This is a genomic window from Arthrobacter sp. S2(2024), from assembly GCF_036662515.1.
Taxonomy (GTDB): domain Bacteria; phylum Actinomycetota; class Actinomycetes; order Actinomycetales; family Micrococcaceae; genus Arthrobacter.
The window spans coordinates 713,810-769,929 of record NZ_JAYKZI010000001.1 but is presented as its reverse complement, the minus strand read 5'-3'; the positions used below and the strand labels follow the sequence as shown (position 1 = coordinate 769,929).

Below are 56,120 nucleotides of genomic sequence, written 5' to 3'. Positions count from 1 at the left end.
TGCCTGCGAGGTCGCGCGGGATGGAACGGACGATCGGCTCGAAGATCTGGCTGACCCAGGTGTGGGCACTGATTTCTTCGTCCATGTCCGGGTTGTTGTCCGCCCGGAATGAATCCATGTCATTGAGCAGCCGGCGGGCCTGGTTCTCCTGGGCATCCAGGCCAGTGAGGCGGAGCAGCCGCCGCTGGTGGTGGCCGGCGTCGACCACCTTGGGCTGAAGCTGGATGGTGGATCCGTCCGCGGTGGTCTTGATGGCGTATTCCTCGACGTCGAAGCCGAGTTCGTTGAGGCGGCGGATGCGCGCGCCCACGCGCCAGCGTTCGCCGAGCTCGAACGATTCCTTTTCGGTGAGTTCGGCCCATAGCCGCCGGTACGAGTCCATGATGAGCTCCGACGTCGCTACCGGGTCCACCTTCTCCTCGATCAGCCCGCCTTCGAGCAAGTCCATGAGTTCCCCGGCGATGTTGACGCGGGCGATCTCCAGATCGTACTCGCGCTGGCCCACCGACAGATCCGGGTACAGCTCGCCGGTCTCGGCGTCCACCAAGTACGCGGCGAACGCCCCGGCGTCGCGTCGGAACAAGGTGTTGGAGAGGGAAACGTCGCCCCAATAAAAGCCGATCAGGTGCAGGCGCACCAGCAGCAGCGCTTGGGCGTCGATAAGCCGTGTCAGGGTGTCCCGGCGAAGCATCTGTGAGAAGAGCGCACGGTACGGCATGGAGAACTTGAGGTGCCGGGTGACCAGCACCGGGTTCAGTGGCTTGCCGTCAACGGTGGTGCGGCCGGTGATGACCGCGACCGGCTCGACGCAAGGCACATCCATCCGTGCCAGCTTGCGGAGCATGTGGTATTCGTGCCGGGCAACGTGCTCGGACGTTTCCTTGATGGCGATGACGGAGCCGGCCAGGTGCGCAAAACGCACGATGTGCCGGGAGATGCCGCGGGGCAGGGCGGCCAGGTTCGCCGCGGGCCAGTCTTCGAGTGCGATGTGCCAGGGGAGGTCCAGGAGCTCGGGATCCGCCGCCGCTGCGGTGATGTTGAGGGATCCGATGACACTTGCCGGCGGTGCCGCGTCATTGGCGCTCGCAGCCTCGGTGCGCGGGAGTTTGCCGATCTGCGCGTAGTCGGTGGGTTCGTCATGCCACTTGGCACCGCTTTGCTCGGTCATGGGTCAATTCTTCCGTATGGAGGCTGTTGTTAACGACGACGGCGGCCCGTCCACTCGGAAGGGCCGCCGTCGGTAATGCGGTGTGGGTGTCAGTCGCCCAGGCGCAGGCCCGACTTGGTGTCGAACAAGTGCACGTGGCCCGACTGCGGACGGACGAAGATGGACTCGCCCTTCATCGGGGGACGGCGGCCGTCGACGCGGGCCACGATGTCGTGGCTCTTGCCGTCAAGCGTGGTGTGGCCGTAGACGTAGGCATCGGCGCCGAGCTCTTCGACGACGTCGACCTCAACTTCGAGGCCCTCGCCGGCGCCAACGGTCTCGAGGTCTTCCGGACGGGAACCGAGCGTGACGGTCTTGCCGTGTGCCTCTTCGAGGACATCGTGCGGTACCGGGTAAACCGTGCCACCGAACTGGACGCCGCCGTCGACGACCGGCAGTTCCAGCAGGTTCATGGCTGGGGAACCGATGAAGCCGGCCACGAAGACGTTCTTCGGGCGGTCGTACAGGTTGCGCGGGGTGTCCACCTGCTGCAGCAGTCCGTCCTTGAGGACGGCAACGCGGTCACCCATGGTCATGGCCTCGACCTGGTCGTGGGTCACGTAGACGGTGGTGACGCCGAGTCGGCGGGTCAGGGATGCGATCTGCGTGCGGGTCTGCACGCGGAGCTTGGCGTCCAAGTTGGAAAGCGGCTCATCCATGAGGAAGACCTGCGGGTTACGGACGATTGCGCGGCCCATGGCAACACGCTGACGCTGGCCACCGGAGAGGGCCTTCGGCTTGCGGTCCAGGTACTGCTCAAGGTCAAGAAGCTTGGCTGCTTCGCGGACACGCTCGGCACGCTCTTCCTTGGAAACGCCGGCGATCTTGAGTGCGAAGCCCATGTTGTCCGCAACGGTCATGTGCGGGTACAGAGCGTAGTTCTGGAAGACCATTGCGATGTCGCGGTCTTTCGGCGGGACGTCCGTGACGTCGCGGTCGCCGATCAGAATGCGGCCGGAGTTCACATCCTCGAGGCCTGCGAGCATGCGCAGGGAGGTGGACTTACCGCAACCGGAGGGTCCAACGAGGACCAGGAATTCGCCATCGGCGATGTCGATGTTGAGCTTATCGACGGCGGGCTTATCTGTGCCCGGGTACAGACGCGTAGCGTTATCAAAAGTAACTGTTGCCACAGTTATCAATCCCTTCACCGGCAGGTACGTGCCGGACGATCCGTTGTGAATGGTTCATGTTTATTCAGTTGGACTCCCCGCCCTGGGCTGGGCCCGGGCAAGGGAGACTGAGTGACGCCGCACGGTAGTTGTGCGCCACATCACAACCAAGAGTATGGCAGCAGCCCGGGTTATTCGCCTAAATGTTACGAACGTCACATGTGAGATGAGTCTCCCGAGACCTCGCGGCGACGTTCGCGAAGGACCGCTTCCAGGAGCTCGGCGACGTGGACAGGGGCCTCGACGCGGAACTCGGCCTGGGTGAAATCCAGCCCGACTTTCACCCCGACATCCCCGGCGCCGAGTCTGGCGATCGCGTCCTCGTCCGTCACATCGTCGCCCGCGAAAAGGATCCCGGTAGCAGAGGTTGCCTGGCGCAGGAACTCGACCGCCTCGCCCTTGGAGGAATGCACCACCGAGGTCTCGAGGACACGTTTGCCGTTCTTGAGGAAGACTCCCGGGCGACCTTCAAGGACTGCGCGCGCAGCGGCGACGGCGTCCTCCGCTACGTCATCGTCGGCTCGGCGCGTATGGAGTACGACGCCGGCAGGCTTGTCTTCGAGGACTGTCCCCGGAGCTTCCTGCGAGATTCCGGCCAAGACCTCGCGGACTTCGGCAAGGAGCTCCCGTTGGGCGTCGTCCAGTTGGAGTTCCGCCGAACCGGGGCCCATCCAGGCCTCCGCGCCATGGCTGCCGATCAGCAGCGTTGCCTCGGGAGGGGAGGCGACCGCCCGCAGGCTGGCCAGTGCCCGCCCGGAGATGAGCGCCGTCGTCGTCCTCGGGAGTTTGGCGAGTTCAGCGAAAGCAGTGGCTGAGCGCTGGAGCGGCCGCGCGGCGTCGGCGTGGTCCACGATCGGGGAGATGGTGCCGTCAAAGTCCATCGCCACCAAAAGGTGGTCGGTTCGCGCGATCCTGCGGACGGCGTCGAGCAGTTCGGGCGTCAGGCTCAGCGGGGGAGTGGCTGCTGTCTCAGGAGTCATCGCGCACCACGGTTTCTGCCAGGGCCGAGAGGAATTCGGCCGACCAATGATCGACGTCGTGGTCGAGGATTTGCTTGCGCATGGACTTCATTCGGCGGCGTGATTCATTCGGGGGCAGGTTCACGGCCCTCATGATGGTGTTCTTCAGTCCGTCGATGTCGTGCGGATTCATGAGGAGGGCTTGCTTGAGTTGATCGGCCGCGCCGGTGAATTCACTGAGGACCAAGGCGCCCGTGTTGTTGGTCCGGGCTGTGACATATTCCTTGGCCACGAGGTTCATGCCGTCACGCAATGCCGTCACCAGCATGACGTCGGCCGCGAGGTACAGCGCGACCATTTCCTCGACCGGGTAGCTGTGGTGGAGGTAGCGGACGGCGGTGTTCTGCATGGTGTCGAAGCTGCCGTTGATGTGGCCTACGGTGCCTTCAATCTCTTCCCGCAGGAGCCGGTACTGCCGCACGCGCTCGCGGCTGGGGCTCGCAACCTGGATCAGTGTGGCGTCCTCCACCGTGAGCCGTCCCTCTTTGAGGAGTTCCTCAAAGGCCTTCAGGCGGTGGGGGATGCCCTTGGTGTAGTCGAGGCGGTCCACGCCCAGGAGGATGGTTTTGGGGTTACCGAGGTCCTGGCGGATCTGCCGGGAACGTTCGATGATGTCCGGGCGCTCCGCGAGCTCGCTGATTTGATCCACGGCGATGGAGATCGGGAATGCCTGTGCGCGGGCAATATGGGTGATCTGCCCATCCGCTCCCTTGACGTGGACTTGCTGCTGCTTGACGCTTGCACCAATAAAGCGGCGTGCCGAGCGCATGAAGTTTGCCGCGTCGCTGGGGCGCTGGAAACCCACCAGGTCGGCGCCGAGCAGGCCTTCGATGATGGCCTGGCGCCATGGCAACTGGGCGAAGATCTCCGGCGGCGGGAACGGGATGTGGTTGAAGAAGCCGATGCGCAGGTCCGGGCGCGCCCGGCGGAGCATGCTCGGCACGAGCTGGAGTTGGTAATCCTGCACCCACACGGTGGCTCCGTGGTCTGCGTGCTGGACGACGGCGTCGGCGAAGCGCTGGTTGACCCGGCGGTAGCTGTCCCACCAGGTGCGGTGGAACTCGGGCGGGGCAATGACGTCGTGGTAAAGCGGCCAGAGAGTGGCGTTGGAGAACCCTTCGTAATAGAGCTCAACATCGCGCGTGCTGAGTTCCACGGGAATCAGGTCCATGCCGCCGTGGCTGAAGGGTTCCAACGCTTCGTCCGGCGCGCCGTGCCAGCCCACCCACGCGCCGTCGGTCTTGGTCATCATCGGCGCGAGGGCAGTCACCAGGCCGCCCGGAGAGCGGCGCCAGCCTTCCTCGCCGTTTTCCGCGTCATCGCTGGTGTAACGGTCTACCGGAAGGCGGTTGGAGACCACCATGAAATCGTGTTTCCGGGCCCTTGGAGCCTGATTGCCTTCGGGTGCGCTGTCGGTTTTTTCGCTTGCCGTTTGTTGCATTGCTGCCCCCTGGGGTTGCCTGTGACTCATCTCCCACCCTACCGGCGGGAATCATCGAGGACACTTGCTCGTTCCTCAGACTGGAGTCGAAGACCCCAGCAAAGCTGCCGGTCTTCTCCCGTAAACTGGCACCGTTGCCCTAGCTAAAAACCAACGCCGTCGATAAATCACGAGGAACTGATGAGCCCCGCAAACGAACCACGCCTGTCCAAGGCAGAGCGCACCGCCCAGGCCCGCGAAAAGGCCCGCGAGATCCGCGAAGCTCAGCTGAAGAAGGACAAGCGCAATAAGTTGCTCATCGGATGGGGCATTGTGGTTGCCGTTGTGGCGATCCTCGCCGTCATTGCCCTCGTGTTCACCCAGAACATTGTGAACAACGCCCCGATCGCCGATCAGGGCCCGACGCCGGCCAACGCCAACGCGCACGGCGGCGTGACGCTGCGGAAGGGCACGGATGTGGCGAAGGTGGCCGCCGGTACCGTCAGCCTGGCGTCCCTGCCGTCCGCCCCGGCCACCCCGCCCGCCACGGTGACCGCTCCCGGCGCCGAGGCTGAAGCCGGCAAGCCCGTCAAGGTTGTGGCGTACATCGACTTCATCTGCCCCATCTGCAAGAACTTCGAGAGCACGTACAGCCAGCAGCTGACCCAGTTGCGGGACGACGGCAAGATCACCCTGGAGTACCGTCCGTTCGGCTTCCTGGACGCCAGCTCCAGCACCAACTACTCCTCCCGCGCCGCCAACGCCGCAGCGTGCGTGGCGAACACGTCGCCGGACAAGTACTCGGCACTCGTGGATCTGCTGTACGCACAGCAGCCCGCCGAGGGCAGCGCAGGCATTTCCGACAACGACCTCAAGAAGTTGGCCACCCAAGCGGGATCGGCCAACATCGACTCTTGCATCGACAACAAGACGTACCGGCCGTTCGTCAAGGTGGTCACGCAGGAGGCCAAGAACATCGGGATCTCCGGCACGCCCACGGTCTTCATCGACGGCCAGCAGTGGGACAACAAGTCGGACTTCATGACCGTCCTGAATGCGGCTATCGCAGCAAAGAAGTAGTTCCCTTGGCCTAGGCCTCCCGTCCGCTGGAATTTCCGTGGGCGGGAGGTCGTGGGCTAACCTTATCTAGCGCTCGCGCGCACCAGCTCCGGTTCGCCGGGGTACCAGTCCCGGTCCGCCGGGGCAACCAGCTCCGGCTTGCCGGGGCGCGCCTCCTTAGCTCAGTTGGCCAGAGCACCGCTCTTGTAAAGCGGGGGTCGTCGGTTCGAATCCGACAGGGGGCTCCGATCAGCTTCGGTGCGAGTGCCCGCACGCGCTCGTGCTGCAGGTCATGACCTCGACCCGTCCGGGATCCCGTCGCCATCGGCGTCGCACAAGGACGCATCAGCCGTGCCTGCCCAGGATCTCCGGGTACAGAGGTGCTCAGGCAGTTTGGGCTACGGGCGCGGAGGGATCACCGGATCGCCGCTGGGTGAGTTCCACGTCGAGCTCCTCCCCGGTGGGCGGGTTGGCGCCGGGACGACTCAGGTAATCGCTGCCGCCATTGAGGCGCTTCGGCCTATCGTTTCGAGCACGGACGGGGCGAGGCCTTCGCCGGTGCGGTTCAGGAGCCCGTGGATCAGTGCGGACATGTAGGAGTCGCCGGCGCCGATGGTATCGGCCACTTGTGTTGCGACTGCGGGGATGCTCAGTTGCGTGGCGGCGGTGGAGAGCAGGGAGCCGGAAGAACCCGAGGTGATGACGGCCAGTTCGGCGCCATGAGGGCACTGAAGGAATCGGGCGCGAGCCACAAAGTGGCCTTGGTCGGTTTCGACGACTTCGCCCTCGCGGACATGATGGATCAGGGCATCACGGTGATCGCGCAGAACCCCGATCGCATCGGAAAACTCGCCGCCGAAAGGCTCCTGGCCAGGATCGACGGCGACCAAAGCCAGCCCAGCACCTGGGTTGTCCCCTCGGAGCTGATCGTGCGCGGCTCGGGCGAACTCCTGCCGTCGGACTGATTGCCGGATCAGACAAAACAACAACCACAAACCGAAGAGAGTCGACATGACCAAAACGTTGTACGCAAGAATTCACTGTCAAGCCCGGCTGTGAAGCCAGGGTCGCGGAAATGATGCGCGAGCTCACCGAACACGTCCGCGCCGAGCCGGGAAACGTGGTCTTCTGGCCCTACACCAGGGAATCCCGGCCCAACGAGTACTTCGTCTTCGAGGTCTACTGCGACCAGGCCGCTTTCGAGGAGCACATCGGCGCCCCCTACGGACGCAAATTCAACGAAGAACTCGCGAGCCTCATCGAGGGCGACGGCTCGGAACTGACCTGGCTCCAGGCGAGTCAGTAGCGCCGGCACAGTCCACGGAGCCTGCGTCCTGCTCATACGGGCCCGGTTGACTTTGAACCGGGCCCGTAGTGCGTGTGGAATTAGCAAGATTTAGGCTGTAGCGCCACTTGGCTGCCGTGTCGATGTGAGGTCCTCGACTGCTTTCTGCATGTGTCGCTTGATGGCTTGTTGAAGTCCGCTCTGGTCGCGCGCCTCAAGAAGGTCCAGGATGTCTTGGTGTTCCTGTACGAGCACGTCTATGCGGGGATATGCGACTTCCAGGCTGAGGATACACATACGGGACTCCGCGGCGAGTGTCTCGTAAATCCGGATCAGCCGAGTATTCCCCGTGCCTGAAACGAAAGCGGTGTGGAATTGCATGTCGAGCCTGGCGATCGCCTGCCAGTCCGACGCCGCAACCTGCTTTGCCATGTTCTTGATGATGCCTTTGAGCTCTCGGCAGGTATCCATGATCTGGTCGGGACCAGAGTCGAGGAGAGTGTTGGCGGCGGCCAGCTCCACTGCCTCGCGTACGGCGTAGATCTCTTTGATGTCTTCGTTTGAAAGCTCCAGCACGAAAACGCCGCGGTTACGCTTGCTGACCAGGATGCCTTCCTGGCACAGGCGTTGCAGAGCTTCCCTGAGTGGCCCCCTTGACGTGTTGAGCTGGCTAGCCAGGGCAGATTCGTTCACCTGCTGACCAGGCTTGAAAGCCCCTTGGACGATGAGCTCTCGGAGTTGGTCAGCGATCAGCTGCGCCGTGGGCCGGCCCTCCAATACGAACATTCCCTCCGGTGCCGCCATTGACATCCCCTCATTTCATACTTCGCCAAATTGAATCTATTAGACCGCTATCGCGGTGTACTTGTATTCCAGGAATTCTTCGATACCGATCTTTCCGCCTTCACGTCCCAAGCCCGACTGCTTGACGCCTCCGAATGGAGCGGCGGGATTTGACACTATGCCGGTGTTGAGGCCGACCATTCCGACCTCCAGTTCCGCTGAGAACCGCATGGCCTTGTCCATGCTTTCGGTGAACACGTAGCCCACCAGGCCCCATGCGGTGTCGTTGGCCATGCGCAGTACTTCGTCCTCACTGTCGAAGGGAGTGATGGCTGCTACCGGTCCGAATATCTCCGTAGTCATCAGCTCGGATTCCAGCGCCACATCCGTCAGGACAGTGGGGAAGTAGAAGTAGCCGGGACCTTCCGGGCGGCTTCCGCCAGTCAGCACCCGTGCACCCTTGGAAACAGCGTCGGCAACAAGAGACTCCACTTTGTCCAACCCGGCTTGTTCGATGAGCGGACCCACTTCCGTGCCTGCCAAAGCGCCGTTGCCCACCTGCAATTCTGACATCTTTTTGGAGAACTTCTCGCCAAACTCCTCCGCGACGGAGCGATGGACAAAGAAGCGGTTTGCGGCCGTGCAGGCTTCGCCCATGTTTCGCATCTTTGCCTTCATGGCCCCATCCACGGCCTTCTCGATGTCGGCATCGGCGAGCACGATGAACGGTGCGTTCCCGCCGAGTTCCATGGAAGAGCGCATGACGTTGTCAGCGGCTTGCCGCAAGAGGATTTTGCCCACCTCGGTGGAGCCGGTGAAGCTGATCTTGCGGGCGATGCCGCTGTCCGTCCAGGTCCGTACCACGCCGGAAGCGCTCGACGTCGTCACGACGTTCAGCACGCCGTCGGGAAGTCCGGCTTCCTTGAAGATGGCAACCAAAGCCAAGGAGGTCAACGGCGTCAGCTCGGCCGGCTTGAACACCATGGTGCACCCCGCGGCGACTGCGGGGGCGATCTTGCGCGCTCCCATGGCGAGCGGGAAGTTCCAAGGCGTGACCAATACCGACGGACCGACTGGTTCCTTGGTGATGAGGATGCGCGTATTTCCGTCCACGGAGGTGGTGCTGTCGCCGCCGATCCTTACGGCCTCTTCCGAGAACCAGCGAAGGAACTCGGCGCCATAGGCTACTTCGCCCTTTGCCTCGGCGAGGGGCTTTCCCATTTCGGCGGTCATGATCGCCGCGAGCCGGTCGGTGTTGGCAACGACCAGATCGAAGGCGCGTCGCAGGATATCGGCCCGTTGACGCGGCGTGGACTTGCTCCACTCGGCTTGCGCGCGACCTGCGGCCTCGATGGCCAAGGCGGCGTCTTCAGGACCGCCGTCGGCGACGTGGGCAATGACTTCGTTCGTGGCGGGATTCTCTACCGGGAAGGTGGCGCCGTCAGTGGCGCTTTGCCATTTTCCGTCAATGAACAAATCCGTTTGGAGAGTGGTGGGATCAAATGAGGGGTTCATATTCGCTCTTTCAGTGATCAGGGGAACTAGGAAGTGGCCGACTTGAGCGCCTGCGTGAACTTGGACAGGCCTGCCTGGATTTCATCGCTGCTGACGTTCAGCGCGGGGATGAGACGAATGACGTTGCCATGCGGGCCGCAGGTGAGCAGCAGGAGCTCTTCCTTGATGGCAGCCTGCTGGACCGCGAGTGCGGTTGCCGCGTCTGGAGTGTTGCCTTCGGCGGTGAATTCGACACCCTGCATGAGGCCGCGTCCGCGCACGTTGCCGATTCCCGGGAATTCTGCCTGCAGCGCGTCCAGCCCTGCCCTCAGTTCGTCGCCTCGCAGCAAGGCATTTTCCACCAAGTTTTCCCGCTGAATGACACCCAAGGTGGCGACACTGGCTGCTGCTGCGACGGCGTTTCCACCGTAGGTACCACCTTGGGAACCAGGCCAGGCCTTGCCCATCAAATCCGCCGACGCGGCAATTGCCGAAATCGGGAAGCCGCTTGCGAGGCCCTTTGCGGTGATGACCACGTCGGGCCGTATCCCGGCCCAGTCGTGCCCCCAGAACTTGCCCGTCCGGCCGACGCCGGCCTGGACTTCATCGAGGATGAGCACGATGCCGTGCCGGTCTGCCCGTTCCCGAAGTCCTTGGAGGAAGGCAACAGGCGTGGGGATGTATCCGCCGTCACCGAGGACGGGTTCGATGATGAAGCCAGCCGTGTCAGCCGGGGTGCTGATAGTCAGAAGGAGGTGGTCCAGTTCCTTCAGGGCAAACTCGACAGCCGTGGCTTCATCCCATCCGTACCGGTACCAATGCGGGAAGGGAGCTACGTGCACGCCGCCCATCAGGGGGGAGAATCCTGAGCGGAACTTGGTTCCGGCGGTGGTCAGGGACGCCGCAGCCACCGTCCGCCCGTGAAAGCCTCCCTGGAAGGAGATGATGTTGGGGCGGCCGGTTGCCATGCGGGCCAAACGGATGGATGCTTCCACGGCTTCTGATCCGGAAGTCGCGTAGAAGACACTGTCCAATCCTTCGGGCAGGACGCTGCTAAGGAGTTCCGTCAATTCCAGAAGGGGCTTGTGCATCACAGTCGTGTACTGGGCGTGGACAATCTTGCCCACCTGATCGCGGGCTGCGGCCACCACATCAGGGTGGCAATGGCCAGTGCTGGTGACACCAATTCCCGTGGTGAAATCGAGGTACTTCTTGCCGTCGGTCGCGTGGATCCAGCTCCCGAGTGCGTAGTCGACGACTACGGGAGTTGCCTGCTTGAGGATAGGGCTAAGTGCTGCCATGGCTTCATACCTTCCTAGTAACTGTAGATTGTCAACAATACGCGATCCGGAGTTCACCTAGCGAACCCATAAGAAGCGCCTAAATCTTTTCGAACCTGTGGGGCCGAACGAAGTCCAGCCCGTCAAAGTAGCGCTTGCCAAGGGCTTCGCTGGCTGCGATCTCTCCGTATCCGGACGCCATTTTGAATCCGGCACCGGAGAATCCAGTTGCGGCGTAGATCCTGCTGGAATTGTCGAGGAAGCCCAGCAAAGGCTGGAAGTCCGCGGTGTAGAGGTCCGGGAACGCGTCCGAGCGAACGATGTTAGGAAAAAGGCCAGGGAAGAACTCACGTACCGTCTCGGTTGTTTCCGCGATCTCCGCCGCGGTGAGGTCCCTCGGCACTGAGTCAGCCGCCGGTGTCGGCGCACCGCGACCATCCAAGGTGGCTTTTACCGTCACTCCGTCGACGCTCGGCGCGCCGTACATGGAGCGGTCTCCGGAAATCCTGATGAAGACGGGGAACCGCTCCGGGGAGAATTCCGCCGCGTCTCTAGCCACGAACCAGGACAGGAATATCCGCCGTGTCTCGGTTGCCGCTTTCAGATATTCGGGCATGAGCTTTTGGGACCAGCCGCCGGACGCGACGATCACGTTTTCGAAGGTCCACGATTCGTCGCCCGCGGTGACGACCACGCCGTCGTCAGTTTCCTGGATGCTGTCGATCGATGTGTCGGTGACCACTGTTGCCCCGTTTGCTTGTGCAGCGGCAACTGCCGCCGTCACCGCACGGTCAGTGCGCAGGGCGCCGGCATGCGGATCGAACACGGCGCAGTCATCAGGCCGAAGGTTGTGCTGCGGATACCGTTCCGCCATGGCGTCTCGACTCAAGATCTCATGCTCGGCCCCGTTGACCCGGGTCGTTTCGAGTAGGGCGGCGATGTAAGGGCCATCAACCGTCCCGATAGATAGCCCGCCGCAGCGCGTCAGAATGTCCTGCCCTGATTCCGCCTCGAGTTCGGCCCAGAGGCGCCGGGAACGCTGCAGGATGGGGTAGTAGTCGGGTATTCCGCGATAGAGCATGCGGAAGAGTCGGGTGTCCCCTCCTACCGCGCTTCGGGCGTGGCCGGGTGATTGGGCTTCAAACCCGACGACGGAATCGGTCAAGCGGGATGCCTGCCATAGGGCCATGCTGCCGATGCTGCCCAGGCCGATTACGGCCAGTTTTCCGTCCATGGCTTAGAGCACCTGCTTCAGGAAGGCTTGCGTTCGGCGTTCCTTCGGGTTGGCAAGGACTTCCCTCGGGGCGCCGCGTTCGACGATGACGCCTTCGTCCATGAAGAGCAAGGTGTCCGATACCTCCCGGGCGAAGCCCATCTCATGGGTCACGACCACCATCGTCATGCCCTTCTTGGCCAGGTCCTGCATGACGGCGAGGACTTCGCCCACCTTTTCGGGGTCCAAAGCGCTGGTGGGTTCATCGAACAACATGATTTCCGGATCCATGGCCAGGGACCGTGCGATGGCTACGCGTTGCTGTTGTCCACCGGAGAGCTGGGCCGGATAGCGGTCGCCGAAAGCGCCGAGGCCGACGCTCGCCAGCAACTCCTGGGCTCGCTCGGCCGCCTGCTTCTTGTGGGTACCTTTGACCAGGACGGGACCGGACATGACATTTTCCTGGGCCGTCATGTTGGGAAAGAGGTTGAACTGCTGGAAAACCATGCCCACCCTGGTGCGCTGCGCGGCGACTTTCTTCGGGCTCAAGGCGTAGTAGGCGGTGTCGGTCTCGTAGTATCCGAAGTCTTCACCATTTACCTTGAGGACCCCCGAGTCGACCGTCTCGAGACCGTTGATGCAGCGCAGGAGGGTGGATTTCCCGGAGCCGGACGGGCCGATGATGCAGCAGACTTCGCCGCAGGCGATGTCAAGGTCAATGTTCTGCAGCACGGTCTTGTAGCCAAAGGACTTGCGGATTCCGCGGGCGTGAATGGTGCCGTCGTTACTCATCGGGCAACACCTTCCGGTTCTGTCAGCACAATCTTCTTGGCCTTCCGGGGAAGGCTGGAGGTTGCGCGGGAGTATCTCTTCTCGAGCAGGGATTGCGGATAGCTCAGCAGCAGCGTCATCACGAGGTACCACAGGCTGGCGACGATCAGCAGCGGGATGGTCTCGTAGGTGCGGGCGTAGATCAGTTGTGCGCTCTGGAGGAGCTCTGCGACGCCCAGCACGCTGACGAGGGATGTTTCCTTGAACATGCCGATGAATTGGTTGCCGGTGGCGGGAATGATCGAGGGCATGGCCTGGGGGATGATGACCTTGCGCATCTTCGTTGCGCCGCTCATGCCGAGCGAGTCGGCGGCCTCGATCTGGCCTTTGCCGACGGCCGAGAAACCGCCGCGAATGATCTCCGCCATGTACGCGGCCTGGTTGAGGCTAAGCCCGATCAGAGCCGCTGTGATCGGCCCCATGACCGCGTTCACGTCCACAGCCGTGCTGATGTTGGTGAACGGGATGCCGATTGTCAGGTTCGGGTAGAGCGCCGCGATGTTGAACCAGAAGATCAGCTGCACCAGGACCGGCGTTCCACGGAACAACGTGATGTAGACACCCGCCGTGAGGGCGACCGGCTTAATCCGGGAGGATCTCATGATCGCCAGCCCGAGGCCCAGGAGGGTGCCCAGGAACATGCTGGCGACGGTGAGGAAAATCGTGAGCATTAGCCCATTGATGATCGTTTCGTAGGTGAAGTACTTGGCGACCACATCCCACTTGAAATTGGGGTTGGTCGATACGGAGACGAGGACGCCCGCGCCGATCAGGCCGCACACCACCCAAGCCACGTATTCGAAGACGCCCCGCCGCCGCAGCCTGGGCTTGAGCGCCGGATCGGTCCTATCTATCTTGTTCCCGCTTCCGTGACTGATGGTTTGCACCATGGGAGTAACCCTCCTAGTTGAGCTTCGCATCCGTGATGGCACCCGATTCGAGGCCCCAGTTCGAGAGCGACTGTTTGTACTCCGGGCTGTTCAGGACCGATTGGACGGCAGCCTGGAGCGCGGGGGTCAGTGGCGAGCCCTTCTTAAGGCCGACTGACGTCAGGTCGCTGGCGCCGACGTTAATCTGGGGGGTGAGGAGAGTGAACATGCCCGGCTGCTGCTTCCCGGCCCATGCGAGGGAGGTGGTGTCGTAAAGGATGCCGTCGATGCGCTTGGACGCCAGCTGGGTCAGCGCCTCCTGGACGTTGGGAAGCGTCACGGAGTTGATGGCTGGCTGCCCTTTGGAGGTGCAGGTTTGCTCAGAGAGGGCCGGGAGGCGCTTCAGCTGGCCCGTCGAGCCGGCCGTGACGGCAATGTTCTTGCCGCACAGGGTTTCATTGGTGAGCTTGAGTGGATTGCCTGCACTCACTGCAATTGAATTGCCGTCTTTGAAGTAGTCGATCATGTCCAGGACCTTCAGCCGCTCGGGCGTGGGGGACATCGTGGTGATAGTGAAGTCGTAGCGGCCACCGTCAATGCCGGGAATGATGGTGTCAAACACAGTGTTCTCAAACTTCAGCTTCAGCCCGAGCTTCTTGGCCACCAAGCGGGCAATATCCGGATTCAGGCCGATAGGGGTCTTGTTGTCGTCCGAGAGAAAGGTGGTGGGCGGGTAGTGAAGGTCCATTGCGACCGTCAGCTCGCCCTTGTCCTTATAGGACTGCGGCAGCAGCTTGACCGCGGCTGCATCAGGCTGGACGGCCTGGGAAATATCGGTGGTGTTTGAGGTCTTGGAGCTGTCCGGTGCCGGGGCACTCGTGGCGGTGCTTCCGCAGGCGGTCAGCGCGAGCAGTACGGCCAGTGCTGCCGTTGCAGTTTGTGCCTTGGTTCGAGTCTTCATAATGCTTCCCTTCGAAGGGGTAGTCAGTTCGGGGTTGTCACCGGGAGGGGGAGGAATGTGATCTGGATCTCTCCGCCGTCTAATGCAATGCAACTTCATCAAAAGTAGATTGTCAACAATTTACAGCAACTTTTTTTGAATTGAGGGCTGGAGCGACCAGGGCCGTCTCTTCTGATTGAACTGTTGACAATTTACAATTTTGGAGCCTAGGGTCGAGTTATCGGGCAGGATCTTCCAGCCTGCCGGGGACCCGTTCCCCGCTCACCGCGCGCTTCCCGAAACCTCCAATACGCAGGCACGGCGCCGCTTCCACTTCCTGACAAAGAACGGAACCGAACATGGCAGACACCAACTTCCGGCCGAAGTACATCTCCTTTGATATCTACGGCACGCTGATCAACTGGGATACCGATTCCACTACCCGCCGCCTGCTGGATGGCCGCCTGCCTGAAGAGCAGTGGCCTGCGTTCAAAAAGGTGTTCCGCGGGTACCGCTTCGACGAGGTTCTTGGCGACTACAAGCCCTACGAGCAGATCCTTCAAGGCTCTTTCGACCGCGTGTGCAAGTACTTTGGCATTGGTCCGACCCCGGGCGCGGGCGCAGTGTTCGCCGACGCGATACGCAGCTTTGGTGCCCACGATGACGTGCCGGCCCCGCTGAAGCTCATGGGCGACAACTACAAGCTGGTGGCTTTGTCCAACGCGGACGACAGCTTCCTGGAGATCAGCATTCCCAAGCTCGGCGCAAACTTCCACGCCGTGCTGACCGCTGAGCAGGCCCAGGCTTACAAGCCGCGCTACCAGGCGTTCGAGTACATGCTCGATACCCTGAACGCCAAGCCCGAGGACTTCCTTCACATCTCCTCGCACACCCGCTACGACGTGCACCCGATGCACGACATGGGCTTCCGCAACCTCTGGCTGTTGGACCGTGGCTATGACCCCATTGGCCCGGGCTACGACCTCAACGTTGCCAAGTCCCTGGACGAGATCAACGAGCACCTCGGTCTCTAGACCGACTTCGAGGCGAAAGGCCATTCCGTGAAACTCATTCCTTACTGGCTGGACACAGCCGAACCATCCGGCGACTATCGCAGCACGCCAGTGCCGGAAAATGTCGACGTGGCGATTATCGGGGCCGGCTTCACCGGCCTATCCGCCGCGCTGGAGTTCGCACAGCAGGGCGCCAGCGTCGCGGTCCTCGAACGCCACACTGTGGGCTGGGGTGCGTCCGGCCGAAACGGAGGAATGGCGACCACGGGTTTGGCCATCGGCTTCAGCACCGCAGTCAAGCGCTATGGCGAGGACCGGGCCGTGGAATACTTCCGCGAGTACAACGACGCCATCGACAGCATCGAGAAGCTGGTCCATGACTATGCCATCGACTGTGACTTCAACCGCTTTGGCAAGCTCTCGTTGGCCTACCACGAGTCGCATAACGCGGGCTTCCGGAAGTCCCAGGAGCTGCTGGCCAAGCTCGTGGACCACCATGTCACGCTGATTCCGAAGTCCGAGATCCACAGCGAGATCGGCACCGACTTCTATCAAGGCGCCATGATGGATCCCCTGGGCGCCGGGCTCCACGTGGGCAAGTTCGTTCACGGCCTCGCCGGGGCCGCAGCCAACGCCGGAGCCCAGATCTGCGAGAATGCGGGCGTGACCGAGCTCAAGAAGGTCAGCGGAACGGTCCACGACGTACACACCACCCGCGGCATCACCCGGGCCAAGCAGGTTCTGGTCGCCACAAGCGGTTACACAGGCAATGTCACACCGTGGCTTCAGCGCCGCGTGATTCCGGTGGGCAGCTTCATCATTGTCACCGAGCCCTTGCCGGAGGACGTGGTGAACCGCATCCTTCCGCACAGGCGGCAGGCATCGGACAGCAAGATGCTGACGTACTACTTCCGGATCACCCCGGACAACAGGCTCCTTTTCGGCGGACGTGCTCGATTTGCGCTGTCCAGCCCGGATTCGGACGTCAAGAGCGGCGAGATCCTGCACAAGGCGATGACTGAGCTCTTCCCGTACCTTGCCAACGTGAAGGTGGACTACACCTGGGGCGGCTTGGTGGACCTCTCCATGGACCAGATGGTCCACGCCGGCGTGCACGATGGCCTGTTCTACTCGCTCTGCTACAGCGGCCACGGCGTGCAAATGGCCGCCCACATGGGCAAGAAGATGGCCCATTACATGGCCGGTGACAAGCAGGCGAACGTGTGGGAAGACCTTAAGAACCCGCCCGTGCCCGGCCACTTCGGCCCGCCGTGGTTCCTGCCCTTCATTGGCGGAGCCGCGAAGATTATCGACCGATTCAGCTAGGCAAGAGAAGGTTTCCTATGAGTTCGTCAACAACCGTCGCTGAAGCGTGCCCAAAAACAGCGGAAGAAACGGCCTACAGGCGGGCAAGCATCGCCGCACTTCCGGGTGGCGCATTCCTGGAAGGCCGTTGGGAGAGAGCCGAGATGATCCTGGAGGTCCGGGATCCCGAAGACGGTGTCCTCCTGGGAAATGTGTGTTCCTCGACCCCACAGGATGTACGCCGGGCCGTAGCCCACATTCATCGGCACCTGCAGGACGGTGAATGGCCCCTCCGGGCCCGCCGCGAGGCTTTGGAACGTGCGGCGGTGCTTCTGGCCGAGCAGTCTGTTCGCTTCGCGGAGCTCATTGCCGCAGAAAGCAGCAAGACCATCAACGAGGCCGAACGTGAGGTGAGCCGCTGCACCGAAACGTTGCGGCTCTCCGCTGCTGCGTCCAGCGAACTCCGTGGAGAAACCCTCGCTTTCGAGGACAGCATGGCCGGAGCAAACAAGATCGGATGGTACAACCGCAAACCGGTGGGAATCGTCGCCGCCATCACGCCCTTTAATGATCCGCTCAATCTCGTGGCACACAAGCTGGGGCCAGCGCTCATCGGAGGCAATGGCGTCGTACTTAAGCCCTCGGGCCGAACGCCGCTGACCGGCCTGGCCTTCGTCCAGCTGCTGCTCGAAGCCGGTGTCCCTGCAGGACGCATCGCGGCGATTGTCGCCGGACGTGGAGTCTCCGAGGCGATCGTGACGGACCCGCAGGTGGACCTCATTTCCTTCACCGGCGGCCCAAAGACGGCGGACCGGATCGCTGCCGCCGCAGGTGCCAAGAAGATCCTCTCGGAACTGGGCGGCAACAACGCCACGATCGTCTGCGCCGACGCTGAACCAGCGAAAGCCGCAGAGGCAATCGTTGCCGGTGCGTTCGGAGTGGCCGGCCAGAACTGCCTTTCGGTCCAGCGCGTCTACGTCCACATTTCGCTGTTCGACGAGGTCCTCGAACACGTGGTCACCGGGACCAAGGCGCTCCGCTTCGGGGCGAAGTTCGATCGCGGCACCGACGTCGGCCCCCTCATTACCGAAGCGGAGGCCCGCCGGGTGGAGGAATGGGTGGACGAGGCCAAGGCTGCGGGTGCCGCCGTGCACGTGGGCGGGCAGCGCCGCAACGCCTTCTACGAGCCCACGGTCCTCACGGACGTGCCGGCGGACTGCCGGGTCATCCGGGAGGAAGTGTTCGGTCCGGTGGTCAGCCTCATGCCGTTTATCCAGGTCTCCGACGCCATCCGCGCAGCCAACGATTCCGAGTACGGGCTGCAAGCCGGTGTGTTCACCGAATCACTTGAGCTGGCTTTGGCGATTGCCGACAAGCTGCATGTGGGCGCCGTGGTGATCAACGAGACCAGCGACGTACGGATCGACTCGATGCCCTTCGGCGGGTTCAAGAAATCCGGTGTTGGGCGTGAAGGCGTCAAGCACGCCGTCCGTGAGATGACTGAACCCAAAAGCACCATCATCAAACTGGCGGAGCCGGCCGCCGGCTGGCAACAGCTGGCGGCCGCAGAACGGAATGCTTCATGACCACCCACAAAATCGCGGTAATCGCGGGCGACGGCATCGGCAAGGAAGTTGTCCCGGCGGCCATCGAATGCCTGGAACGCATCGCCGAACTCCACTCGTTGGGACTTGAGTTCACCTATTTCGACTGGGGCTCGGACTACTACGCCGGGCACGGGCGGATGATGCCCCTTGACGGGCTCCAACAGCTGGCGGAGCACGATGCCATTTTCCTGGGTGCCGTGGGTTCCCCGGCCGTGCCGGACGCAGAGTCCCTGTGGGGTCTACTGATTCCGATCCGCCGGGAATTCCAGCAGTACATCAACCTCCGTCCGGTGAAAACGCTCGACGGCGTGAAGTCACCCCTTGCGTCCAAGGAACCGATCGATATCCTCATCGTTCGTGAAAACAACGAGGGGGAGTACTCGGAGGTTGGCGGCCGGACCTATCGCGGGCTGCCGCATGAAACCGCGGTCCAGGAAACCATTTTCACCCGCTTGGGAGTATCGCGGGCCGCGCACTACGCCGCATCGCTCGCCTCCTCGCGTAAGGGCCGGCTGACCTCGGCAACCAAGAGCAACGGCATCGTCCACACCATGCCTTTCTGGGACGAAGTGGTGGAAGAAACCACCCGCCTCTATCCCGGCGTGACGCTCACGAGCGAACTTGTGGACGCGTTGGCCGCTCACCTGGTCCTGAAACCCTGGACCTTTGATGTGATCGTTGCTTCCAACCTGCTCGGCGATATCCTTTCGGACCTGGGTAGCGCGGTCACCGGCTCCATCGGAGTTGCCCCGAGTGCCAACCTCAATCCCGAAGGTGATTTTCCGTCCCTTTTCGAACCCGTCCACGGATCAGCACCGGACATTGCGGGCAAAGGCCTGGCCAACCCTGTGGGCCAGATGTGGTCGGGAGCCATGATGCTTCAGCACCTCGGGCACCCGGAAGCCGCCGAACACCTCCAATTGGCTTTCGAGTCTGTCCTCCGGGAGGGGGGTGGCACGCGCGACGTCGGAGGACCGTCCTCGACGTCCGAGTTCACCGCCGCCGTCCTGGCCGCCATTGACGACATCGACACCATTGGCGCGATGGACGCCACGACGGGAAACACGCCGCCGGCAGCAACGGCGTCGTCATGACAGCTACGGAACGCAAGCGGCCCGTCGTCGCGGTCCTGTACCGGGAGGCTTTGCCGCCCCGGCTACAGGAGATCGAGGAGCTGGCGGATGTCCGCCTTACCAAGGCCGACGGGCTTGCTAAGGCGTTGGACGGCGCGGACGTGTTGTACCAGTGGCACTCGTTCTCACCTGCCTTGAAGGAGAACTGGGCTGCCGCCTCGTCGCTGAAGTGGGTCCATGTCTCGGCGGCAGGCGTCAGCCAGCTGCTTTTCGAGGAGTTGGTCCAAAGCGTCGTTGTCTACACGAACTCCCGGGGTGTGCTCAGCAGGGCCATCGCCGAATTTGCACTCGGGTTCGTTTTGGATTTGGCCAAGGATGCGCAGGGTTCGTTCCAGCTCCAGCAGCAACAACGCTGGCAGCACAGAACCACGCAAAAGATCCATGGCAAAAATGCGCTGGTGGTGGGCATCGGATCGATTGGACGTGAAATCGCGCGCCTGTTCCGTGCCGTAGGCATGGAGGTCAGCGGTGCCGGACGCACAAGTCGTCCCGGGGACGATGATTTCGACTGGATCTACTCTTCCCAGGACCTGCCCGGCATCGTCCATGACTACGACTATGTTGTGCTCGCCGCTCCGCTGACTGCGGAGACCAGGGGACTGATGAACATCGACGTGCTTGCGTCCATGAAACCGTCGGCGCACCTGATCAATGTCGGCCGTGGCGAACTTGTCCACACCGGCGCCCTGACTGAAGCACTGGCATCGGGCTCGATCGCCGGTGCCGCCCTCGACGTCGTGCACCCGGAGCCGTTACCCGGGGGACATGCGCTTTGGAGCATGGAGAACGTCATCATCACCCCTCACATGAGCGGTGACGCTGAAGATTATCTCGATGACCTCAGCAAGCTCTTCTTGGAGAATCTGGGACGGTTCGTCAAAAGCCAACCGTTGTTGAACGTGGTGGACAAGACCCTCGGATTTGTCCCTGTTTCCTGATCCAGAAGGCGTCTAAGGAGCCGCAACATGCCCACTATTGCCAACGCGTATATCGCCAATTCGGCTACGTCCGCACTGCAGCCCGGTCTCATTGAACGCAGCGATCCGGGTGAGTTCGACATCAGAATTGCCATCAAGTTCTGCGGCATCTGTCATTCCGACATCCACACTGCGCGAGGCGACTGGGCAAACGTCAACTTCCCGATCGTTGTAGGACACGAGATCTCCGGAATTGTTGAAGCTGTCGGAGCCAAAGTGACGCGCCACGCCGTGGGTGACCGGGTAGGTGTGGGCTGTTTCGTGGATTCATGCCGGAACTGCGTCAACTGCCTCGCAGGCGAGGAGCAACACTGCCTGTCGGGATCGACGAGTACCTACAACTCGGTGGGCCGTGACGGCCGGTCCACCGCAGGTGGCTACAGCAATAGCATCGTTGTGGACGAGAATTATGTTCTGCGGATTCCCGAGGGCATTTCGCTCGAAGCAGCCGCACCACTACTGTGTGCCGGGATAACCATGTACTCGCCCCTCCGCAATTGGGGTGCGGGCCCGGGAAAGCGGGTGGCCATTATCGGCATGGGCGGGCTCGGCCACATGGGCGTCAAGATCGCAACGGCACTGGGGGCGCAGGTGACGGTACTTAGCCAATCGCTCAGGAAGCAGGAGGACGCGCTTCGTTTCGGGGCGGCGGCCTGCCACGCGACGTCGGATCCCGCCACTTTCGCGCGCCACAAAGGCTATTTCGACCTGATCATCAATACCGTATCCGCGGACATCGATATCGATCAGTACCTTTCCTTGCTCGCCTTGAACGGCACCCTGGTCATCGTGGGGCTGCCCTCGAAACCACTAACACAACGGGCGTGGTCACTGGCGAGTTTTAGACGCAATCTGGCCGGTTCAAAGATGGGCGGCATCAGGCAGACGCAGGAAATGCTGGACTTCTGTGCCGCCCACGGGCTCGGCGCCGAGGTGGAGGTGATTCCAGCCAGCGAAATAGACGAGGCTTTTGACCGAGTCATTGACAGTGCGGTGCGGTACCGCTTTGTCATTGACGCAGCGACATTCTGATTTTCCGTAAAGGTCCTGGGTATTCCAGACGCCTGCCTCTCGGAAACCGGCGCAACTCGCCGCTCGCAGACCGAAGCCCATCGCGCTACCCTTTTCGGTGCAGGCCGGCCTGGGCCACCAGTTCGGCAAGCCATGGGCGATGCCCTCGATGAAAGACCATCCCAGGTGGAAGTCCCTGCACGGTGGGAACCGAATCTGCAATGTCGATGGTTACCCGGCCGCCCGCCATTGGCGCGTTGCTGATATGCAGGTCGCCGTAGGAAGGCGGCAGCTTCGGGTCCATCCAGAACCCGCCGCGGGAAACATGGGTGTCGTATCTCATCAGGCTCGTCACTAGTTGGATGGGTGAAGTCGCTGCCCACGCCTGGGGCGAGCATGCAGTCGGATAGGGCACAGGCTCGCTGTACTGGTCCCGGCTGAATCCGCAAAAAAGCTCCGGAAGGCGGCCATCCGAGTAGTCAGCGGCTTCAAACAGGGCGGACGCAATCCGTTGAGCCTCCTCGACGAATCCGTAGCGCATCAGGCCGGCGGCAATCACGGCATTATCGTGCGGCCAGACGGAGCCGTTGTGGTAGCTGGCAGGATTGTAGGCGCCCATGTCGCTGGCCAGGGTCCGCACGCCCCAGCCGCTGAACATCTCGGGGGACATCAACCGTTCGGCGACCAGCGGCGCTTTGTCCTCGTCGACGAGGCCGACCCAAAGGCAGTGCCCCATGTTCGAGGCGCAGGCATCCACCTGCCGTTTGTTGCCGTCCAAGGCAATGGCGTAGTACCCACGATCGGGCATCCAGAACTGCTCATTGAACCGTGCCTTCAACCGGGCAGCCCGATCGGCGAGTTCGGTCGCCAAAGCTGCGTCTCCGTCGTCGTAGGCAATCCAAGCTCGTGCCATGTATGCGTCATAGACGTAAGCCTGAACTTCGCAGAGCGCGATTGGCGGTTCTGCGAGGGTTCCGTCGGCGAAATTGATCCCGTCCCAGGAGTCCTTCCAGCCTTGGTTGATCAAACCCCGATCGTTGAGGCGCTCGTACTCGACGAAGCCGTCGCCGTCCCTGTCTCCGTAGTTCCGGATCCAGTCCAAAGCCCTGTCCGCGTGGGGGAGCAGGGCGGCGATGGTGTCCTTGGCAAAGCCCCAACGGCTGACCGAGCCTAAGACCGTCACGAAAAGCGGCGTCGCATCGATGCTGCCGTAGTAGATGGACTTGCCTCCCAGGGCCAGGCTGCTGGAGACGTCGAGCCTCACCTCGTGCAGGATCTTGCCGGGTTCCTCCTCTGTCACCGGGTCGACCACTGCCCCTTGCCGGTCCGCCAATGTCTGCAGTGTGCCAAGCGCCAAAGATGGATCAACGGACATGGCCATTTCCGAGGCCCAGAGCGAGTCCCGGCCGAACAGCGTCATGAACCATGGAGCACCGGCTGCCACGACGATCCGCTCCGGGTGGGCGGGGTCCTCGATGCGAAGGGCGCCAAGGTCGTCGTAACTCCGCCGCAGCGTCCGTTCGATGGAGTGGTTGCCCATATGGAGAACGGGAATCTTGGCCACCCATTCCTGTCTGCGGCGGTCGCTGCGTGAGAGTTCGCCGACGGCGGGGTGAACCACACTTGCCGCCGGCACCATTCCGTCATGGACTGGCGCGACAGTGAGCACCGTTCTCCATTGGCCACGCGGCGGGATGGTGGTCCGATACGTCAGCGCATCCAGGACGACATCCGCACCTTCGGACTTGATGACGACGGCCTTGCGGATGTCCTGCCAACTTGCACGGATGGTGAGTTCGTGTTCGCCCAGCTCGCGTGATTCGCTCCATTGGCGCTGGATCCGGGCTTCCTTCACCTCGAACACGTCCGCGAAATCGGAATCTACCCGGAACGAGATCAAGCATTCTGTTGGCTCCGTGGAGTGGTTGTGCACGGTGACGTGTTCCAGGATTCCAACGCCGACTTCACGAATGCGCTCAACGATAAGCGGACTGTCCCCGTATCCGTCCGACCGGATAACACGGCCCGCAAAAATGGCCCGGTAAGGCTCCTTGGTCTGGGCTGCCAGGGGCTCCAGTGACTGGCCGTTGATGGTCAGGTTCCAACGTGACAGGATGCGTGTGTCCTGGACGAATACCCCGTGCGGCGAATCCGGATGAATGTCCCCGTTGGGCAATGAGATGCAGAACGACGTACCTTCCACGAGGGTGACCGTCCCGGCGCCGAGCGGGCCGGCCGCCGTGTCAGCATTCCATCCAGCCATTGTTGGCTCCTTCAAGAACCCCTGCCAGGAACCCTCGGTCTTTCGTCAGGCGCCGTGGTCCCTGCTACATGCTCACACCGACGGTACTCCTGCGCACGCATGCGGGCCAGACCGGTCGAGGCAGGCGCCGCGCCTGGTCGGGACATTTTCCATTCAGCCCTATCGTCGATTGTTGACAATTGCTAAGGTTGAGTTTGTGCTCTTCCGAAGACGGGGGGCACTTTCGAAGGGCGCAGTCCCAAAAGGAGTAACAATGGTCAAGGCCACTGTCATGAGCGATGCAAACACAACGGACCCGGGCGAGCATAGCCCCAAGGCAACCTCCAGCACCCCGGGACAGACGGAGGTGTCGTTGCGTCTTTGGGCCCGCGAAGGGCTGAAGACGGGCATCTGGGAGGTCACTCCAGGAACGTTCGCGAGCACCCGGCCAGGCTATGACGAGATCTGCCAGATATTGAGCGGCACAGCGACCATCACGGAAGAAGACGGAAGCAGTTTCGAAGTCGGTCCGGGTTCCCAGTTCGTAACGCCTGCAGGGTGGCGGGGTACCTGGGAGATCCACGAGACCCTCCGCAAGATGTGGGTTGTGATCGATCTTCCCGCCTAGTAGCCGCGGCCTGGTCGAACGGGAAAGCGCCCCCGGGGCAGGAGCAACTGTTCCGGGGGCGCCGGCGGGCAACGCCCTTCGGCATCTGCGAGCACCACTACCAAATCCTTTGCCAACATGACTGGGTTTCATCGCCATTTGTTCGCAAAATCGTCAACTGTAGACAATATGATGTGCGTCATGAACTCTCACCTCACTGCATCTGCGATCGTCTATACCGTCCCTCCGCTTTGGCAAATGCGCCTCTATTTGGCTACTTCGTCGGCCTGTCCGCGGCCATCGGCACCACCGTGACGTACGCGGCGGTGGTACGCCCGGCGCTGCGAATACGAGGCAACGAGGGTGGCGATGTCGAGACCCTGCGTCGCCGGACTGCGACCTCCCTGGCGTGGGCCGGGGTCCTCCTGGCCGTCACCGCCTACTTCCAGCTCGCGGCATTCGTGGCCCAGTCAGGCAAGGGCGCGCCGTACGGCGATGCCTTGGAACCCGGGCAGATATGGGCTTTCATGAGCGCGCCCGCGAAGCCGGGCAACTGGGTTTCGGAAGGTACGCTCTTCCTCGTGCAGAGCCTCATCATCGTCCTGACCTCCGCCTTGCTGATCGCCCTCTTCAGCCCACGCGCACGGCGCCGGCTGGACTGGCTGGCACTGACCGCGCTGCCCTTCGCCCTGGCGGCGACGCTGATCAGGCTCGTACCAGCGGCTCCCTTCGCAACCACGGAGGCCCTGCTCAACAAGGTCTTCTTGCAAACTCACATTGTCAGCGGCTGCACGTGGCTCGGCGGTCTGGCCTTGCTCGTCGTCCTTGCTGGCACCCGTCGCAGTCTGAGCGATCGCGCCGGCCTGCTGTGGGCGGACATGTGGCGGCGTTTCGGCTTTGTCGCACTGATAAGCGTCGGAGCGGCACTGATCTCCGGCCTGTGGCTGACCTGGCAGCACATCGGCAGCATCCCGCAATTGTGGACCACGACCAACGGAGTGATCCTGCTGGTCAAGATCATTCTGGTACTGGGCATGATCACCGCCGGCGCCGTGAACTCGTTCTGGCTGATGCCACGCATCGCCCTGGCCCGTGAGGCCGACCCGACCGCCTCCCTCGTACACCTGACCCTTCGTCACTTCCCGAAGGTCGTCTGGACCGAGGTCGCCCTCGGTACAGGCGTACTGACTGCCATTACCTTCTTCAACGGGTCGGCCCGCGCCGAGGCGACGGGCCAAGGTGCCCCGCCCGTTGACCCCGGCCTCATCATCGCAGGCGCTGTCTTCGCCCTCACGCTGGCGGCTTCCCTCTACGCCTCGGCGAAGGCCTCGGATGCCCTGGCCAGACGCCGGATCGCCGCCCATGCCGCTACCGCCACGGCCCGCCCCGAAGCGGTATCCCAGGACGTAGTGTGATGCATCGGAGATTGTCAGCCATGAAGGACCAGTTGGGTACCGCGGAGGCCCTCTCGGCCGACAGGAGGAAGTAGTGGCTGGCCCTTGTGACGGACGCGGGCAGCGTAGGCATTACTGGGGGACAGCAATTGCAATCGACTCACCTTTAACTCACCTTAATGAGCGACAATCAATGACAAATCATCGCCTGTCGTTGATGGTAAAACCCCTAGAATCCGGGCGAAAATGACCAGGTCCAAGGCCTGCAAAGGCGTCCAGGGCTAAAAGCTGCTTAACTAACGCCTTCTGACTCGGAAAGTCCCTGGGTGTCAACGGCAGCTTAGAAGTGACCGGTGGTGGCATCTTGGTTTGCCCGCTGGCGGCAGGTGATTGACCAGTCGCGGCAAGTATTTTTGGACAGGGTCAGGCGCTCCGGGCGTGCCGGGTTTCAGGGCGCCTGACCAGTTTTTGGGTTAGTTCATGGGGCGGGTTCCTTTTCCGTTTTGGGCTTGCATGAGCCTGACGGACTCGCCGCTGGTTTGGCAGAGGTGGGCGTGGTGGAGGAGCCGGTCCACGGTCGCGGTGGCGATGGTTTTGGGCATGAGCTCATCGAGCCCGGAGGGGTGGATGTTTGAGCTGATCGCCAGGGCGCGTTTCTCATAGGAGGCCTCCACAACGCGGTAGAAGCCCTCCGCGGCGTCCGCGGATACCGGCAAAAGCCCGATGTCATCGATACAAATCAAGTCGACGTTGGTGGCCCGGGTGATGGCTTTGTTGACGCTGTCATCGATGCGGTGCCGGCGCACGAGGGCGCCGAGGTCTTCCATGCTCAGCCAGGACACGGACATGCCCTGGTCGATGGCCTGCTGGCCGAGCGCTTCCAGGAGCAGGGTTTTGCCGGTGCCGGAGGGCCCGCACGCGATCAGGTTCTCACGCCGCCGCACCCATTCCAGGGTGCGCAGGAACGAGGTCGTGGCCGCCGGGAGGGTGGAGAGGGTTTCCTCCCAGACGTCGAAGGTTTTCCCGGTGGGGAAGCCTGCGCGTTTGCGCCGGGTGGCCAGCATCGAGGCGTTCCGGCCGGTGGCTTCGGCTTCGAGCAGGACACGGACGACTTCGGTGGGGTCCCAGCGTTGGGCTTTCGCGGTGGCCAGGACGTCGGCGACGACGGCGCGGGCGTGCGGCATCCGGGTCGTGCGCATCAACGCGATCACGTTCTCCACCGCCGGGTCCGATAGCGGGCTGGGGGCAAGGACTGTCGCGCTCATTCGGTGGCTCCTTCAAAGTCATCATGGGTAGTCCCAGGGGTGGTGGTGCCGAAGTTAGCCCAGCCCCTGGTGCCCTGGCTTAGCCATTGGCCCTGGTCGGTGACGGTGCGGGTGCTGATTGTGTGGCTTGTGCCGCCGGCGGTGTTGACGATGGAGAGCAGGTCCTCGTGGGTGAAGCGCTGGTGCACCGCCGCCGCTCCCAGGCCCTTGTCGACTTCGCCGGCGCCCAGGACCTTGGCCAGGGTCACGGCGCGTTCCATTTTGTGCCGGATCTTCTGGGTTCCGGCGGCGGCGGCTTCCTTGAGCCAGAGCGCGGCACCGGCGCCGATGGCCAGGAACTCTTCCTCGGCTTGGTTGGTCGGGCGGATGACCCGTTCCAGGGCACCGGCCGGGGCCGGCGGGAAGTGGGCGTCGATGATCGCCGGGGTCCCGGGCCGGGTGAGCTGGTGGCGTGCGACCTCGACCGGGCCGGTGCCGTCGACATGGACGATGACGACCTCGGTGTCGGTGCCGCGGACCCAGACCATCTCACCCATCAGGGTGTGCGGGACGGAGTACCGGGATTGCTGAAAGGTGATCATGGGCGTGTTCGGCGGGACCTGGCGGGTGTGGCCGAAACTCGCGGTGACCGGGGTTTCCGGGACCGTGTGCAGGCGGGGGCGTTCGAGAACGCGGAGCATGTCTTTGGGGATCTCCAAAGTGGCCCGGTGCACCCGCGAGTTCACCTCCTCCATGAACGCCTCACACGCAGCCTCCAGCTCGGCGAAGGACCGGTACTCGGGCAGGAGGTTCGTCTCTTTGGGGACGAGGTCGGCTTTGGCGATCTTGACCGCGTTCTCGACCCCGCCCTTGGAGGCCGGGTCGGCCGGGATGCACGTCTGCATGGACGTCGAATAGTGCCTGGAAAACGCCACAATCTGCGCGTTCCGAACGGGGATTCCGGCGACGTGCTCGATCGTGACGGTCTTCTCGTTATCGGTCAAAATGTAGGTCGGGATCCCGCCGATCAGCCTGAACGTCCGGTCCAGGGCGGCGAACATGCTCGGCATGGTCTTATCCCGCAAGGCGATCACGATCCGGAACCGCGAGAAGGCCAGCCAAGCGACGAACAACACGGTCTTCACACCGTCAACGACGGGGCCATCCCCGTAGTCGAACTGGAGCCAGAGCCCTGGCTCCGGCGTCCAGGGCCGGTGAACGCGCACGTTCCGGGCCCGGTATTTGGCCTTCAGTTCAGCCAGCGTTGTCCTGGTTGTCCGCTCACACCCGGTGAACCCCAGGGCGATGAGTTTCTCGTGCACGACATCGCCGCGGATCTTCCCGCGGGACTGCTCGACCCAGGAGATCATCTGGGGCAGGAACGGGTCGGTCATCCGGCCGCGGTGCCGGGCCACAGGTGCCTGGGCGCCTTCCTGGCGGGCCTTCACATACGAGCGGACGGTGTTGTGTGAAACGCCGCAGATCTTCGCGGCATCCCGGTAGGACCGGGTCAGATCGTAAGCAGCTAAAATTTCCATGAACTCTCCTGGAGACTTCATAACGAGCCCCCTCCTTCCCGTTACGGGTGAAATACAACGATTGGCATCGCCATTTCACCGCGGAAGGAAGGGGCTCTCCTCGTAACGACACGAGGAATGGACAAGGGGGAATCCCGGCACGCCAAGCCACACACCATGGCCTACTGCTGTCCAAAAATGCTTGCCGCCGCTGGTCAAAACCACTGCCGCGAACGGTCAACCAGTTTTGCCGTCTCCGGTCAGTTTAAAGTTGCCGCTTACACCTGGAGCGTCCTCGCTGCGAAGATTCATGGTGAGACACGTTAGCGGGACATTGGCAAGGCCGGCTTTCTCAGCCACTCGGCTGGCTCGGTGATTCGCAGCGATAAATGGCGGCCTTTTCGCAGCGCTACATGTCACCCCCATGCGCGTGAGCCGATCCTTGGGTTCTTCTGGTGGTCGCACCACGAGTGAAGAGTGTTGTGGCGGAGTTGTCGTCGGCGTATCGGCCTGAGTTGGGCGCAGCAGTTCCGGGCGGCGTTGCAGGGTGGTGGTCAGTTCCTAAGCGAAGCGGCGGCCGGTGCCGATGCTGCGGGGATGGCGTTGTCGACGAGGGCGACGGCGATGGCGGCGGCGGTGGCGAAGGCGTCGGTGTTGAGGACCCGGCTGCGGGCCGAGGCGCCGTCCAGGAGAAGCGCCAGTTGCTCGCCGAGCTGCTCGGGGTCGTTGGCGCCGGCATCGCGGGCCGCTTCGGTGAGCCGCGCCGCAAAGGCCGTCTTGTAGTCACTGGCGAGTACGCGTGCCGGGTGGCCCGGGTCGGGGATCTCGACGGCCGCCGCGATGAACGGGCACAGGGGCGCGTGGATATCGAAGACGGCGAGGAGTCGTTCGCGGGGTGTGAGGTCGGTGCGGTCGAAGACTTCGGGCAGGATGTCGGGATCGAATCGGCGGAGGTACTCGGCGATGAGCTCGTCCTTGCCGGCGAAGTGCTGGTAGAGCGTCCGCTTGGACACCTGAGCCACCGCGCAGAGCTGGTCCACGCCGGTGCAGTTGATGCCTTGGTCGCGGAACAGTTGCTGTGAGGTGCTGAGGATGCGCTCTCGTGCGCCCCTGCCGCTGCGCAGGCCTCGCGGCCCCTTCTCAAACCCTGTCATACACCCAGCTTAGCCCAATCGGGTACCGATCTGTGTGCATAGCTTGCGCCCCGTGCGAGCGGTTGATACGTTAAGTACGCAGATCGGTGTACTTAACATCGGCAAGCCACATGAATGGAGTAATCATGGGAAAGCTCGATGGCAAGGTTGCAGTGATCACAGGCGCGACTAGTGGGATGGCGCTGGCCGGTGCGAAGTTGTTCGTGGAGGAAGGAGCCCACGTCTTCATTTCGGGCCGGCGGAAGGACGCGGTGGACGAAGCGGTCAAGCTGATCGGCCGGAACGTGACCGGCGTGCAGGCCGATTCGGCTGACCTCGATGATCTGGACCGTTTGTTCGAGACGGTCAAGCAGGAAAAGGGCAGGATCGACGTGCTGTGGGCAAGTGCCGGGGGCGGGGCGCAGAGCAAGCTCGGCGAGATCACCGAGGAGCAGTTCGACGAAGCCTTCTCGCTGAACGCACGCGGCACTCTGTTCACGGTCCAGAAGGCCCTGCCGTTGTTGAGCGACGGGGGCTCGATCTTTATGACCGGGTCAAACGCGTCACTCCGGGGCTACCCCGATTGGAGCGTGTATGCAGCGAGCAAGGCCGTGCTTCCCGCCTTCGCGCGGGTGTGGGTTGCTGAGCTGAGGGACAGGAAGATCCGGGTGAACGTGCTGACCCCCGGCTCGGTCGCGACGCCGATGATGGGCGATGTGTTGAGCCCGGAGCTGAAAGAGATGTTCGCGTCTGTGATCCCGCGGCGCGAGATGGGCCGCCCGGAAGAGATCGCGTCGGTCGCGTTGTTCCTCGCCTCGGACGACTCGAGCTACGTCAACGGCCAGGAGCTGGTCGCCGACGGCGGCACCACAGTGATCTGAACCACGCACCAGGAATGCCGCGGGCACACCCCACAACAACCAACGAACTGATCTCGAACGTGCACGAATGAGACAGGGCGACACCTTGAGAACAAGAAAAGAGCACACCTTATGAGCAGCATCACCCTCATCGGTACGGGGAATATGGCCCGTACCATCGGCACGCTCGCGGTGGCGGGCGGCAATACCGTCGAGGTCATGGGACGCGATCAGTCCAAGGCCGATGGCCTCGCCAAGGCTCTAGGCGGCGGCGCGACCGCAGGCAAGTGGGGCGCCATCCCCGCCGGGGACATTGTCATCACGGCCCTGTTGTACGACGGAGTCGTTCCGGTCGTCGCCGAGTACGGAGACGCCCTTGCGGGCAAGGTCATCGTCGACATCAGCAACCCTTTCAACGCCACATTCGACGGACTGGCCCACAGCGAGGAGACCTCGATCGCGCAGGAAGTCGCCAAGGTGGCCCCGGCCGGCGCCAGCGTGGTGAAGGCATTCAATACCGTCTTCCGCAATGTCCTGGAGAAGGGCCGGTCCGACGTCTTCATCGCCGGCGACAATGCGCAGGCCAAGGCGGATGTGGCGGCATTCATCGGGAGCCTCGGGCTGCGCCCGCTGGACGTCGGCGGCCTGAAAATGGCGCACTGGCTGGAAGGATTGGGTGTGGTCACGGTAGGCCTGGCCGGCAACGGGGTCGGCCACTGGGACTTCGCCCTCGGTGCCAACGAATTCACCGGCTAAGCCCCGGGCCCCGGTCCCCCGCCCGGGGGGCCGAGCAGCCGGCGGACAGCGCGGCGCTGCCGGTGGGCCGCCAGCTCACGCCCCCTTGATGGCGCCCCGGGGGGAACGTTGGGCGAGGCGGAACTCGCTGCCGAGGGCAGTCAGCGTGGGGGCCCGGGGTGTTCCTGGGTGGCGACATGGCTTGCTTCGTTGGGCAGGACTGTACTCGACATCACGCTGAAGAGATGGTCCGCTCGTGGCGCCAGGGAGGGCTGATCGTAGACCCACGCAGCTGCTGCGACGAGCGCGAACAAGTCAGTGCCGTCGATGTCGGCCCGCGCCACGCCCGCGTCCTGGGCGCGGTAGAGAAGCCGGGTGCCCGCATCGTGCAACGCAACGCACGAGACATTGAGTGCGGATTCGGTGTCCTCGAGCGCGGCCACCAGCAGTCCCGAGAGGCCCCGGTATTCGTGTGTGATCGCAACGCTGCCGCGGAACCATGTCAGTAGCGCTTCCTCCGGCGTGCCTGACAGCTCGAGGTCGGCCGCCTGAGTCGTCAGTTCGTCGACGTCTGTACGAAGCAAGGCCTCGATCAGTGCCTCTCGCGTGGGAAAGTGACGGTAGAGGGTGCCGAGCCCGACGTCCGCTTTGCGGGCGACGTCACGCAGTGATGCATCGGCTCCGTGCTCGGTCACGACGTCTCGCGCGACCACGAGCAGGCGATCGTAGTTCTTTTTGGCGTCGGATCGCATATGTCTCCCTGGTCAGTTAGTGGGGCGGCGCTTTGCATAATCGGTGCACCGATCCACTTAGACTAACCCGCCTGCGGAGCAGGCGGAGAGAGACCGGCCCCGCGGCTATCGAGTTGCGATGGCCAGCGCCGCGCGGATGGTGTCCTCACCGGCGGGCTGGCCCGACTCGACCGACGTCGGCCCGTACGGGGTTGCCCACACCGGGGTGCCCGTCGCCTGCCGCCAGCTGTCGGCCAACGATCCAGCGTTTATCACGCCATACCCGATGGAGTCGATGAATTTGGTCACCGCCGCCTTCGCCGGCGCGGAGTCGCCGGCGATCGGCAGGTACGTGCGGTCGGCCGCCCCCGCCGGGCGCGCGAGGGACAGCAGGTGCTTGTAGAAGATGTTGTTGAACGCCTTCACGATTAGGGCGTCCGGGATGTACCGCCGCAGCAGTTCGCTTGAGGTGAGCGACGTGCCGTCGAGCTCGGGGATGTGCCCGTCGCGCTCGGGGCCGTAGTTGCAGGTGTCGATGACGGTCTTACCTCCGAGGGTTGCGGCGGGCAGATCCGGGAACGCGCTGACCGGCACCGTGACGACCACGATGTCGCCGGCCGCCGCGGCTTCCGCGCTTGTCGCCGCGGACGCCCGTAGCCCGAGTTCGGCGACCGTAGCCGCGAGCGTTTCGGGGCCGCGCGAGTTGCTGAGCACCACCCGATGCCCGGCGCCGATCGCGAGCCGGGCGAGAGTGGTGCCGATCTGTCCGCTGCCGATGATTCCCACGGTTGTCATGAGCGCCCCTCGGGGAAGTAGTGGCCGTTGTCCAGATCGGCCAGGAGGCTGGGCTGAGTGGGTTCCCAGCCGAGGGTCCGGCGGGTGATGTTGTTGGACACCGGGTAGCTCTTGGTGACGATGTTCGCAATGAATCCGTAGTGCCCCGGCAGCATCAGTTCGTCCATGGGGATGCTCACGACGGGCAAGTCGAGCCGGCTGCCGATGGCCTCGGCGATCTCGCGGAACGGGATGCCCTCGTCTTCGACCGCGTGCCAGTAACTGCCGGCCTCACCTTTTTCCAGCGCCAGTCGGAACAAGGAAGCGAGATCGCGGGTGTGCACGGCGTTCCAGAGGTTCGTGCCGTCTCCGGGGTAGCTGGCGAATCCGTTCTGCTTCGCGAGGGCGATCAGCATGGGGAGGAAGCCGGCACGGTCGCTCGTGCCATGCGAGATGTTGGCGATCCTCACGACCGAAGACCGCACCCCCTGCTCGGCCAGGCCGATGACGGTGGTTTCGACGACGTTGCGCGCATGGAGGGTGCCCTTGTGCTCGTCGCCGACGAGAAGGGCTGGGTCCTCCTCGGTGGCGGGCCGGCCCAGCTGCCCGGACGAGCCTATACTCCCGGCCGCGACCAGCGGCTTGCCTGTTCCCGCTAGTGCCTCGCCGTAGGCGAGCATGACCGGGATTTCCGCGGCGGCCACGGCGTTGATCCCGCCGGTCGGGAGCAGGTCTTGCCGGTGCGCGACGTGGATGACGCCGTCGGAGTCAGCCGCTGCCTCTTTGAGCCCGTCAAGGTCCTGAAGGTCGCCACGGCGGACGGTCGCGCCGAGCGCTGACAGCGCCGCCGCGGAAGCATCCGATCGGGCAAGGCCTGTCACCTCATGCCCGGCGGCGATGAGTTCGGGGATGATGTACGAACCGGAATGGCCGGTCCCGCCAGTGACGAGAACGCGCATGCTAGTGCTCCTTGCGAGTGATGCGGTGGATAAAAAGGGGCGCGGCTGCGCTCAGTTGAGAGTGTTGATGCCGAGGGCGATGTTGAAGCCCGCGCCGTTCTGGGCCAGGCCCATCAGCAGCGGTCCCACCCCTTCCAGCCAGCGGGCCATCTCGAGGCCGCCGGCATCGAGCGGACGGAGTCCGAGGGACGTGACGAATGCCGAGACAGTGGCCTTGGCTTCTGCGTCGTCTCCGGCGAAGAGCACGTCCCACGAGCCGTCCTGAGTTAGCACGTGACCGAAGACGGTGTTGAACGCCTTCACGACGTGCGCGCTCTCAGGGACGACCTTGGCGATCTCCTGCGCACTGGAAGTACCCTCGGGAGTGACCACTCCGGTCGCGTCGGCGTTGAACGTATTTGAGATGTCGATGAGGATCTTGCCGGCTAGTGCACTCCCGTACTGGGCAGCGACCTGAACGGCGCTGGTGTATGGCACCGCGAGGACGACGATGTCGCCCGTAGGGACAGCGCCGAACGTCCCGACCGTGGCCCCGCCGCCGAGAGTGGCAGCCAGGTTCTTGGCCTTGGCCGCGTCACGCCCGATGAGCTCAACAGTGTTGCCGCCCTTGACCGCGCGAGCGGCTATTGCGTTGGTCATGCCGCCGAGGCCGATGAAACTGATGCTGCTCATAGCTGTGTACTCGCTTTCGCTGATCTGGACCTAGCTTTCTGCGATCAGCCGCGAAGCGGCGATCGGGCGACGCATGTGCGCTCATCCCAAGACAGGAAGCCGAACCGCTCTAATCGGAGCAGTAGTCCGAATATACGGTGCAGTGCTCCGTTAAGCAAGCGCGAGAAGTAGGAACAGCCATTTTCAAGCCGGACAGGTATCGCATTTTGGTCATTGACCTCGCTCGCCAGGCCCGTTCCAACTCACCACCGTGCCGAGGAGGAACAATGCCCGACTGGACGGCGAACAGAGCGATGGCAGTGGCACAATTACCGCAATTGGAGCCCAGCTCCACAGTCGGGTCTGAGTTCCCTAGCCCGTCGATGATCCGAAAGAACACCAGTGCTCCTTGCGACGGCGACTAAGTCGGAGGCGCTGAGCCAGCGGTCAGCGGCCGCTTCCATCATCGACTCCCGGAGAGTGCCGGCCTTCATACGGGCATCTCGGCAGGAACATCGCCTGGAGCCCGAGCTGAGGTGTGTCTACAGATGTACGTCATCCGGTTCCCCCGCCGCGAATGGTGCCCCCGTTCTTACGGCAAACTATCGCATAATCTGGGAGGGGCCGACACCGTGATCTGGTCTAATGTTGACCGATGATTGAACCGCGCCAACTTAGTGAAAGCGTCAGCATGCGCGTACTGCGCGTAAGCGATGCGGCAGCACTTGCCGCCGCATATGTGCGCAACCGTGCCTACCTTTCACCCTGGGAGCCGGCACGGCCCGAGGAGTATTACACCGTAGATTGGCAGTCAGCGGACATTGCCAACCGCCTCGTCGCGCACGAGGCAGAGGAAGCGTATCCGCTCGGACTGTTCGACGGCGGTCGCCTCGTCGGGCGATTCAACGTGGCCGGAATCGTCCGCGGCCCTTTCCAAAGCGCGGGGCTGGGTTACTGGGTGGACGGTGATTACGCAGGCCGCGGGCTGGCGTCCGCGGCAGTCCGCGCGATAGTCGAAGTGGCGCGTGACGAACTCGGACTGCACCGCATCGAGGCGAGCACTCTTCTGCACAACGCTGCCTCGCAGCGCGTGCTGCTCAAGGCCGGGTTCCAGCACATTGGCATGGCGCCGCGATACCTGCAGATCGCCGGAAGATGGCAAGACCACAACCTCTACCAAGTGGTCCTTCACGACTAGCACTCGTTGGGACCGATCCAGACGAAGGTAGGCACATTGCCGCTTTCGGGTGACCGCCCGTTATCTGCCCAGCTGCGGATCGGAGGTGAGCGCCCGGCCGTCGTCGAGGCGCCCGGCGAGGACTCGAACGAGCTTCGGATCCGCCGCGGCGGTGATCTTGAGGTCGTACCAGCCGCCCTGCGTCGGGATCACCACGGTTTTGGCCTGGCCTGGGTTGAGGCCGAGGGCCTGCGACCCGGCGCCATACGCGTCGGTGAGGGTGAGGGCGGCCGCGGCCGTGCCGGTGTTCTCGATCCGGAACTGCGCATGGCCGGAGTCGCCGTCGCGGGTGACGGTCGAGCGGATGTCCGCGGCCGCCGTCGTGCCTGCAAAACGGCGGTACCACCCTGCCGGGCCATGCATTTGCACGTCGTACTCGGCGCCAAGCGCCCACGCGGCGTCGAGGGCCGCACCCGAGCCGATCGTGTACGAGTACGGGCCCGCCGGAAGGAGGTTCGAGCGGACCTGCACGTGTGCGCCGATCGCCCCGGCGTTCGACCAGCGGGCGGAGAGCTTGCCGCTCGACATCGAGACCTCGACGTCGAGCGCGTATCCGAGCGGGCGCGACGGGCGCGTGCCCTTCTCCTGGGCCGGCATCGAGTTCACTGCGGGAGGCGTCGGCACGTAGCTCGGGTGCCGGTTGTGGTCCGCGGGCTTGAATGCCGAGGTGTCGGGCAGGGCCGGGGCCGCACCGCCGTTCGCCGTGAAGTCGAACGCGCTCGTGAGGTCACCACACACTGCGCGGCGCCACGGCGAGATGTTGGGGGACTTCACCCCGAAGCGCGACTCGAGGAAGCGCACAATCGACGTATGGTCGAACGTCTCCGAGCACACCCATCCGCCCATGCTCCACGGCGAGACGACCAGCATCGGCACGCGCACGCCGAGACCGTAATGGCCCGGGACGTCGGCGATGCCTGAGAACGTCATCCGGCCGTCGTACCACTCGCCCTCGGTCGAAACCGTGGATGCGCCCGGGATTTGCGAGGTGTTGGGGTGCGGCGGGACGACGTGGTCGAAGAAGCCGTCGTTCTCGTCGTACATGAAGAACACGGCCGTCTTGCTCCAGACATCCGGGTTGGAGGTAAGGATGTTGAGGATGTTCGCCGTGTACCAGGCTCCGAAGTTCGGGGGCCAGTTCGAGTGCTCGGTGTACGCCTCGGGGGCCACGACATAAGAGACCTGCGGGAGCTTCCCGCCCGCGACGTCCTCGCGGAAGATCCGGAACAGGTCGTCGCCGGCCTTCGCGTTCGTGCCGGTCAGCGCCTTCTCGTGGAGCGGGCTGCCGGGCTTCGAGTGCTGGTACTGCGTGAGGTAGAGGAGCGAGTTGTCACCGTAGTTGCCGATGTAAGGGTCGCCCGTCCAGCCCCAGTAGCCCGCAGCCGTGAGGCCGTCGCCGACGTCCTGGTACACCTTCCAGCTCACGCCGGCCTTCTCAAGCTCCTCGGGGTATGAGCTCCACGAGTAGCCGACCTCGGCGTTCCACAGGTCGGGGCCGCCGGCTTTGTAGTCGTTGCCGTCCCAGCCCGTGAACATGTAGTAGCGGTTGGGGTCCGTGGGGCCAAGCAGCGAGCAGTGGTACTGGTCGCAGATGGTGAACGCGTCCGCGAGGGCGAAGTGGAACGGGACGTCGCCGCGCTCGTAGAACGCCATCGTGGCCTCGGACTTGGCGGGGAGCCACTTGTCGTACTTGCCTACGTTGAAGGCCTCGTGGGTGAGCTTCCACGAGTGGTCGAGGTCTTCCATGAACTGCATGCCGAGATTCGGTGCGGCTGGGTGGTACGGGAGGATGTCCCGCGTCCCGTTGTTCTGCGCGAACGCGTCCTTTCCGCTCGGGAGGATGGCCGGATGCGGGTCGCCGAACCCACGCACGCCCTTGAGCGTGCCGAAGTAGTGGTCGAAGGCACGGTTCTCCTGCATGAAGACGATGACGTGCTCGACATCCTTGATCGAGCCGGTGGCACGGTTGGCCGGGATCGTCGCGGCGCGAGCGATGCTCTCGCCGAGCATCTCAGCGATTGCTGCGGTGGCTGCGCTGGCCCCGGATAGTTGAAGAAAACGCCGACGGTTGAGACCTGACATGAGCTGCTCCCAGTGCTTGGCTTAGCTGACGAAAACCCCCGACCGACTCTTCCAGCGCCAGGCAAAAGTTAAGTGCCGGAAAGGCAAATTTTGGGGCAACATGTGGCCGCTGCGCCGGAACCGGCGTTCATCCGCTTGGAGTCCCGCCCGGGGAGTGGCTGAGCTTTTCAGTCTTTCGGGCGGTGAGATAAAGGCGGTGGGCAGTGATGACCAGGACCAGCCAGGCGGCACCGAGGGTCCAGGCCGCCAGGACATCCGTGAGCCAGTGGTGGCCCAGGAACACCCGGCTGAGGCCGATGGTCAGGGCGAAGAGGGCCGCGGCGGTCACAGTCCAGGCTCGGGCCCGGCGGGAGCGGCAACGCAGGATGACCAGGTAGGCGATGATTCCAGCGATGACGAACGAGTTCAGCGAATGCCCACTGGGAAACGAGGGGGAATACTCGTAGGGCGGCACGGCGTCGATGAGCGGCGGCCGGGCTCGGCCGATGAGCTGCTTGCCAGCGATTGTCATGAGCAGGGAGCCGGCAGCCGCAGTGACAATGAGGATCGCAGGGGTCCAGGAGCGGCGCCGGAGGACCAGGACGGAGGTGGCGATCGCGGCCAGGATCGGCATCCCGATTCCTCCGCCTAGATCGGTGTAGGCAGTGGCGGCGGCGTCGAGTGCTGGGCTGCGCAAGGTCATCGCCGCCTCCAGGACCGGGTGGTCCAGGGCGGCCACGCCATCTGCTTCCGTCACTGCCTCGTACACCTCGCCGGTCGCGAAGGCCAGCAGTGATGCCACGACGGCTCCCGCAGCGAGGACCAGGATCAGCGCACCGTACGCGCCGAGACGGGCGCTGAGGCGTTGTGCGCGGGAGGCGAGCCACCTTCCGGCGGGGGTCTTCCACCGGGCCAGGTCAGCGTCGCCGACAAACCGGTCGTCGCTGAGCTCGCTTTTGCCTCCGGCTGAATCTTCGTCCGATGTGCCTTCGGGGTGAACGCCCATTGTCTTCCGCCTCACATCGTGCATGGATTTGATCAGTAAGGTTACCTTCTAGGCTGTTTGAAGTCCGGATCCAGAGGATTGGCCTCGGGCGCCGGGAAGGAGCACGGAGTGGACAATGATGCTGATAGCTGGTTCCTGAGCCGTGCTGAGCGGGGGAATCTGGCCACGGACGTGCACGCGGGCGTTGCCGGGGCTCCGGCATGGTCGGAGGGCAACCTCGTGCGGCCCCTGATTCATGGAGCGAGCTATTTTGCCCGACTGCATGAGGAGTTGACCGCGCTTCAGGCGGGAGACCGGGTGTGGTTCACCGACTGGCGTGGCGACGCCGACGAGCGGCTACTGGCGGACGGACCGACGATCGGGGATCTGCTAGCGGGGTTGGCACGCTCGGGGGTGGAAGTGCGGGGCCTTGTCTGGAGATCCCATGGAGAGCGGGTATCGGCTCCGATGAGCGGCCGATCCAACGAGCTTCTTACCCGCAAGATCAACGACGCCGGCGGAGAAGTGCTTTTGGATCAGCGCGTCCGAATGTTCGGCTCCCACCACCAGAAGTTGTTCGTCATCCGCCGTCGTGACGATCCTTCGCGGGATGTCGCGTTCATTGGCGGGCTCGACCTTTCCCACAGCCGACGGGACGGCGCCGACCATGGGGGAGACCCGCAAGCGGTAACCATGGATCCCAGATACGGGAAACGGCCTCCGTGGCACGATGCCGCACTCGAGCTGCGTGGCCCCGTGGTTGCGGATGTGCTCGCAGTGTTCGCTGAACGGTGGAACGACCCCCATCCCTTGGACCGCGGTACCCCGTACCGGATACTGCAGCAACGCCTGGCCCGCATGCCCCGGCACCCCGAACCGCTCCCGGCTGCCGCCCCGCCGCCACCACCGGCCGGTCCTCATGCAGTGCAGCTACTGCGCACCTACGGCGTGAAACGTCCCCCGTTCCCGTTTGCACCCGAAGGCGAACGCAGCATTGCCCTCGGTTACGCAAAAGCCTTCGCCCGCGCCCGCTCGCTGATCTACATCGAGGACCAGTACTTGTGGTCGACAGAAGTTGCAGCCGGAATCGCCGGGGCCCTCGAGCGGAACCCCGACTTGAACGTGATCGCCGTCGTTCCTCGCTACCCCGACTCCGACGGCCCCCTGGTAGGACCGGCAAGCCGGATCGGTCAACTTCGCGCCCTGAGGATGTTGCACCAGGCGGCACCCGACAGGGTCGGAGTGTTCGACCTGGAGAACAGCTCGGGAACTCCGATCTACGTCCATGCCAAGATCTGCATCATCGACGACATGTGGTTCACCTGCGGCTCGGACAATTTCAACCGCCGGTCCTGGACCACCGACAGCGAGCTCACCTGCGCCGTATTCGACGCCCCCGCCGGCAACGGAGAGTCGCCCGGCGCCGACAGCGGCCACGACATTGGCGCCGGCCACGACGCTCATCGGCCGCTGGCCCGCGGGCTCCGGCTCCAACTCTGGGCCGAACACCTGAGCTTGGACCAGGACGATCCCCAACTCCACGACCCGGCGGCGGGGCTCAAGCTGTGGAAAGCCAGCGCCGACGCCCTCGACCACTGGCATGAAACCGGGCGCCGTTCGCCCCGCCCCGCCGGGAACGTGCGGCACCACACCCCGGAACCCGTGTCCTTCCTCCAACGCCTCTGGGCGGATCCGATCAGCCGCTTCGTCGTGGACCCGGACGGCCGCCCCCGCCGGCTGCGCGGCACTAGCCGGTTCTAGGCAAGCTGGGCCGAAGCGGCCCGGCATAACTGATTGCGAACCATCTCTTCCGGCTTGCCCATGGCCCTTCTGGGAATCCTGGCATAGGGTTTGACCCACTACCCGCCGGCTGCCCGACTGGGTTCATCAACACGATGTGGGCGCTCGGGAATGAACTTTGAATTCGGGGATCTGGCCGACGCCGATTCCCGACCGATGAAGACGTGAGGGAGAAACATGACGCTTGCTCGTGCTGGACATCGAATTGCCACCCATCGTCCCTGTATACCCGCAGCGCTGCCAAGGGTGCCGGCTTGCGGGCGGTGCGGCCCGGGGTTTCCGTTGACATTCCATGAATATGTTCCGGCGGTCTATGCGGCCGATGGCAGCGGATTGCGGCCGCCGTCGGCAAGCTACAGCTGTCCACGATGCGGTACAAAGGACAACCATCAGGTTCCCTCGGGCTGGGCACCGCCCGAGTGGCAGTGGTACTCCTAAGCCAGGTAGGACAGCGCTGCGACCACGTGGGTTTGGACGCCCATGGACAGGGCCGGATCGATCACGGGCGCGAAGAGTGGAGAGTGGTTTGCCGGTATGTCCCGGGCCACTGTCCCGCGTTCGACGGCGGCCCGGTAGGTTTCGGGGTCCGCGCCGCCTAGGAGCCAGAACGTGTATGGGACCCCGAAGGCGTCCGGAATGCGGCTGAAGTCCTCTGACGCGGTCTGCCTATATGCGGTACGCACTGAGTCCTCCCCGAAGTGGGCGGCGAATGCGGCCCGGACCGTCTCTGTCACGGCCGCGTCGTTGCTGGTGAGGGGAAACTGATCGTAGTACTCGAAATCCGGGTCTTGCGGTGATCCCGCGGCGGAACACTCGCCAAGGACTATCCGCTCAATGGCCGCGAGGACGGACGCGCGGACCTGGGTATCGTAAGTGCGGACGTTGAGCAGGAGTGTGGCGCGGTCGGGGATGATGTTGGACGTCGTCCCGGCGTTGAGCGCCCCCACTGTGACAACCGCGAAGTCGCCCGGTTTCGTCTCCCGCGAGACGATGGACTGCAGCCTGAGCACGATCGAGGAGGCAAGCACCACGGGGTCGACCGACATGTGCGGCATTGAGCCGTGCGCGCCCTTCCCATACACGGTGATCTTGAGCGAGTCCGCGGCGGAGAGGACGGGGCCCGGCGTGGTGGCTACCATCCCTGCCGGGATCGGCATCACATGTTGCGCGAAGGCGACGTCCGGCCGCGGCACTTTGGCGACGAGTCCGTCGTCGAGCATTGCTTGGGACCCGGCCCCGATCTCCTCGCCGGGCTGGAACAGCGCGATATACGTCCCGGACCAGGCTGTCCGGCCGTCGGCCATGAGTTTGGCCGCGCCGAGCAGCGCAGCCACGTGCAGGTCGTGCCCGCATGCGTGCATGACACCGTCCACGGCCGACGCATAAGACAGCCCCGTCGCCTCGGTGACCGGTAACGCGTCCATGTCCGCGCGGGCAAGCACCGTTGGGCCGTCCCCATTTGCGAGGATGCCGACGACGCCGGTGCCCCCGATGCGCGCTACGGCATAGCCGAACCCCGCGAGTTTCCCCTCGACGACCCTGGAGGTCCCATGCTCCTCGAGGCTCAGCTCGGGGTGTCTGTGCAGGTCCATATATGTGTCCCGGATCCAGGCGAGTTCTCCTTCAAGGCCTGCAAGGACTGCTTCGCAACCGCTCATGGACCCATCGCTCTCAGTAACAGTTCGGGCGCCTGGGCGAACCCGCGCAACCGGGAAACCCAGCATAGACCCGGAAGCCGAACCGGAGGAGTGTACATTCCGAAGCCGCGAGCGGGATTACTTCCACGTCGCGGCTTCGGAAGGGGCGGTACTAGTCAGCGAGGATGTGGTACAGCGCTCGCCGGGCTTCGTCGATCTTTTCCATAGCCGCCGTACGCTGTTCGTCCGTTGCGGCGAAACGGAATTGATGGATGACTCCCATGAGCTTTGCCACGCTCTGGTGGAACGCGGGTCCTGAACCCTCCGGATCGATGTTCCACGCATTTTCCAGCTCCTCAGCATGCTCCGCTACGTACGCCTTCCCGGCATCGGTGAGTGTGAACTCGGTGCGCCGGCCTTCGCCGACGGGCGCAATGAGTTCCTCGTCAACGAGCTGCTGCAGGGTCGGATAGACGGAACCCGGGCTTGGGCGCCACGATCCCGACGTCTTCTCGGCGATTGTCTTGATGAGCCCGTATCCATTGGATGGCGCTTCAGCCAGCAGGGAGAGGATCGCGAAACGAACGTCGCCCTTGTTGGCCCGACGCGGGCCCCCGGGACCAAAGCCGGGACCAAATCCTGGTCCGAAGCCTGGTCCGAAACCGCGGCCCGGCCCAAAACCGCGGCCCGGCCCGAATCCGCCGTGTCCGTGGGGACCGCGACGGCTGCGGCCGCGTCCGAAACGTTCCATATCCGGACCGCAATCTGTGTGTTTATTGTCGTGAATGCCTTTCATAACGGCATCGTCCTTTTCAGTGTTTTGTGGGTTGCCCTCAGGCTCGCAGGTTGTTCTGCGATATTTAACGATATATCGCTGACTGTCGTTAAACAAGAGCTGGATTTTGTTCGAACTTGGTCTGCGACGCAGGCCGGGGATACCCGATCGCTCTGCCGATTGCCCACTCGGAACTTAGGATGGTCGCTAACGAGATTGAGGACAACAGATGAGCGCACAACTGACGACCATCGAGGTCGAAGAATTCCTGCCGCATTCGCCCGCCAAGGTTTGGCGTGCGCTGACGGAACCCAGGCTGATCGCCCGCTGGTTGATGGAAAACGACTTCCAAGCGATCGTCGGGCATCAGTTCCAGATGCGCGGGATTCCCGTTCCGGCAGTTGGCTTCAGCGGCTTGGTGGCCAGCGAAGTCCTTGACGTGAAAGCGGAGAAGCTACTGCGTATTTCGTGGCGGGACGCGAACTCCGGAAACAGCCTCAACAGCACCGTGACGTGGTCGATCGCCGCGGAAGACACGGGCACCCGTCTGTCGCTTGTCCATGACGGGTTCAATCCCGACGAGCCGACGCACGTGGCATCGCACCGCATCATGAGCGGTGGCTGGCGAAACCATGTGCTTCCGCGGCTCGGCCAGACCCTGGCCGAACTCGACAGCACTGAATCCGACAGCGCCGAACTCGACAGCTAAGGCAAACAATGCAATTCGTCGTCTTCTACAGCTCGGATCCTTCCGTACACCTCACCGGCAAGGCTCCACGAACGCTGGCACTTTAGGCTCGATTCCCCACGCCACCCGGTGGAGTGCGGTTGCGAGCCAACCCCGGAGCCGAGCCAGCCGCAGGCGCCTTGCCGGGCGTGCCGGAACAACCGGTGCCCCCGGCAAGGCACTGCGGCTGTCATTGTTCACGAGGCCAATGACCGCGCAGGCCATCATCAACGAAAAATCCATAGTCATCTTCTTCTCATCTAAAACGTGGAGCCCTGGACTGTAATCAGTTAGCGGCTGGAAAAACCCGAATACTCAAGGCGGAACCGCCGTCGTTCAAGGTCCTGTTAAAGACGCTAAGCGCTCCGGAAGACGATGTCAGCAGCTAGGCCGCTCCCTGCTTTTCCTAGGATTGGCGGTCCTACCCACACCGGGCTCAGTCCGAGATCGACGCCGGCGCCGCCAGTTCGCTTGCGGTGGTGGCCGCCCAGCTCGCGAGCAGTTTCAGGCGTTCGTCGCTCGCCGACCCTGGTTCCGGGCGTATAGGCGAACATCGTCCACCCGGGGTTGGCCGGCAGTTCCATTGCCTCGTAGCTGAGTTCGAGATCCCCGACCACAGGGTGATGCATGCGCTTGATGCCGGTCCGGTGGAAGCGGACGTTGTGGGCGGCCCAGCGTGTGCGGAATTCCTCGCTCCGGGTAGCGAGCTCGCCGACCAGATCACTTAGGCCCTTGTTGTGTGGCTGCCGTCCGGCGTAACTGCGCAGGGTGGCCACAATGTCGTTCGCGCCTTGCTCCCAATCGATGTAGAAGTTGCGTCCATGGATTCAGGCTACTTCCGGCAGGGGAAGTGCGGGAGGTCCTGTCAGTACACCGTTTAAGCGCCGTGGGCGGATACGGCTGGGTGCAGTATCCGCCCGCAGTGCTTGGTTGCCTTGGGGGGTTAGTGACCGGGGCCGCCGGTTTCGGTTGCGGTGACCTTGAAGCTCGCATCGAGCTTGACGGTGGCGTGGGTGCCGTCCGACTTGGTGATGTGGGCTTCGTAGGCGGCGCTGCCGTCGTCTTCGGTGGTCATGTTCTCCACCGTGGCGCCGGAGTTGGCGGCCAGTACGGCGGCCTTCACTTTGGCTGCGGTGTCACCCGTGAGGTCGGTTTCGCTTCCGTGGTTGCCGTGGCCGCCCTTCCCGCCGCCCGGGCCGCCGGTTTCGGTTGCGGTGACCTTGAAGCTCGCATCGAGCTTGACGGTGGCGTGGGTGCCGTCCGACTTGGTGATGTGGGCTTCGTAGGCGGCGCTGCCGTCGTCTTCGGTGGTCATGTTCTCCACCGTGGCGCCGGAGTTGGCGGCCAGTACGGCGGCCTTCACTTTGGCTGCGGTGTCACCCGTGAGGTCGGTTTCGCTTCCGTGGTTGCCGTGGCCGCCCTTCCCGCCGCCCGGGCCGCCGGTTTCGGTTGCGGTGACCTTGAAGCTCGCATCGAGCTTGACGGTGGCGTGGGTGCCGTCCGACTTGGTGATGTGGGCTTCGTAGGCGGCGCTGCCGTCGTCTTCGGTGGTCATGTTCTCCACCGTGGCGCCGGAGTTGGCGGCCAGTACGGCGGCCTTCACTTTGGCTGCGGTGTCACCCGTGAGGTCGGTTTCGCTTCCGTGGTTGCCGTGGCCGCCCTTCCCGCCGCCCGGGCCGCCGGTTTCGGTTGCGGTGACCTTGAAGCTCGCATCGAGCTTGACGGTGGCGTGGGTGCCGTCCGACTTGGTGATGTGGGCTTCGTAGGCGGCGCTGCCGTCGTCTTCGGTGGTCATGTTCTCCACCGTGGCGCCGGAGTTGGCGGCCAGTACAGCGGCCTTCACCTTTGTTGCGGTGTCACCGGTGAGGTCGGTTTCGTTCCCATGGTTGCCGCCGTTCGTGGCGGGGGCGGATGGGCTGGCGGTCGAGGTGTCAGTAGTTGCGGCGTTAGCGGGCAGGGCCATGGCGGTGAGGACTCCGCCGCCTGCGACGGCGCCAATCAAGGCGGCGCCTACGGCGATTTTCCGGACTTTGTTCACGATGTTGCTCCTTAGAGGTTCAACTCCGAGGGGTTCGAAGCTGTATCCCATCCTCGAACCCCACGCTTTGGCCCCTGTATGCCTATGCTGTGCCTGGACTGTGACATTTTTGTCCGGCTCACAGCATCCGGAAGCGTGGCGCCATGCGTACGCCTAGAGGTTGGTCATCCGTTCCGCGGCGTCGTTGTAGCGCCCGCCCTGCACCTGGATCCTGGAGGCGGCGTCCTCGATTTCGCCCAGTTCCGCGGTGGACAGTTCGACGGCGGCGGCACCGATGTTTTCCTCCAAGCGGTGCAGCTTGCGCGTTCCGGGGATTGGGACGATCCAGGGCTTCTGTGCCAGGAGCCAGGCCAAGGCGATCTGACCGGGCGTGGCACCCTTGCGTTGTGCGATGTTCGCGAGCAACTCGACGACGGCGGCATTGTGCTGGAGCGCATCCGGCGCGAACCGGGGGATGGTGCTGCGGATGTCGTTGCCGGCGTCGAAACTGGTGTCCGCGGTAATGGTTCCCGTCAGGAAGCCCTTGCCGAGCGGGCTGTAGGGCACAAAGCCGATGCCCAGTTCCTCGCACGCGGCCAGCACTTCTTCCTCGGGGCGGCGCCACCAGAGGGAGTATTCGCTTTGGACGGCGCTCAGGGGCTGGACGGCATGCGCCCGGCGGATGGTTCCGGCGGACGCTTCGGACATGCCGAAGTGCTTCACCTTGCCGGCCTCGATTAGTTCCTTGACCGCACCTGCCACGTCTTCGATAGGAACGTCGGGATCCACCCGGTGCTGGTAGTAGAGGTCGATTGCGTCGACGCCCAGCCGGCGCAAAGAGCCGTCCACGACCTCCTTGATGACCTCCGGGCGGCTGCTCACGCGCCCGCTCGGCTTGCGTTCTGCGGGATCGATGTCCCACCCGAACTTGGTGGCGATCACCACTTGGCCCTTGTACGGAGCGAGCGCTTCGCCCACCAGTTCCTCGTTGGCGTACGGGCCATAGATTTCGGCAGTGTCGAAGAATGTCACGCCCAGGTCCACGGCGGCACGGATCAGCGAGATCATTTCCTGCCGGTCCGGCTTGTCGCTGTATCCACCTGTCATGCTCATGCAGCCCAGTCCGACGGCGGAGACCTCCAAGCCGTGGGTGCCCAGTGTGCGCTTTTCCATCGTTCGTCCTCCTGTGTCGTGAATCCTGTGTCGTGAAACAAGATCCAGCCTTGCCGTCAACACTAGGGACGCGTCGGTACTGTCACGGAGTCCCTGTCAGTACCTCTCTCAGAGCGGAGCTCCCGACGGCGGCGGTCCGCCACCGTCGGACGCCCAAGTGAGCCGCCGTCGGGGGCTGCTTGTCAGCAGGCCGGCCGGTTCCGGACGTCGCTCGAGACATGCTGCTTGAGCAGCGAGCCACCGGCTTCGGCCTTCAATTCCCGGTTTTCAACCATGACCTGCCCGCGCAGGACCGTCATGCTCGGCCACGCCGCTACCTCGTAGCCGTCCCACGGGGTGTAGTCGGCTTCGTGCAGGTCCTCGGCGTGGATGGCCTTCTTCACTGTGGTGTCCAGGACCGCCAGATCGGCGTCGCTGCCCACCGCGATCACGCCCTTCTGCGGGTACAGGCCGAGGATCTTCGCCGCGTTGGCCGAGGTGATGTCAACAAAGCGGGTCAGGTCAAGACCGCGTTTGGCCACCCCTTCGGTGTACGCGACGGCCATGCGCATCTCGACGCCGGCATGACCGCCCGTGGCGTCAAGAATGGTCTTGCCGCGGGTCTTCACCTCAAGGTCGGTGCATACGCCGTCGGTCGCGAGGGTGCTGAGTGAGCCTTCGAGCAGCGATTCCCACATGGAGTCGCGGTCCGTTTCCGACTTCAAGGAAGGGTAGGTGTGATAAATTGCGCCGTTCTTCTGTTTGTAGTCTTCCGCCGTGAAGTACGCGTAGTGGGGGAGGATCTCGCCGTAGACCGCTTGGCCGCGCCCCCGTGCCTCGCGGATGGCGTCAACGCCTTCGCGGGCGCTGACGTGCATGAGGTAGATGGGCGCACCAACGTGCTCTGCGAGGGTGATGACCCGCTGGAAGGACAACTTTTCCGAGAGGTTGTTGTGGGCGTGGTGCATGTTCTCCAGCCCGATCCTGCCTTCGCGCTGCAATTGCTTGTAGGCGTACATGACAATGTCGTCGTCCTCGGCGTGCACCGCGAGCATTGCCCCGGCCTGGGCTGTTTGTTGCATGAGCCCCCACATGTTGCCGAGGTCTGTCTTCTGCTTGGGGCGCGTCGGGGTGGTGTTGGTCATCCAGACCTTGTAGCTGCCATGGCCGGCCGCGACGGCGTCGGGGATCTGTTCGAGTACCTCGAATGGAATCTCCGGCTCCTTGAACGTGCCGTGCAAGGCGTAGTCGGTGTAGCTTGACCCGGCCCATTCGGCCGATTTGCGGGCAAAGGACTCCGAGAGCTCATCGCCGGGTTGCCAATGCGCGAAGTCCACCAGGGTGGTGGTGCCGCCATAGATGGCGCCCTCGCTCACCCGGTCGGGGCCAAAACACTTGATTCCGCTTTCGGCCGCCGTCGGGAGGACGGAATTGGTGTGGACATGCGGGTCCACGCCGCCGGGGACAACCAGTTGGCCGCGGAGATCGACCGTACGTGTCGCTTCCTCCGTGGGTCCGAGGCCGGTCTCGCGGAGGGACACAATCTTGCCTCCCGCGATGCCGATGTCCAGGGTTTTGGCGCCGGACGGGGTAACGACCAAGCCGTTGGTGAGAACGAGATCAAGCATCAGGGGGTCGCGCCTTTCAGTGTTGGTGAGGTTCAAGGGAAAACGGTGCGGAGGTGAAGTAGCGGGCGGCAAGGGAGACTTTGACCGAGGCACGGGCGTTGACGAGCTGGGACACGGAAACGTCTGCGGCCGCGCTCATTAGCATCGCTGTCTTCTCGCGGGTCCACTTCCGGTCCGCCTGCAGGAGTTCGAGCATGTCGTCGAGCGCCAGCCGCGCGGCGTCGTCGAGCGTCTCGCCGTCGCCGATCGTGATGACGGAACCCCCGGACAAGACCACCGGCCGTTTGACGGTGACCCCGGGCAAGACGTGGCAGGAGAGGACAACGCTGCCCTCGACCTCGACGGCGGTAAGGGAGCACTCGCCGTCGCCCTGTACCGCATGAAGGTCGCCGGCGTAGAGCAAGGCGTTCGCGCTCTGCACGGGCAGGATGACGGCGGAACCGGCGGTGACGTCCTTGCAGTCCATGTTGCCGCCGTGCGACCCGACGGTGCTGGAGTTGGGATTCCCATCGGCCGGGGCCACGCCGATTTTCCCGATCATGGGCCGGATGGGAATCCGGATGTCGTCGTCGAACCGGACGCTCCCGTCCACAATGTCGACCACCCGGCCGGACCGCCCCAGTCCGCCGGTGAAACCGCCGCGCCCGGGGAGCGTCACCATGGCGCCCCGGTCCGCTATCCGGATCTCGTGGACGTCTATACGGAGCGTGTCCCCGGGATTGGTGCCGCGCACTGCCACCGGCCCGGTCACGGGGATCGACAACTTCTCGTACTCCCCGGTGCTTTCGAACAGGCCGCCTGTCAGTAGGCTCCGGGCGCCGAGGGAGAACTGCTCGCCCTGGCTTACTTCGATCACGGGGGTGGCGTCGCGGTCAAAGGATCCCAACGCAGATTCATAGCTTGCGTGGAGCATGTTCAGCATGCTGCCCCTTTCGTTTGAGTCGGCGGGGTGAAGCTATGCGGTGGGGTAGACGGGCTGTGCCCACTGTTGATCGGCGGCGACCCGTCCGACGACGGCCTGCCGGTACGCGTGCTGCAGCTGGCGGGTGAGTTCACCCGCAGTACCGTCGCCGATGGGCGTGCGGTCCACGGAAGAAACGTGGTTGATTTCGGCGGCGCTGCCGCACACGAAGATTTCGTCGGCCGAGTAGAGTTCCGTCCGGTCGATCGGGCGGATGTCGACGTCGACGCCGAGGACGTTTCGTGCCAGATGTAGCACGCTGTCGCGGGTGATCCCCTCGAGGATGCTGTCCGTTGCGGGGGGCGTACACAGCCGGCCTTGGCGAACCATGAACACGTTGTAGCCGGCACCTTCGGCAACGTGACCGTCCTCGGTCAGCAGAAGAGCTGCGTCGTACCCGTTGCGCCGGGCCTCCAGCATGGCAAGGCGTCCGTTTTGGTAGTTGGCGATCGATTTGACCCTGGGCGGCATGGAGCGGTCGGACAGGCGGGCCCAACTGCTGATCTGCACGTCCAGTCCGCTGGCACCGAAATAGTTGCCCATGGGGATGGCCGCCATGAATACGGAGACAGGGCCGGTGTCCTCCGGCTTGCCGTCGCTCGAGTCGACGAATACTTGTGCGCGCATGTGGAGGTTCCCGCGTAGCTCGTTCGCCCGCACCAGGCCGAGCAATTGTTCACTCAAGACGCCGATGTCGCGCGGTCCGTCGATTTCCACCACCCGCATCGAGTCAATCAAGCGGCGCATGTGATCGGCCACCCGGAAGGCGTAGAGCTGCTGGTCCTCATCGCTCCAGTAGGCGCGGAACCCTTCGAAGACGCCGACGCCGTACTTCAACGTGGTGCTCAGGACATGGAGCTTGGCATCCGCGTACTCAACCAGTTCACCGTCACGGAGCAGGTAGCGAACGCTGGGCTCGAATGCGGGCTCTTTGGTGTCGGTCACAGTTGCCGATTTACTCAGATTGGTCATTGTTGTCTCCAAATCGTGTTCGGAAAACAGATCAGGGCTCGGCTTCACACCAAGGTTGACATCCGTCTTCATCTTACTGTTGGTGTTGTCACCATAATGAAGACGCTTGATGGTCCTGTCAACAGTGACCATTGACACACAATCATAGACTTCAATAAAGTGATGAAACTTCGATATGCAAATTCTCGGCAGGATGTCGAGTGGCTGGAGCCCCGCATGCGCCAGTCAAAAGAAGGCTTTCACCTACACCCGTCAACCGGATCGAGTGCCAATTGAGTGAAACTACGACAGCCGAGTCCCGGACTCCAGTGAGGTCCCTGGGCGGACGTGCGTCGGGCTGGGCCAAGCAAGGCAGGGCCTGGGCGTACAAGCGATCAGGGGCGGTCCTCGCCGTCGTCGCCGCCGCCTTCATTGTGGGACTCCCGCTCGCGGCGATTTTTCTCCGCCTTCCCCAAAACCCCCTCCAGCCGGACGTGGAATCCATGGCCCTGGCCCCCAACTCCGTTCATTGGTTCGGCACGGACGGCAACGGCATGGATGTGTTCTCCCGGACGATTGAATCGGCGAGGCTCGACCTTCCCATATCCCTCGCGGCGACGGCCATTGCCCTTGTCATCGGCGTTCCCTTGGGCCTCTTCGCTACTACCGGCGTGGCCGGCGAGGCGATCATGCGCGTAGTCGATGCCTTCGCCGCCCTCCCCATCATCGTGATAGCCGTGGTGTCCATCCAGCTCATGGGCGGCGGTGCCACCGATGTCATCCTCGCCATCGCGCTGGTTGCGGCTCCGCGCTTCGTACGCTTGTCCCGTGCGGCGGCGATTTCGCTCCGCTCATCGAGGTACGTCGAGGCGGCGGTGGCCATCGGATGCTCGCCAATCCGCGTGGCCTTCAACCACATCTTCAGGAACGCGTACGGTGTGATCCTCGTGCAGGCCACGCTGACCACTGCCGGCGCCCTGAGCACGATTGCCGCCTTGAACTTCCTCGGCGTCGGGGTCAAACCGCCCCAGCCAAGCTGGGGCGCGATGATCGACGACGGCGTGAGCATGCTCATCCGGGGCCAATGGTGGGCCGTGGCTTTTCCGGCGCTCGCCCTCCTCCTGGTCATCGGTTCTCTCAACATCATCGCCGGTGCTATTGAGGACAAGATGGAACGAGTGGAGCACACCCGATGAACAAGACCCTCCAAGTCCGGGAACTCGAAACCGAGTTCCACACTCCCCGGGGTGTGGTCCGGGCGCTGCATGGCGTCTCCTTTGAGGTGCAGGACAACGAGATTGTCGGGATCGTCGGTGAATCCGGCTCGGGCAAATCGACCGTGGTCCGCTCCATCACGAAGCTGTTGATGCCGCCGGGCAAGGTGTCTGCCGGCAACGTCAACTTCGCCGGACGCAACCTCCTGGACCTGCCCGAGCGGGAAATGCGCCAAATCAGGGGCAAGGAGATCGGATTCATCGCCCAGAATCCGTTCAGCGCCTTGAACCCGGTGACCCGCATCGAAAAGCAGTTCGCCAATATCGCCAAGGCGCACGGAGTGAAGGTTGATGCCTCCGAGCGCAGCCGTGCACTACAGCTCTTGGAGTCGACGGGAGTCCGCGATCCGGAACGCGTGATGCGCGGTTACGCGCACGAACTCAGCGGCGGCATGGCCCAGCGCGTCGTCATCGCCATGGCGCTTTACCTCAACCCTCAGCTGGTGATCGCCGATGAGCCGACGACGGCGCTGGACCTCACCGTCCAGCGCCAGGTCCTGGACACCCTTCGCCGGCTGACGGTCGAGAGCGGCCGTTCGATGCTGATCGTGACCCATGACCTCGGGGTGGTGGCCTCCTACTGCAACCGCGTCCTTGTCATGTATCGCGGAAATATCGTGGAACAAGGACTCGTTGAGGACGTTTTTGTCCGTCCGCGGCATCCTTACACGATCTCCCTGCTCAACTCGGTGGTGCGTCCCGAAGATGAGACGCAATTCGTTCCAGGGGACGCCGAAGCTCCGGATACCGCGGAGCCGGAAGCGCCTAACCCCTCCACGGTCCAATTGTCCGAAGCCCGGAGGTCTTGAGAATGCCGCTCCTTGAACTCGTGGATGTCACGAAGATCTTCCGTACTCCCCATGGGGAAGCACGCGCCGTAGATGGAATCACGCTGTCCGTGGAAGCCGGCGAGACGCTCGGCGTCATCGGCGAAAGCGGTTCTGGCAAGTCGACCCTGGGCCGCTTGATCCTGAGGCTCGCCGAGCCGGATTCCGGATCCGTCGTTATCGAGGGGCAGGACGTGTTGGCCCTTGGGCGTGGCGAACTCCGCCGGAAGCGCCGCCATTGGCAGATCGTCTTCCAGGAACCCTTCGCGTCATTGAACCCGCGCCTGACGATCCGGCAGATCGTCGAGGAGCCGCTCATCGTCGCCCGGATGGGCGACCGTGCCGAGCGGCGGCTGCGGGTCCTGGCAACCTTGGAAGAGGTGGGCCTCTCGGCCGATTTCATGGACCGGCGCCCGGCGAACCTCAGCGGGGGACAGCAGCAGCGCGTGGGGATCGCACGCGCCCTGGTCACGAATCCCAGCCTGGTGGTCCTGGATGAGCCAACGTCCTCGTTGGACCTGACTATCCGCGCCTCTATCCTGCGCACCCTCGCGCGCCTCAGGGCTTCGCGCGGCCTCACGTACGTCTTCATTTCCCACGACATCGAAACGGTCCGGCACTTCTGTTCCACGGTGGCTGTCATGCACCGCGGAAAAATCGTCGAAACTGGTCCCACCCGAGATGTCTTGATGGCTCCGCAGCACCCTTATACCCAATCGCTGATTTCCGCCGCGTTGCCGGTAGTTCCCTATTCCGCCGTCGTTGGCTCTACGAATTCCCGGGGGCAGATTTCATGATCCGCTACATCATTTCAAGGCTCCTTGTTGCTGCCTTATTGCTGTGTGGCCTCATCACCCTCAGCTTTGGCCTCGTGTCCCTTCTTCCCGGCGACCCCGCGGTGGCCCTTCTGGGTGAATACGCAACCCCGGCAGACGTCGCCCGTATCCACGCGGAACTTGGCCTGGACCTGCCTTTCTGGGAACGCTACCTCGGGTACATGTCCAGGACCCTGAGCGGGGACCTTGGCCATTCCCTCTTCACGGGCAGTTCGGTGTCCAGCGAAATCCTGACCCGGCTCCCGAATACCTTGATCTATATGGTGCCGGGGCTCGCCTTGGCCCTCATCATCGGCATGGCGAGTGGAACGTTCGCGGCTTATCGCTACCGGCGTTTTGCCGATAAAGCCTTCACGTTCTGGATATCCATCCTCATGGCCATGCCGGAATTCGTGCTGGCCCTCGTGTTGCTGTTCGTCTTCTATCAACAACTGCGCATCGCGCCCGCACCGATCGGCATGCTCTCCAGTGCGCAGATCACTCCGCCGCGCGTCACGGGATCAATTCCCCTCGACGCCATAGTTGCCGGCCAATGGGGTACGTTTTCGTCAATCCTCGGCCGCGCTGTCCTTCCTATCGTGACGATGGGTTTGTTCTTTGCTGCCCCGTTTGGAAAGACGGTGCGCTCGGGACTCTTGCAGGTGCTCCAATCACCACAAATCGAGTTCGCGAGGGCCTGCGGACTGCGTCCCACCCAGGTCTTCCGATATGCCCTCAGTGACATCCGCGGGTCACTCATGACCTACTTGGTACTTCTCTTTGCCGCGTCCCTCAGCGGAGCGGCCATTGTGGAAAGTGTCTTTTCCTGGCCAGGAGTGGGTGGTTGGTCGCTCGACGGCGTACTCAAAGGCGATGTGCCCGTCATTCAAGGTTTTGTCCTCATCATGGGAACCACAAGCTTGCTCGGCTACGTCGTTCTCGACGCCTTGATCACCCTTCTGGACCCCCGCACGCGCAGCAAAGCCGTGGCAGGACGCCGTCAGAAGCGCCTGCGCGCAAACCCGGCAACCATCTCCTAAGAAGCCCTCAGCCGCCTCCGAGAAGTCTTGACAGACGTCTCCCGACTTCAATAGATTGAAGACATGTTCACTAAAGTTCATGAAGATAAAGTTATTGCCCTCGGTGGAACCATTCCGCTCGATGGCCGCGTGAGCTGGGTACCGGCCGGGGCAACCGGCTTCCAGCCGTCGAATTGCTATCTCCTCAGCGAAGGGTCCGGCCGACTGTTGGTCGACACCGGGCTCGCAGTCCACAGCCAGGAAATCCTCGATGACCTGGTTGAACTGCTCGACGACGACGGCCGGCTCTCCATGTTCTTCACGCGGAGCGAGATGGACTGCGTTTCGAACCTGGAACCCATTGCCGGGAAGTTCGACATCGAACGCCTCTTCACCGGCGGCGCCATCAACCCCTTCGATGCCTTCGATGACCTCAGCCGGCTTGCGCTCCGAGGACGCCGGCAGCAGATCGACCAGAAGGGAGAGGGCGGAGATTCCATGGCCCGCACCCCAGAGATCGAGGTGGCGCCGGGCCGTCACTTGACCATCGAGTCGCCGCTCCTGCGGCTCCTCCCGACCTTCTGGGGCTGGGACGCGAATACCGGAACCATCTTCACCTCCGACACCTTCACCCACGGCACCATGACGAGCCCGGACGGTTCCCGCATCATCGACTCGATCGCCCAGGACACCACCACGGCCAAGCAGGTCGCCGAGCACCTCTACGCGAAATACGAGTGGATCCCGCGGGCCACGTGCGAGCCGCTCCGGGAATGGCTCTCGGACAAGTTCGAGACCCTGGCCCCAGAGACCATCGCCCCTTCCCGCGGTTGCGTGATCCGCGGGCGCGAGCTCGTCCGCCGGCACCTTGATTTCATGCTCGCCGCGCTGACACCGGAAAAGGCATAGGAGAATCCCGATGGAAGAACTAGTAGAAACCATGAGCCGCGACCTTCCGCGCGAGGTAGCCGACGGCGTCACCTGGATGAGTTCGTGCCTGCCGTTCCACCTCCAGGACCGCGTTATCCACGGGCACACCTCCACGTACCTGGTACAAGGGACCGAGTCGTCAATCCTCATTGATACGGGCAACCCCTCCAGCTGGAACATCATTTCGGAAACCCTTGACGGTTTGCTCGGGGACAAACCGCTGAGCTACGTCTTCCCGACGCATCCGGAGCTTCCGCACACGGGAAACCTTCCGCGCCTCGTGGAGAAGTACCCCGATATCAAGGTTGTCGGCGACATCCGGGACTACCACCTCTTCTACCCGCAGATCGTGCCCAACCTGCACGCCCGGGTTCCCGGGGACAAAGTGGATCTCGGCGGCGGGTATGAATTCGTGATCGTCGAGGCCATGATCAGGGACCTGCCAAATACCCAATGGGGCTTCGTGCCGAAGTCGGGCGTGCTTTTCACGGCCGACGGTTTTTGCTACATGCACCGCCCGGAACTCGATGATGAGGATCCGGTGCACCTCCCCGGCGAATGTGGCCTGACAACAGATGAACTCTCGGCACCCATCGCGGTCGAGAACGCAGCCTTCTTTACCGGCAGCGCGTTGTACTGGGCCAGATTCGCCAACGACGCCGACCAGGTCTACGACCGGGTCGGCAAGCTGATGGATGACCTTGGGGTCAAGATCGTAGCGCCCACCCACGGCAACGTGATCACCAATATTCCGGAGGTGGCGCCCATCATCCGGGCCGGCCACAAGCACGCCTACCGTTACTAATCCACTGCCCACATCAGCAGCGCACTACTCGTAACACGTCCTTTCCCTCTGTAC

At 63.4% G+C, this 56,120-nt stretch carries 52 protein-coding genes and 1 tRNA gene (1 of these 53 cut by a window edge); 23 read left to right on the top strand and 30 right to left on the bottom strand.

Translation table 11 applies throughout. The features are described from left to right. The 4 genes from VLA65_RS03555 to VLA65_RS03540 all read right to left on the bottom strand — a co-directional run. Window positions 1-1,168: the 5' portion of a DUF4032 domain-containing protein gene (locus VLA65_RS03555; RefSeq protein ID WP_307055248.1), read on the bottom strand. 242 nt of this gene lie to the left of the window's left edge; 1,168 of the gene's 1,410 nt are visible here — the first part of the coding sequence; its start codon is at window positions 1,166-1,168; its stop codon lies beyond the left edge, outside the window. Window positions 1,169-1,257: 89 nt separating this feature from the next. Next, window positions 1,258-2,340 carry an ABC transporter ATP-binding protein gene (locus tag VLA65_RS03550; protein WP_059388327.1) on the bottom strand — a complete coding sequence of 361 codons (1,083 nt, stop codon included), beginning with the start codon at window positions 2,338-2,340 and terminating at the stop codon, window positions 1,258-1,260. Between the two features lie 194 nt (window positions 2,341-2,534). Beyond that, window positions 2,535-3,359 carry a trehalose-phosphatase gene (gene otsB / locus VLA65_RS03545; protein WP_307055246.1) on the bottom strand — a complete coding sequence of 275 codons (825 nt, stop codon included), beginning with the start codon at window positions 3,357-3,359 and terminating at the stop codon, window positions 2,535-2,537. Further along, a complete protein-coding gene (locus VLA65_RS03540; RefSeq protein ID WP_306963940.1) occupies window positions 3,349-4,839 on the bottom strand; it encodes an alpha,alpha-trehalose-phosphate synthase (UDP-forming) in 1,491 nt (496 codons plus the stop codon). The genes otsB and VLA65_RS03540 overlap by 11 nt, the downstream gene beginning before the upstream one ends. A 180-nt stretch (window positions 4,840-5,019) precedes the next feature. Here VLA65_RS03540 and VLA65_RS03535 point away from each other — a divergent pair, with 180 nt between their 5' ends. Further along, on the top strand, window positions 5,020-5,898 hold the full coding sequence (locus VLA65_RS03535; RefSeq protein ID WP_332601813.1) for a DsbA family protein: 879 nt from the start codon (window positions 5,020-5,022) through the stop codon (window positions 5,896-5,898). Between the two features lie 150 nt (window positions 5,899-6,048). Continuing rightward, a tRNA-Thr gene (locus VLA65_RS03530) sits at window positions 6,049-6,122 on the top strand. Between the two features lie 240 nt (window positions 6,123-6,362). On the opposite strand, the gene VLA65_RS03525 is transcribed toward VLA65_RS03530, so the two are convergent. Continuing rightward, window positions 6,363-6,629, bottom strand: a complete 267-nt coding sequence (locus VLA65_RS03525; protein WP_306963907.1) for a PfkB family carbohydrate kinase — start codon at window positions 6,627-6,629, stop codon at window positions 6,363-6,365. A gap of 9 nt (window positions 6,630-6,638) precedes the next feature. On the opposite strand from VLA65_RS03525, the gene VLA65_RS03520 reads away from it, so the two are divergent. Together VLA65_RS03520 and VLA65_RS03515 are read left to right on the top strand one after the other, a co-directional pair. Next, the gene (locus VLA65_RS03520) at window positions 6,639-6,842 is read left to right on the top strand and encodes a substrate-binding domain-containing protein (RefSeq protein WP_284989403.1); all 204 of its coding nucleotides are present in this window, start codon (window positions 6,639-6,641) and stop codon (window positions 6,840-6,842) included. 110 nt (window positions 6,843-6,952) lie between these two features. Continuing rightward, complete coding sequence (locus tag VLA65_RS03515; RefSeq protein ID WP_284989404.1) at window positions 6,953-7,183, top strand: putative quinol monooxygenase; 231 nt, start codon at window positions 6,953-6,955, stop codon at window positions 7,181-7,183. A 90-nt stretch (window positions 7,184-7,273) separates the two neighbouring features. Here VLA65_RS03515 and VLA65_RS03510 read toward each other — a convergent pair whose 3' ends face one another. The 7 genes from VLA65_RS03510 to VLA65_RS03480 form a co-directional block, all read right to left on the bottom strand. Beyond that, window positions 7,274-7,966: a GntR family transcriptional regulator gene (locus tag VLA65_RS03510; protein WP_284989405.1), complete on the bottom strand. Its 693-nt coding sequence runs from the start codon at window positions 7,964-7,966 to the stop codon at window positions 7,274-7,276. A gap of 39 nt (window positions 7,967-8,005) precedes the next feature. Then, the gene (locus VLA65_RS03505; protein ID WP_332601812.1) at window positions 8,006-9,460 is read right to left on the bottom strand and encodes an NAD-dependent succinate-semialdehyde dehydrogenase; all 1,455 of its coding nucleotides are present in this window, start codon (window positions 9,458-9,460) and stop codon (window positions 8,006-8,008) included. Between the two features lie 26 nt (window positions 9,461-9,486). Continuing rightward, window positions 9,487-10,740, bottom strand: coding sequence for an aspartate aminotransferase family protein (locus tag VLA65_RS03500; protein ID WP_284989407.1), 1,254 nt, complete (start codon window positions 10,738-10,740; stop codon window positions 9,487-9,489). A 79-nt stretch (window positions 10,741-10,819) separates the two neighbouring features. Further along, window positions 10,820-11,953: an FAD-dependent oxidoreductase gene (locus VLA65_RS03495; protein WP_306963902.1), complete on the bottom strand. Its 1,134-nt coding sequence runs from the start codon at window positions 11,951-11,953 to the stop codon at window positions 10,820-10,822. Between the two features lie 3 nt (window positions 11,954-11,956). Beyond that, entirely contained in the window at window positions 11,957-12,724 is a 768-nt protein-coding gene (locus VLA65_RS03490; RefSeq protein ID WP_332601811.1) for an amino acid ABC transporter ATP-binding protein, read from the bottom strand. Continuing rightward, window positions 12,721-13,653 carry an amino acid ABC transporter permease gene (locus VLA65_RS03485; RefSeq protein WP_284989410.1) on the bottom strand — a complete coding sequence of 311 codons (933 nt, stop codon included), beginning with the start codon at window positions 13,651-13,653 and terminating at the stop codon, window positions 12,721-12,723. Before VLA65_RS03485 ends, VLA65_RS03490 begins: the two co-directional genes overlap by 4 nt. A gap of 13 nt (window positions 13,654-13,666) precedes the next feature. Next, the gene (locus VLA65_RS03480) at window positions 13,667-14,593 is read right to left on the bottom strand and encodes an ABC transporter substrate-binding protein (RefSeq protein ID WP_284989411.1); all 927 of its coding nucleotides are present in this window, start codon (window positions 14,591-14,593) and stop codon (window positions 13,667-13,669) included. Window positions 14,594-14,931: 338 nt separating this feature from the next. On the opposite strand from VLA65_RS03480, the gene VLA65_RS03475 reads away from it, so the two are divergent. Genes VLA65_RS03475 through VLA65_RS03450 form a run of 6 tightly spaced genes read left to right on the top strand, consistent with a single transcriptional unit; the run spans window position 14,932 to window position 21,639 of the window. Further along, on the top strand, window positions 14,932-15,606 hold the full coding sequence (locus tag VLA65_RS03475) for a haloacid dehalogenase type II (RefSeq protein WP_306963898.1): 675 nt from the start codon (window positions 14,932-14,934) through the stop codon (window positions 15,604-15,606). Window positions 15,607-15,633: 27 nt separating this feature from the next. Continuing rightward, window positions 15,634-16,911 (top strand): NAD(P)/FAD-dependent oxidoreductase, encoded by a 1,278-nt coding sequence (locus VLA65_RS03470; protein WP_284989413.1) that lies wholly within the window; start codon window positions 15,634-15,636, stop codon window positions 16,909-16,911. Between the two features lie 17 nt (window positions 16,912-16,928). After that, the gene (locus VLA65_RS03465; protein WP_332601810.1) at window positions 16,929-18,476 is read left to right on the top strand and encodes an aldehyde dehydrogenase family protein; all 1,548 of its coding nucleotides are present in this window, start codon (window positions 16,929-16,931) and stop codon (window positions 18,474-18,476) included. After that, window positions 18,473-19,591, top strand: coding sequence for a tartrate dehydrogenase (locus VLA65_RS03460; protein WP_332601809.1), 1,119 nt, complete (start codon window positions 18,473-18,475; stop codon window positions 19,589-19,591). The genes VLA65_RS03465 and VLA65_RS03460 overlap by 4 nt, the downstream gene beginning before the upstream one ends. Next, window positions 19,588-20,568, top strand: coding sequence for a D-2-hydroxyacid dehydrogenase (locus VLA65_RS03455; protein ID WP_332601808.1), 981 nt, complete (start codon window positions 19,588-19,590; stop codon window positions 20,566-20,568). Before VLA65_RS03460 ends, VLA65_RS03455 begins: the two co-directional genes overlap by 4 nt. A gap of 27 nt (window positions 20,569-20,595) precedes the next feature. Further along, the gene (locus VLA65_RS03450; protein ID WP_306963893.1) at window positions 20,596-21,639 is read left to right on the top strand and encodes an NAD(P)-dependent alcohol dehydrogenase; all 1,044 of its coding nucleotides are present in this window, start codon (window positions 20,596-20,598) and stop codon (window positions 21,637-21,639) included. Between the two features lie 85 nt (window positions 21,640-21,724). Here the strand turns inward: VLA65_RS03450 and VLA65_RS03445 are convergent, their stop codons facing one another. Beyond that, complete coding sequence (locus VLA65_RS03445; protein WP_332601807.1) at window positions 21,725-23,881, bottom strand: amylo-alpha-1,6-glucosidase; 2,157 nt, start codon at window positions 23,879-23,881, stop codon at window positions 21,725-21,727. Window positions 23,882-24,134: 253 nt separating this feature from the next. Between VLA65_RS03445 and VLA65_RS03440 the strand changes: the two genes are divergently transcribed. After that, window positions 24,135-24,488 (top strand): cupin domain-containing protein, encoded by a 354-nt coding sequence (locus VLA65_RS03440; protein ID WP_332601806.1) that lies wholly within the window; start codon window positions 24,135-24,137, stop codon window positions 24,486-24,488. 230 nt (window positions 24,489-24,718) lie between these two features. After that, window positions 24,719-25,882 (top strand): CopD family protein, encoded by a 1,164-nt coding sequence (locus tag VLA65_RS03435; protein ID WP_332601805.1) that lies wholly within the window; start codon window positions 24,719-24,721, stop codon window positions 25,880-25,882. A gap of 452 nt (window positions 25,883-26,334) precedes the next feature. Here the strand turns inward: VLA65_RS03435 and VLA65_RS03430 are convergent, their stop codons facing one another. The 3 genes from VLA65_RS03430 to VLA65_RS03420 all read right to left on the bottom strand — a co-directional run bounded on the left by VLA65_RS03430 (window position 26,335) and on the right by VLA65_RS03420 (window position 29,776). Then, window positions 26,335-27,126: an ATP-binding protein gene (locus VLA65_RS03430; RefSeq protein ID WP_332601804.1), complete on the bottom strand. Its 792-nt coding sequence runs from the start codon at window positions 27,124-27,126 to the stop codon at window positions 26,335-26,337. Then, window positions 27,123-28,664, bottom strand: a complete 1,542-nt coding sequence (gene istA / locus VLA65_RS03425) for an IS21 family transposase (protein WP_332601803.1) — start codon at window positions 28,662-28,664, stop codon at window positions 27,123-27,125. The genes VLA65_RS03430 and istA overlap by 4 nt, the downstream gene beginning before the upstream one ends. Before the next feature lie 512 nt (window positions 28,665-29,176). Next, entirely contained in the window at window positions 29,177-29,776 is a 600-nt protein-coding gene (locus VLA65_RS03420) for a TetR/AcrR family transcriptional regulator (protein WP_306963882.1), read from the bottom strand. A 125-nt stretch (window positions 29,777-29,901) separates the two neighbouring features. Between VLA65_RS03420 and VLA65_RS03415 the strand changes: the two genes are divergently transcribed. Further along, window positions 29,902-30,636, top strand: coding sequence for an SDR family NAD(P)-dependent oxidoreductase (locus tag VLA65_RS03415; protein WP_306963880.1), 735 nt, complete (start codon window positions 29,902-29,904; stop codon window positions 30,634-30,636). 111 nt (window positions 30,637-30,747) lie between these two features. After that, a complete protein-coding gene (locus VLA65_RS03410) occupies window positions 30,748-31,371 on the top strand; it encodes an NADPH-dependent F420 reductase (protein ID WP_306963878.1) in 624 nt (207 codons plus the stop codon). Window positions 31,372-31,511: 140 nt separating this feature from the next. Here VLA65_RS03410 and VLA65_RS03405 read toward each other — a convergent pair whose 3' ends face one another. The 4 genes from VLA65_RS03405 to VLA65_RS03390 form a co-directional block, all read right to left on the bottom strand. Continuing rightward, a complete protein-coding gene (locus VLA65_RS03405; protein ID WP_306963876.1) occupies window positions 31,512-32,102 on the bottom strand; it encodes a TetR/AcrR family transcriptional regulator in 591 nt (196 codons plus the stop codon). 105 nt (window positions 32,103-32,207) lie between these two features. Continuing rightward, window positions 32,208-32,876 carry an NADPH-dependent F420 reductase gene (locus VLA65_RS03400; protein WP_306963874.1) on the bottom strand — a complete coding sequence of 223 codons (669 nt, stop codon included), beginning with the start codon at window positions 32,874-32,876 and terminating at the stop codon, window positions 32,208-32,210. Then, window positions 32,873-33,814: an SDR family oxidoreductase gene (locus VLA65_RS03395; RefSeq protein ID WP_332601802.1), complete on the bottom strand. Its 942-nt coding sequence runs from the start codon at window positions 33,812-33,814 to the stop codon at window positions 32,873-32,875. Before VLA65_RS03395 ends, VLA65_RS03400 begins: the two co-directional genes overlap by 4 nt. 51 nt (window positions 33,815-33,865) lie before the next feature. Next, window positions 33,866-34,486 carry an NADPH-dependent F420 reductase gene (locus tag VLA65_RS03390; RefSeq protein WP_332601801.1) on the bottom strand — a complete coding sequence of 207 codons (621 nt, stop codon included), beginning with the start codon at window positions 34,484-34,486 and terminating at the stop codon, window positions 33,866-33,868. Window positions 34,487-35,120: 634 nt separating this feature from the next. Here VLA65_RS03390 and VLA65_RS03385 point away from each other — a divergent pair. Beyond that, the gene (locus VLA65_RS03385; protein ID WP_332601800.1) at window positions 35,121-35,663 is read left to right on the top strand and encodes a GNAT family N-acetyltransferase; all 543 of its coding nucleotides are present in this window, start codon (window positions 35,121-35,123) and stop codon (window positions 35,661-35,663) included. 60 nt (window positions 35,664-35,723) lie between these two features. Here VLA65_RS03385 and VLA65_RS03380 read toward each other — a convergent pair whose 3' ends face one another. Further along, window positions 35,724-37,784 carry a phosphocholine-specific phospholipase C gene (locus VLA65_RS03380; RefSeq protein WP_332601799.1) on the bottom strand — a complete coding sequence of 687 codons (2,061 nt, stop codon included), beginning with the start codon at window positions 37,782-37,784 and terminating at the stop codon, window positions 35,724-35,726. Window positions 37,785-37,911: 127 nt separating this feature from the next. Further along, entirely contained in the window at window positions 37,912-38,769 is an 858-nt protein-coding gene (locus VLA65_RS03375) for a phosphatase PAP2 family protein (protein ID WP_284989423.1), read from the bottom strand. A gap of 108 nt (window positions 38,770-38,877) precedes the next feature. Between VLA65_RS03375 and VLA65_RS03370 the strand changes: the two genes are divergently transcribed. Continuing rightward, complete coding sequence (locus VLA65_RS03370) at window positions 38,878-40,509, top strand: phospholipase D family protein (RefSeq protein ID WP_332601798.1); 1,632 nt, start codon at window positions 38,878-38,880, stop codon at window positions 40,507-40,509. A 473-nt stretch (window positions 40,510-40,982) separates the two neighbouring features. Here the strand turns inward: VLA65_RS03370 and VLA65_RS03365 are convergent, their stop codons facing one another. Together VLA65_RS03365 and VLA65_RS03360 are read right to left on the bottom strand one after the other, a co-directional pair. Beyond that, the gene (locus VLA65_RS03365; RefSeq protein WP_332601797.1) at window positions 40,983-42,206 is read right to left on the bottom strand and encodes an amidohydrolase; all 1,224 of its coding nucleotides are present in this window, start codon (window positions 42,204-42,206) and stop codon (window positions 40,983-40,985) included. A 151-nt stretch (window positions 42,207-42,357) separates the two neighbouring features. Next, the gene (locus VLA65_RS03360; RefSeq protein WP_284989426.1) at window positions 42,358-42,981 is read right to left on the bottom strand and encodes a PadR family transcriptional regulator; all 624 of its coding nucleotides are present in this window, start codon (window positions 42,979-42,981) and stop codon (window positions 42,358-42,360) included. A 208-nt stretch (window positions 42,982-43,189) separates the two neighbouring features. Between VLA65_RS03360 and VLA65_RS03355 the strand changes: the two genes are divergently transcribed. Beyond that, on the top strand, window positions 43,190-43,669 hold the full coding sequence (locus VLA65_RS03355; protein WP_059388299.1) for an SRPBCC family protein: 480 nt from the start codon (window positions 43,190-43,192) through the stop codon (window positions 43,667-43,669). 374 nt (window positions 43,670-44,043) lie between these two features. Here the strand turns inward: VLA65_RS03355 and VLA65_RS03350 are convergent, their stop codons facing one another. The 6 genes from VLA65_RS03350 to VLA65_RS03325 form a co-directional block, all read right to left on the bottom strand. Further along, complete coding sequence (locus VLA65_RS03350; RefSeq protein WP_332601796.1) at window positions 44,044-44,463, bottom strand: MmyB family transcriptional regulator; 420 nt, start codon at window positions 44,461-44,463, stop codon at window positions 44,044-44,046. A gap of 167 nt (window positions 44,464-44,630) precedes the next feature. Further along, window positions 44,631-45,725 carry a PepSY domain-containing protein gene (locus VLA65_RS03345; RefSeq protein WP_332601795.1) on the bottom strand — a complete coding sequence of 365 codons (1,095 nt, stop codon included), beginning with the start codon at window positions 45,723-45,725 and terminating at the stop codon, window positions 44,631-44,633. 153 nt (window positions 45,726-45,878) lie between these two features. Beyond that, window positions 45,879-46,877: an aldo/keto reductase gene (locus VLA65_RS03340; RefSeq protein ID WP_332601794.1), complete on the bottom strand. Its 999-nt coding sequence runs from the start codon at window positions 46,875-46,877 to the stop codon at window positions 45,879-45,881. A 182-nt stretch (window positions 46,878-47,059) separates the two neighbouring features. Continuing rightward, a complete protein-coding gene (locus tag VLA65_RS03335) occupies window positions 47,060-48,484 on the bottom strand; it encodes a dihydroorotase (protein ID WP_284989430.1) in 1,425 nt (474 codons plus the stop codon). A gap of 16 nt (window positions 48,485-48,500) precedes the next feature. Next, window positions 48,501-49,406, bottom strand: coding sequence for an acetamidase/formamidase family protein (locus VLA65_RS03330; protein ID WP_332601793.1), 906 nt, complete (start codon window positions 49,404-49,406; stop codon window positions 48,501-48,503). Between the two features lie 33 nt (window positions 49,407-49,439). Then, window positions 49,440-50,417: a branched-chain amino acid transaminase gene (locus tag VLA65_RS03325; RefSeq protein ID WP_284989432.1), complete on the bottom strand. Its 978-nt coding sequence runs from the start codon at window positions 50,415-50,417 to the stop codon at window positions 49,440-49,442. Between the two features lie 272 nt (window positions 50,418-50,689). Here VLA65_RS03325 and VLA65_RS03320 point away from each other — a divergent pair, with 272 nt between their 5' ends. The 6 genes from VLA65_RS03320 (at window position 50,690) to VLA65_RS03295 (ending at window position 56,066) form a co-directional block, all read left to right on the top strand. Further along, complete coding sequence (locus tag VLA65_RS03320; protein ID WP_332601792.1) at window positions 50,690-51,592, top strand: ABC transporter permease; 903 nt, start codon at window positions 50,690-50,692, stop codon at window positions 51,590-51,592. Beyond that, complete coding sequence (locus VLA65_RS03315) at window positions 51,589-52,479, top strand: ABC transporter ATP-binding protein (RefSeq protein WP_284989434.1); 891 nt, start codon at window positions 51,589-51,591, stop codon at window positions 52,477-52,479. The genes VLA65_RS03320 and VLA65_RS03315 overlap by 4 nt, the downstream gene beginning before the upstream one ends. Before the next feature lie 2 nt (window positions 52,480-52,481). Then, window positions 52,482-53,294 carry an ATP-binding cassette domain-containing protein gene (locus tag VLA65_RS03310; RefSeq protein WP_284989435.1) on the top strand — a complete coding sequence of 271 codons (813 nt, stop codon included), beginning with the start codon at window positions 52,482-52,484 and terminating at the stop codon, window positions 53,292-53,294. Continuing rightward, window positions 53,291-54,352: an ABC transporter permease gene (locus tag VLA65_RS03305; RefSeq protein ID WP_059388288.1), complete on the top strand. Its 1,062-nt coding sequence runs from the start codon at window positions 53,291-53,293 to the stop codon at window positions 54,350-54,352. The genes VLA65_RS03310 and VLA65_RS03305 overlap by 4 nt, the downstream gene beginning before the upstream one ends. 63 nt (window positions 54,353-54,415) lie before the next feature. Continuing rightward, complete coding sequence (locus VLA65_RS03300) at window positions 54,416-55,240, top strand: hypothetical protein (protein ID WP_059388287.1); 825 nt, start codon at window positions 54,416-54,418, stop codon at window positions 55,238-55,240. A 10-nt stretch (window positions 55,241-55,250) separates the two neighbouring features. Then, on the top strand, window positions 55,251-56,066 hold the full coding sequence (locus tag VLA65_RS03295) for an MBL fold metallo-hydrolase (RefSeq protein ID WP_332601791.1): 816 nt from the start codon (window positions 55,251-55,253) through the stop codon (window positions 56,064-56,066). The last annotated feature ends 54 nt before the right edge of the window (window positions 56,067-56,120 follow it).

What these genes read in the sequence shown, in the direction of transcription:
- otsB (WP_307055246.1), bottom strand. Translation starts at nt 3,359, where the DNA reads ATGACTCCTGAGACAGCAGCCACTCCCCCGCTGAGCCTGACGCCCGAA.
- VLA65_RS03540 (WP_306963940.1), bottom strand. Translation starts at nt 4,839, where the DNA reads ATGCAACAAACGGCAAGCGAAAAAACCGACAGCGCACCCGAAGGCAAT.
- VLA65_RS03535 (WP_332601813.1), top strand. Translation starts at nt 5,020, where the DNA reads ATGAGCCCCGCAAACGAACCACGCCTGTCCAAGGCAGAGCGCACCGCC.
- VLA65_RS03515 (WP_284989404.1), top strand. Translation starts at nt 6,953, where the DNA reads ATGATGCGCGAGCTCACCGAACACGTCCGCGCCGAGCCGGGAAACGTG.
- VLA65_RS03510 (WP_284989405.1), bottom strand. Translation starts at nt 7,966, where the DNA reads ATGGCGGCACCGGAGGGAATGTTCGTATTGGAGGGCCGGCCCACGGCG.
- VLA65_RS03505 (WP_332601812.1), bottom strand. Translation starts at nt 9,460, where the DNA reads ATGAACCCCTCATTTGATCCCACCACTCTCCAAACGGATTTGTTCATT.
- VLA65_RS03500 (WP_284989407.1), bottom strand. Translation starts at nt 10,740, where the DNA reads ATGGCAGCACTTAGCCCTATCCTCAAGCAGGCAACTCCCGTAGTCGTC.
- VLA65_RS03495 (WP_306963902.1), bottom strand. Translation starts at nt 11,953, where the DNA reads ATGGACGGAAAACTGGCCGTAATCGGCCTGGGCAGCATCGGCAGCATG.
- VLA65_RS03490 (WP_332601811.1), bottom strand. Translation starts at nt 12,724, where the DNA reads ATGAGTAACGACGGCACCATTCACGCCCGCGGAATCCGCAAGTCCTTT.
- VLA65_RS03485 (WP_284989410.1), bottom strand. Translation starts at nt 13,653, where the DNA reads ATGGTGCAAACCATCAGTCACGGAAGCGGGAACAAGATAGATAGGACC.
- VLA65_RS03480 (WP_284989411.1), bottom strand. Translation starts at nt 14,593, where the DNA reads ATGAAGACTCGAACCAAGGCACAAACTGCAACGGCAGCACTGGCCGTA.
- VLA65_RS03475 (WP_306963898.1), top strand. Translation starts at nt 14,932, where the DNA reads ATGGCAGACACCAACTTCCGGCCGAAGTACATCTCCTTTGATATCTAC.
- VLA65_RS03465 (WP_332601810.1), top strand. Translation starts at nt 16,929, where the DNA reads ATGAGTTCGTCAACAACCGTCGCTGAAGCGTGCCCAAAAACAGCGGAA.
- VLA65_RS03460 (WP_332601809.1), top strand. Translation starts at nt 18,473, where the DNA reads ATGACCACCCACAAAATCGCGGTAATCGCGGGCGACGGCATCGGCAAG.
- VLA65_RS03455 (WP_332601808.1), top strand. Translation starts at nt 19,588, where the DNA reads ATGACAGCTACGGAACGCAAGCGGCCCGTCGTCGCGGTCCTGTACCGG.
- VLA65_RS03450 (WP_306963893.1), top strand. Translation starts at nt 20,596, where the DNA reads ATGCCCACTATTGCCAACGCGTATATCGCCAATTCGGCTACGTCCGCA.
- VLA65_RS03445 (WP_332601807.1), bottom strand. Translation starts at nt 23,881, where the DNA reads ATGGCTGGATGGAATGCTGACACGGCGGCCGGCCCGCTCGGCGCCGGG.
- VLA65_RS03440 (WP_332601806.1), top strand. Translation starts at nt 24,135, where the DNA reads ATGGTCAAGGCCACTGTCATGAGCGATGCAAACACAACGGACCCGGGC.
- VLA65_RS03430 (WP_332601804.1), bottom strand. Translation starts at nt 27,126, where the DNA reads ATGAGCGCGACAGTCCTTGCCCCCAGCCCGCTATCGGACCCGGCGGTG.
- istA (WP_332601803.1), bottom strand. Translation starts at nt 28,664, where the DNA reads ATGAAGTCTCCAGGAGAGTTCATGGAAATTTTAGCTGCTTACGATCTG.
- VLA65_RS03420 (WP_306963882.1), bottom strand. Translation starts at nt 29,776, where the DNA reads ATGACAGGGTTTGAGAAGGGGCCGCGAGGCCTGCGCAGCGGCAGGGGC.
- VLA65_RS03415 (WP_306963880.1), top strand. Translation starts at nt 29,902, where the DNA reads ATGGGAAAGCTCGATGGCAAGGTTGCAGTGATCACAGGCGCGACTAGT.
- VLA65_RS03410 (WP_306963878.1), top strand. Translation starts at nt 30,748, where the DNA reads ATGAGCAGCATCACCCTCATCGGTACGGGGAATATGGCCCGTACCATC.
- VLA65_RS03405 (WP_306963876.1), bottom strand. Translation starts at nt 32,102, where the DNA reads ATGCGATCCGACGCCAAAAAGAACTACGATCGCCTGCTCGTGGTCGCG.
- VLA65_RS03400 (WP_306963874.1), bottom strand. Translation starts at nt 32,876, where the DNA reads ATGACAACCGTGGGAATCATCGGCAGCGGACAGATCGGCACCACTCTC.
- VLA65_RS03395 (WP_332601802.1), bottom strand. Translation starts at nt 33,814, where the DNA reads ATGCGCGTTCTCGTCACTGGCGGGACCGGCCATTCCGGTTCGTACATC.
- VLA65_RS03390 (WP_332601801.1), bottom strand. Translation starts at nt 34,486, where the DNA reads ATGAGCAGCATCAGTTTCATCGGCCTCGGCGGCATGACCAACGCAATA.
- VLA65_RS03385 (WP_332601800.1), top strand. Translation starts at nt 35,121, where the DNA reads ATGATTGAACCGCGCCAACTTAGTGAAAGCGTCAGCATGCGCGTACTG.
- VLA65_RS03380 (WP_332601799.1), bottom strand. Translation starts at nt 37,784, where the DNA reads ATGTCAGGTCTCAACCGTCGGCGTTTTCTTCAACTATCCGGGGCCAGC.
- VLA65_RS03375 (WP_284989423.1), bottom strand. Translation starts at nt 38,769, where the DNA reads ATGGGCGTTCACCCCGAAGGCACATCGGACGAAGATTCAGCCGGAGGC.
- VLA65_RS03365 (WP_332601797.1), bottom strand. Translation starts at nt 42,206, where the DNA reads ATGAGCGGTTGCGAAGCAGTCCTTGCAGGCCTTGAAGGAGAACTCGCC.
- VLA65_RS03360 (WP_284989426.1), bottom strand. Translation starts at nt 42,981, where the DNA reads ATGAAAGGCATTCACGACAATAAACACACAGATTGCGGTCCGGATATG.
- VLA65_RS03355 (WP_059388299.1), top strand. Translation starts at nt 43,190, where the DNA reads ATGAGCGCACAACTGACGACCATCGAGGTCGAAGAATTCCTGCCGCAT.
- VLA65_RS03340 (WP_332601794.1), bottom strand. Translation starts at nt 46,877, where the DNA reads ATGGAAAAGCGCACACTGGGCACCCACGGCTTGGAGGTCTCCGCCGTC.
- VLA65_RS03335 (WP_284989430.1), bottom strand. Translation starts at nt 48,484, where the DNA reads ATGCTTGATCTCGTTCTCACCAACGGCTTGGTCGTTACCCCGTCCGGC.
- VLA65_RS03330 (WP_332601793.1), bottom strand. Translation starts at nt 49,406, where the DNA reads ATGCTGAACATGCTCCACGCAAGCTATGAATCTGCGTTGGGATCCTTT.
- VLA65_RS03325 (WP_284989432.1), bottom strand. Translation starts at nt 50,417, where the DNA reads ATGACCAATCTGAGTAAATCGGCAACTGTGACCGACACCAAAGAGCCC.
- VLA65_RS03315 (WP_284989434.1), top strand. Translation starts at nt 51,589, where the DNA reads ATGAACAAGACCCTCCAAGTCCGGGAACTCGAAACCGAGTTCCACACT.
- VLA65_RS03310 (WP_284989435.1), top strand. Translation starts at nt 52,482, where the DNA reads ATGCCGCTCCTTGAACTCGTGGATGTCACGAAGATCTTCCGTACTCCC.
- VLA65_RS03305 (WP_059388288.1), top strand. Translation starts at nt 53,291, where the DNA reads ATGATCCGCTACATCATTTCAAGGCTCCTTGTTGCTGCCTTATTGCTG.
- VLA65_RS03300 (WP_059388287.1), top strand. Translation starts at nt 54,416, where the DNA reads ATGTTCACTAAAGTTCATGAAGATAAAGTTATTGCCCTCGGTGGAACC.
- VLA65_RS03295 (WP_332601791.1), top strand. Translation starts at nt 55,251, where the DNA reads ATGGAAGAACTAGTAGAAACCATGAGCCGCGACCTTCCGCGCGAGGTA.